The sequence below is a fragment of the Ochrovirga pacifica genome, from assembly GCF_000220525.1.
GTDB classification, from domain to species: domain Bacteria; phylum Bacteroidota; class Bacteroidia; order Flavobacteriales; family Flavobacteriaceae; genus Ochrovirga; species Ochrovirga pacifica.
In genome coordinates this window covers 57672-115342 of the sequence record NZ_AFPK01000036.1, presented here as the reverse complement: position 1 = coordinate 115342, position 57671 = coordinate 57672, and the positions used below count along the sequence as shown (strand labels likewise).

The 57671-nt window shown below is 31.2% G+C and carries 52 protein-coding genes (2 of these 52 cut by a window edge); 24 read left to right on the top strand and 28 right to left on the bottom strand.

Annotation, left to right across the window (positions count from 1 at the left end; all coding sequences use genetic code 11):
* Positions 1 to 1207 carry the 5' portion of a methionine--tRNA ligase gene (metG, locus tag FS85_RS0107525; RefSeq protein WP_010135532.1) on the bottom strand. It extends 854 nt beyond the left edge of the window, so only the first 1207 of its 2061 coding nucleotides appear in the window; the start codon lies at positions 1205 to 1207; the stop codon falls past the left edge of the window.
* 108 nt (positions 1208 to 1315) lie between these two features.
* Here metG and FS85_RS0107520 point away from each other — a divergent pair, with 108 nt between their 5' ends.
* Complete coding sequence (locus FS85_RS0107520; protein ID WP_010135531.1) at positions 1316 to 2290, top strand: S66 peptidase family protein; 975 nt, start codon at positions 1316 to 1318, stop codon at positions 2288 to 2290.
* An 8-nt stretch (positions 2291 to 2298) separates the two neighbouring features.
* On the opposite strand, the gene FS85_RS16930 is transcribed toward FS85_RS0107520, so the two are convergent.
* Together FS85_RS16930 and FS85_RS16730 are read right to left on the bottom strand one after the other, a co-directional pair.
* Positions 2299 to 2421, bottom strand: a complete 123-nt coding sequence (locus FS85_RS16930) for a hypothetical protein (RefSeq protein ID WP_262496226.1) — start codon at positions 2419 to 2421, stop codon at positions 2299 to 2301.
* 69 nt (positions 2422 to 2490) lie between these two features.
* Complete coding sequence (locus FS85_RS16730) at positions 2491 to 2634, bottom strand: hypothetical protein (protein WP_160162393.1); 144 nt, start codon at positions 2632 to 2634, stop codon at positions 2491 to 2493.
* A 491-nt stretch (positions 2635 to 3125) separates the two neighbouring features.
* Here FS85_RS16730 and FS85_RS0107505 point away from each other — a divergent pair, with 491 nt between their 5' ends.
* Positions 3126 to 3488 (top strand): YraN family protein, encoded by a 363-nt coding sequence (locus FS85_RS0107505; protein WP_010135530.1) that lies wholly within the window; start codon positions 3126 to 3128, stop codon positions 3486 to 3488.
* On the opposite strand, the gene FS85_RS0107500 is transcribed toward FS85_RS0107505, so the two are convergent.
* Together FS85_RS0107500 and FS85_RS0107495 are read right to left on the bottom strand one after the other, a co-directional pair.
* Entirely contained in the window at positions 3489 to 4811 is a 1323-nt protein-coding gene (locus FS85_RS0107500) for a TlpA family protein disulfide reductase (RefSeq protein ID WP_010135529.1), read from the bottom strand.
* A 33-nt stretch (positions 4812 to 4844) separates the two neighbouring features.
* Positions 4845 to 5186 (bottom strand): hypothetical protein, encoded by a 342-nt coding sequence (locus FS85_RS0107495; protein ID WP_010135528.1) that lies wholly within the window; start codon positions 5184 to 5186, stop codon positions 4845 to 4847.
* Between the two features lie 80 nt (positions 5187 to 5266).
* Between FS85_RS0107495 and FS85_RS0107490 the strand changes: the two genes are divergently transcribed.
* Both FS85_RS0107490 and FS85_RS0107485 read left to right on the top strand, forming a co-directional pair.
* Positions 5267 to 5842, top strand: a complete 576-nt coding sequence (locus FS85_RS0107490; protein ID WP_010135526.1) for a CvpA family protein — start codon at positions 5267 to 5269, stop codon at positions 5840 to 5842.
* Entirely contained in the window at positions 5826 to 6632 is an 807-nt protein-coding gene (locus FS85_RS0107485; RefSeq protein ID WP_010135525.1) for a Rossmann-fold NAD(P)-binding domain-containing protein, read from the top strand. Before FS85_RS0107490 ends, FS85_RS0107485 begins: the two co-directional genes overlap by 17 nt.
* Here FS85_RS0107485 and FS85_RS0107480 read toward each other — a convergent pair.
* Complete coding sequence (locus FS85_RS0107480) at positions 6629 to 7531, bottom strand: TIGR01777 family oxidoreductase (RefSeq protein WP_010135524.1); 903 nt, start codon at positions 7529 to 7531, stop codon at positions 6629 to 6631. The two genes, FS85_RS0107485 and FS85_RS0107480, sit on opposite strands and share 4 nt — an antisense overlap.
* Before the next feature lie 129 nt (positions 7532 to 7660).
* Here FS85_RS0107480 and FS85_RS0107475 point away from each other — a divergent pair, with 129 nt between their 5' ends.
* Positions 7661 to 8491, top strand: coding sequence for a mechanosensitive ion channel family protein (locus tag FS85_RS0107475; protein ID WP_010135523.1), 831 nt, complete (start codon positions 7661 to 7663; stop codon positions 8489 to 8491).
* A 54-nt stretch (positions 8492 to 8545) separates the two neighbouring features.
* Here FS85_RS0107475 and FS85_RS0107470 read toward each other — a convergent pair whose 3' ends face one another.
* The 10 genes from FS85_RS0107470 to FS85_RS0107425 form a co-directional block, all read right to left on the bottom strand.
* Complete coding sequence (locus tag FS85_RS0107470; protein ID WP_010135522.1) at positions 8546 to 9100, bottom strand: NUMOD4 domain-containing protein; 555 nt, start codon at positions 9098 to 9100, stop codon at positions 8546 to 8548.
* Positions 9101 to 9221: 121 nt separating this feature from the next.
* The gene (locus FS85_RS0107465) at positions 9222 to 9974 is read right to left on the bottom strand and encodes a tetratricopeptide repeat protein (protein WP_010135521.1); all 753 of its coding nucleotides are present in this window, start codon (positions 9972 to 9974) and stop codon (positions 9222 to 9224) included.
* 12 nt (positions 9975 to 9986) lie between these two features.
* Positions 9987 to 11843, bottom strand: a complete 1857-nt coding sequence (locus tag FS85_RS0107460; RefSeq protein ID WP_010135520.1) for a BatD family protein — start codon at positions 11841 to 11843, stop codon at positions 9987 to 9989.
* Positions 11827 to 12651, bottom strand: a complete 825-nt coding sequence (locus FS85_RS0107455) for a tetratricopeptide repeat protein (RefSeq protein WP_029489333.1) — start codon at positions 12649 to 12651, stop codon at positions 11827 to 11829. Before FS85_RS0107455 ends, FS85_RS0107460 begins: the two co-directional genes overlap by 17 nt.
* A gap of 1 nt (position 12652) precedes the next feature.
* Complete coding sequence (locus FS85_RS0107450) at positions 12653 to 13693, bottom strand: VWA domain-containing protein (RefSeq protein ID WP_010135518.1); 1041 nt, start codon at positions 13691 to 13693, stop codon at positions 12653 to 12655.
* 65 nt (positions 13694 to 13758) lie between these two features.
* Positions 13759 to 14760, bottom strand: a complete 1002-nt coding sequence (locus FS85_RS0107445) for a vWA domain-containing protein (protein WP_010135517.1) — start codon at positions 14758 to 14760, stop codon at positions 13759 to 13761.
* Positions 14750 to 15682 carry a hypothetical protein gene (locus FS85_RS15295; RefSeq protein WP_050809628.1) on the bottom strand — a complete coding sequence of 311 codons (933 nt, stop codon included), beginning with the start codon at positions 15680 to 15682 and terminating at the stop codon, positions 14750 to 14752. The genes FS85_RS0107445 and FS85_RS15295 overlap by 11 nt, the downstream gene beginning before the upstream one ends.
* A 36-nt stretch (positions 15683 to 15718) precedes the next feature.
* Positions 15719 to 16585: a DUF58 domain-containing protein gene (locus FS85_RS0107435; protein ID WP_010135515.1), complete on the bottom strand. Its 867-nt coding sequence runs from the start codon at positions 16583 to 16585 to the stop codon at positions 15719 to 15721.
* An 88-nt stretch (positions 16586 to 16673) separates the two neighbouring features.
* Positions 16674 to 17663, bottom strand: a complete 990-nt coding sequence (locus FS85_RS0107430; protein ID WP_010135514.1) for an AAA family ATPase — start codon at positions 17661 to 17663, stop codon at positions 16674 to 16676.
* A 157-nt stretch (positions 17664 to 17820) separates the two neighbouring features.
* Complete coding sequence (locus tag FS85_RS0107425) at positions 17821 to 18699, bottom strand: hypothetical protein (protein WP_010135513.1); 879 nt, start codon at positions 18697 to 18699, stop codon at positions 17821 to 17823.
* A gap of 130 nt (positions 18700 to 18829) precedes the next feature.
* Between FS85_RS0107425 and FS85_RS0107420 the strand changes: the two genes are divergently transcribed.
* A complete protein-coding gene (locus FS85_RS0107420; RefSeq protein ID WP_010135512.1) occupies positions 18830 to 20044 on the top strand; it encodes a class I SAM-dependent rRNA methyltransferase in 1215 nt (404 codons plus the stop codon).
* A 36-nt stretch (positions 20045 to 20080) separates the two neighbouring features.
* Here FS85_RS0107420 and FS85_RS0107415 read toward each other — a convergent pair whose 3' ends face one another.
* The 3 genes from FS85_RS0107415 to FS85_RS0107405 are packed head-to-tail and all read right to left on the bottom strand — an operon-like array spanning position 20081 to position 22807.
* A complete protein-coding gene (locus tag FS85_RS0107415; RefSeq protein ID WP_010135511.1) occupies positions 20081 to 20827 on the bottom strand; it encodes a UDP-2,3-diacylglucosamine diphosphatase in 747 nt (248 codons plus the stop codon).
* Positions 20827 to 22380, bottom strand: a complete 1554-nt coding sequence (locus FS85_RS0107410) for a S41 family peptidase (protein ID WP_010135510.1) — start codon at positions 22378 to 22380, stop codon at positions 20827 to 20829. The genes FS85_RS0107415 and FS85_RS0107410 overlap by 1 nt, the downstream gene beginning before the upstream one ends.
* Positions 22367 to 22807 carry a deoxycytidylate deaminase gene (locus tag FS85_RS0107405; RefSeq protein ID WP_010135509.1) on the bottom strand — a complete coding sequence of 147 codons (441 nt, stop codon included), beginning with the start codon at positions 22805 to 22807 and terminating at the stop codon, positions 22367 to 22369. Before FS85_RS0107405 ends, FS85_RS0107410 begins: the two co-directional genes overlap by 14 nt.
* A gap of 110 nt (positions 22808 to 22917) precedes the next feature.
* Between FS85_RS0107405 and FS85_RS15290 the strand changes: the two genes are divergently transcribed.
* Positions 22918 to 23838 (top strand): formylglycine-generating enzyme family protein, encoded by a 921-nt coding sequence (locus FS85_RS15290; protein WP_010135508.1) that lies wholly within the window; start codon positions 22918 to 22920, stop codon positions 23836 to 23838.
* A gap of 57 nt (positions 23839 to 23895) precedes the next feature.
* A complete protein-coding gene (locus FS85_RS0107395) occupies positions 23896 to 26124 on the top strand; it encodes a tetratricopeptide repeat protein (protein WP_010135507.1) in 2229 nt (742 codons plus the stop codon).
* A gap of 66 nt (positions 26125 to 26190) precedes the next feature.
* On the opposite strand, the gene rpiB is transcribed toward FS85_RS0107395, so the two are convergent.
* Positions 26191 to 26622, bottom strand: coding sequence for a ribose 5-phosphate isomerase B (gene rpiB, locus FS85_RS0107390; protein ID WP_010135506.1), 432 nt, complete (start codon positions 26620 to 26622; stop codon positions 26191 to 26193).
* Positions 26623 to 26662: 40 nt separating this feature from the next.
* Entirely contained in the window at positions 26663 to 27970 is a 1308-nt protein-coding gene (locus tag FS85_RS0107385) for an NAD(P)/FAD-dependent oxidoreductase (RefSeq protein ID WP_010135505.1), read from the bottom strand.
* A 697-nt stretch (positions 27971 to 28667) separates the two neighbouring features.
* Between FS85_RS0107385 and rnr the strand changes: the two genes are divergently transcribed.
* From rnr to FS85_RS0107365, 4 genes are all read left to right on the top strand, one after another.
* Entirely contained in the window at positions 28668 to 30881 is a 2214-nt protein-coding gene (gene rnr, locus FS85_RS0107380; RefSeq protein ID WP_010135504.1) for a ribonuclease R, read from the top strand.
* A gap of 29 nt (positions 30882 to 30910) precedes the next feature.
* Complete coding sequence (locus tag FS85_RS0107375; protein ID WP_010135503.1) at positions 30911 to 31570, top strand: GIN domain-containing protein; 660 nt, start codon at positions 30911 to 30913, stop codon at positions 31568 to 31570.
* Between the two features lie 64 nt (positions 31571 to 31634).
* On the top strand, positions 31635 to 31835 hold the full coding sequence (locus FS85_RS0107370) for a Sec-independent protein translocase subunit TatA/TatB (RefSeq protein WP_010135502.1): 201 nt from the start codon (positions 31635 to 31637) through the stop codon (positions 31833 to 31835).
* 130 nt (positions 31836 to 31965) lie between these two features.
* Positions 31966 to 33312, top strand: a complete 1347-nt coding sequence (locus FS85_RS0107365; RefSeq protein ID WP_010135501.1) for a hypothetical protein — start codon at positions 31966 to 31968, stop codon at positions 33310 to 33312.
* Here the strand turns inward: FS85_RS0107365 and FS85_RS15285 are convergent.
* Together FS85_RS15285 and gltX are read right to left on the bottom strand one after the other, a co-directional pair.
* Entirely contained in the window at positions 33309 to 34214 is a 906-nt protein-coding gene (locus FS85_RS15285; RefSeq protein ID WP_010135500.1) for an SPFH domain-containing protein, read from the bottom strand. The genes FS85_RS0107365 and FS85_RS15285 overlap by 4 nt on opposite strands.
* Before the next feature lie 78 nt (positions 34215 to 34292).
* Entirely contained in the window at positions 34293 to 35804 is a 1512-nt protein-coding gene (gltX, locus tag FS85_RS0107355) for a glutamate--tRNA ligase (protein WP_010135499.1), read from the bottom strand.
* 173 nt (positions 35805 to 35977) lie between these two features.
* Here gltX and ybeY point away from each other — a divergent pair, with 173 nt between their 5' ends.
* From ybeY to FS85_RS0107330, 5 genes are all read left to right on the top strand, one after another.
* Complete coding sequence (ybeY, locus tag FS85_RS0107350) at positions 35978 to 36388, top strand: rRNA maturation RNase YbeY (RefSeq protein ID WP_010135498.1); 411 nt, start codon at positions 35978 to 35980, stop codon at positions 36386 to 36388.
* A 141-nt stretch (positions 36389 to 36529) separates the two neighbouring features.
* On the top strand, positions 36530 to 38407 hold the full coding sequence (mnmG, locus tag FS85_RS0107345; RefSeq protein WP_010135497.1) for a tRNA uridine-5-carboxymethylaminomethyl(34) synthesis enzyme MnmG: 1878 nt from the start codon (positions 36530 to 36532) through the stop codon (positions 38405 to 38407).
* A 178-nt stretch (positions 38408 to 38585) separates the two neighbouring features.
* Positions 38586 to 39698 (top strand): tryptophan 7-halogenase, encoded by a 1113-nt coding sequence (locus FS85_RS0107340; RefSeq protein ID WP_010135496.1) that lies wholly within the window; start codon positions 38586 to 38588, stop codon positions 39696 to 39698.
* A gap of 46 nt (positions 39699 to 39744) precedes the next feature.
* Positions 39745 to 40371, top strand: a complete 627-nt coding sequence (locus tag FS85_RS0107335) for a SanA/YdcF family protein (RefSeq protein ID WP_010135494.1) — start codon at positions 39745 to 39747, stop codon at positions 40369 to 40371.
* Positions 40371 to 41378 (top strand): class I SAM-dependent methyltransferase, encoded by a 1008-nt coding sequence (locus FS85_RS0107330; protein ID WP_010135492.1) that lies wholly within the window; start codon positions 40371 to 40373, stop codon positions 41376 to 41378. Before FS85_RS0107335 ends, FS85_RS0107330 begins: the two co-directional genes overlap by 1 nt.
* Before the next feature lie 731 nt (positions 41379 to 42109).
* Here FS85_RS0107330 and FS85_RS0107320 read toward each other — a convergent pair.
* A complete protein-coding gene (locus FS85_RS0107320; RefSeq protein ID WP_010135490.1) occupies positions 42110 to 43240 on the bottom strand; it encodes a DNA polymerase III subunit in 1131 nt (376 codons plus the stop codon).
* A gap of 91 nt (positions 43241 to 43331) precedes the next feature.
* On the opposite strand from FS85_RS0107320, the gene FS85_RS0107315 reads away from it, so the two are divergent.
* The 3 genes from FS85_RS0107315 (at position 43332) to FS85_RS0107300 (ending at position 46297) form a co-directional block, all read left to right on the top strand.
* Complete coding sequence (locus tag FS85_RS0107315; RefSeq protein ID WP_010135489.1) at positions 43332 to 44015, top strand: TonB-dependent receptor; 684 nt, start codon at positions 43332 to 43334, stop codon at positions 44013 to 44015.
* 59 nt (positions 44016 to 44074) lie between these two features.
* Positions 44075 to 44923, top strand: coding sequence for a T9SS type A sorting domain-containing protein (locus FS85_RS0107310; RefSeq protein ID WP_010135488.1), 849 nt, complete (start codon positions 44075 to 44077; stop codon positions 44921 to 44923).
* A 189-nt stretch (positions 44924 to 45112) separates the two neighbouring features.
* Positions 45113 to 46297, top strand: coding sequence for a phosphoglycerate kinase (locus FS85_RS0107300; protein ID WP_010135487.1), 1185 nt, complete (start codon positions 45113 to 45115; stop codon positions 46295 to 46297).
* Between the two features lie 64 nt (positions 46298 to 46361).
* On the opposite strand, the gene FS85_RS16110 is transcribed toward FS85_RS0107300, so the two are convergent.
* From FS85_RS16110 to FS85_RS0107280, 4 genes are all read right to left on the bottom strand, one after another.
* A complete protein-coding gene (locus FS85_RS16110; RefSeq protein ID WP_010135486.1) occupies positions 46362 to 47141 on the bottom strand; it encodes an energy transducer TonB in 780 nt (259 codons plus the stop codon).
* A gap of 103 nt (positions 47142 to 47244) precedes the next feature.
* The gene (gene pgi / locus FS85_RS0107290) at positions 47245 to 48795 is read right to left on the bottom strand and encodes a glucose-6-phosphate isomerase (protein ID WP_010135485.1); all 1551 of its coding nucleotides are present in this window, start codon (positions 48793 to 48795) and stop codon (positions 47245 to 47247) included.
* A gap of 3 nt (positions 48796 to 48798) precedes the next feature.
* Positions 48799 to 49842 (bottom strand): peptidoglycan DD-metalloendopeptidase family protein, encoded by a 1044-nt coding sequence (locus FS85_RS0107285; protein WP_139062176.1) that lies wholly within the window; start codon positions 49840 to 49842, stop codon positions 48799 to 48801.
* 239 nt (positions 49843 to 50081) lie between these two features.
* Entirely contained in the window at positions 50082 to 50849 is a 768-nt protein-coding gene (locus tag FS85_RS0107280; RefSeq protein WP_010135483.1) for a DUF3108 domain-containing protein, read from the bottom strand.
* Positions 50850 to 50955: 106 nt separating this feature from the next.
* Here FS85_RS0107280 and FS85_RS0107275 point away from each other — a divergent pair, with 106 nt between their 5' ends.
* The 4 genes from FS85_RS0107275 to FS85_RS0107260 all read left to right on the top strand — a co-directional run.
* Entirely contained in the window at positions 50956 to 52197 is a 1242-nt protein-coding gene (locus tag FS85_RS0107275) for a 3-deoxy-D-manno-octulosonic acid transferase (RefSeq protein WP_010135482.1), read from the top strand.
* Positions 52198 to 52199: 2 nt separating this feature from the next.
* The gene (locus FS85_RS0107270; protein WP_010135479.1) at positions 52200 to 52601 is read left to right on the top strand and encodes a hypothetical protein; all 402 of its coding nucleotides are present in this window, start codon (positions 52200 to 52202) and stop codon (positions 52599 to 52601) included.
* Positions 52602 to 52685: 84 nt separating this feature from the next.
* Positions 52686 to 56408: a two-component regulator propeller domain-containing protein gene (locus FS85_RS0107265; protein ID WP_010135478.1), complete on the top strand. Its 3723-nt coding sequence runs from the start codon at positions 52686 to 52688 to the stop codon at positions 56406 to 56408.
* A gap of 170 nt (positions 56409 to 56578) precedes the next feature.
* Positions 56579 to 57671, top strand: the 5' end (the start) of a protein-coding gene (locus FS85_RS0107260; protein WP_010135477.1) for a SusC/RagA family TonB-linked outer membrane protein. 1973 nt of this gene lie beyond the right edge of the window; the window shows 1093 of its 3066 coding nt (coding positions 1–1093); the start codon lies at positions 56579 to 56581; its stop codon lies beyond the right edge, outside the window.

The window sequence follows — 57671 nt, the reverse complement described above, 5'->3', positions numbered from 1 at the left end:
ACACCACTACTCTATTGATAAAATTACCAAAAATTGCAACCAGCTCATTGTTGTTTCGAGCTTGGAAATCTTTCCATGTAAAATCGTTGTCTTTGGTTTCGGGAGCATTGGCAGTAAGTGCATAACGCAATACATCTTGTTTGCCTGGAAAATCTTCTAAATACTCGTGCAACCAAACCGCCCAATTTTTAGATGTAGATAATTTATTTCCTTCTAAATTTAAAAACTCATTAGCTGGCACATTGTCTGGCAAAATATAATCTCCATGAGCCTTTAACATGGCAGGAAAAATTACACAGTGAAAAACAATATTGTCTTTCCCTATAAAATGAACCAATTTGGTATCCTTATCTTTCCAATAAGGTTCCCAATCTTTTCCATTTTGCTCTGCCCATTCTTTAGTTGATGAAATATAACCAATAGGTGCATCAAACCAAACATACAATACCTTTCCTTCTGCTCCTTCTACAGGCACAGGTATTCCCCAGTCTAAATCACGTGTTACGGCTCTTGGTCTTAAACCATCATCAATCCAAGACTTTACTTGTCCATAAACATTAGGTTTCCAGTCATCTTTATGTCCTTCTAAAATCCACTCTTTTAGGTAAGCTTCGTGCTTATCTAAAGGTAAAAACCAGTGTTTGGTTTCCTTAACTGTAGGTACATTTCCTGTAATTGCTGATTTAGGATTGATTAAATCAGTAGCATTATGAGATGTTCCACACTTTTCACATTGATCACCGTAACTTTCTTCATTACCACATTTTGGGCAGGTTCCAATTACAAATCTATCAGCTAAAAATTGATTTGCTTCTTCGTCATACAACTGAGCTTCTACTTTTTCTACAAACTCACCTTCATTATACAATTTGGTAAAAAAATCTGAGGCTGTTTTGTGATGAATTGATGCAGAAGTTCTGGAATAATTATCATAAGAGATACCAAAATCTTCAAAGGACTGTTTTATGATTCCATGATATTTATCTACCACATCTTGAGGAGTAACTCCTTCCTTTTTTGCCTTAATGGTAATAGGCACCCCATGCTCATCAGATCCGCCAACAAAAGCAACATCTTTGCCTTTGTTACGTAAATAACGTACATAAATATCTGCGGGTACATACACACCTGCCAAATGTCCTATATGAATAGGTCCATTGGTGTAAGGCAAAGCTGTAGTGATTGTATATCTTTTAGGATTGTTCATCAGTTTGTTCATTTTATGTGCACAAAAATACAATTCTGTGCCGAAACTTTGTAAAATAGCTAGTTGAAAGATTGCAAAATGCTTATTTTCGAGTTTTAAAATCACTTCATGAAATTTAGTATCCGTTTCATTCTACTTTTTATCACTTTTTCTATGAATGCTCAAAATATCACCTTTTTACAACCCGATTATTTACAAACTGGTGATTTGATTCTTATTGTAGCCCCAGCAGGTGTAGTTAAGCAACCCGAAGCAATCTACAAAGCCAAAGAAACATTTGAAAATTGGGGATATAAGGTAGAAATTGGTAAAAATGTATTTCAGAACTTTCATCATTTCTCAGCAACAGATAAGCAACGCTTAGAAGACATGCAGTGGGCATTAGATCATCCAAAAGCAAAAGCTATTTGGTGTGCTCGTGGGGGCTATGGGTCTGTAAGAATTATCGATGATTTAAACTTTCAATCCTTTATGCAATATCCTAAATGGATGATTGGTTATTCAGATTTTACAGTATTTCACAACAAATTGCACAACCTGGGTTTTCAAAGTTTACACGCTCCTATGCCCATTAATTTTAAAGAACCTTGGTCAGAAATTGAAGAAAGTTTTATTCAATTACATGCACTTTTAAAAGGAACATTACCCACTTATACCCTAGAAAGTAATCCTTATAATCAAATAGGCAATTGTAAAGGTGTACTTGTAGGTGGTAATCTAACCATCTTAGAAAACATGATTGGAACCGCTACCTGCTTCTCTACCAAAAATAAAATTTTGTTTATTGAAGAAATTGGTGAACATAAATATCATATAGATAGACTGTTAAGGGCTTTGGATCGAAAAGGATATTTTAAAGATTGTGCAGGCCTTATTGTGGGTGATTTTACGAACATCAAAAAAAACAATCCTGACTTTGGACAAAACATAGAAGAAATTGTATTAAGTATTGTAAAAAAATACAAAATACCTGTTCTTTTTGATTTTCCTGCTGGCCACCAAAATAAAAACTTAGGCTTGTTTATAGGCAAACAAGCCCAGTTAACCATTACCCCTAGTCAGGCAACACTTTCTTACCACTAACATTATACTTAAATAAAAAGTAGGTGTTCTTCTCCATCTTCATCCAAAAAATAAGGATACGATTCTCGCTCTTTTGATGCGTTAATTGGGTCATAGTTGTGGTCAAAATACGATGTGATAAAATTTTCCATGATGTTTTGTTTTTTGTTTTTAATAATTACGATAAAATCTAGGTCTCGGTTTGATTTTATAACTCTTTTTTACTTGCTAAATTGTATGGTTGATTTGCTTTTGCATTCTTGCTCCAAATAAGGTTTGGGATACAATGTTTTTACTACTTTATCAAAGTAGCTTGATCCGTTTTTATTTAAAATACGATTTGCTTTTCTCATTATTTTTTTCATTTTTTTTGATTTTACCCAATAAAAAAAGACGCTTTAATTAGCGTCTTTATACTTCATTAAGTAGGTTTTTATTTTTAAAACTACATGTAAACTGATTTATAAAGACGTAATGGCACATGTTTGACAGGCATAGAATTATACCATGTACAAATTGAGTTTAAAATGGATTGCGATACAGGTGCTAAATGATTCATAATTTTCTATTTAATGATTTTACTATTTGTTACAAACAAAAAAATCGCCCCAATTTAATTGGGACGATTCTCTGTATTTATTTTATATATTATTTTTCCTTTCTTCTATAAAAATACACACATACTAACGTCCCGTAGTCATGGATTTGACCATAATTACTTGATATAAACCTTGGTTACAGGTTGGTTGGGCGTTATGTGTATTTGATGTGTACATTTACAGTACAAACTTGATATTTTTTTTATTGATAACCAAATAAATAATTGAAAAAAAATTATTCTTAACTTTAACTTAAAATGGCTACTCACAACGAATTAGGGAAAATAGGAGAAGAATTAGCAGTAAATCATATTAAAGAACTTGATTATCAAATTATTGAAACCAATTGGAGGTATTTAAAAGCTGAAATTGATATTATTGCCATTAAGGATAACTGGCTAGTTGTTATAGAAGTTAAGACTAGAACTACTGATTTTTTTGGTACACCCGAAGCATTTATTACCACAGCAAAAAAAAGACTGCTTATCAAAGCTGCTGATGCTTATGTTCAAAACAACAATATCGATTTAGAGGTCCGTTTTGATGTTGTTGGAATTATAAAAAACAACCATCAAACGGAACTAAAACATATTGTAAATGCGTTTATGGCCTATGAGTAATTAATGTTTTAGTACCAGTTCTAATTCCTTTAAATTATGTGGTTTAGCCATAATTCTTTTATCAGAATTTAGCAGAAAATAAGAGGGTGTAGAACTAATGTTATACGCATTGGCCGCTTTGCTATTCCATTTCTCTAAAGATATGCTATGCTTCCATTCCAAAAATTTGTTAGATTCTACTTTCCAGTTTTGTTCGTCTTCCTTTTTTTCTAAACCAATAGCTATTACTTGTATTTCTGTTTTGTTTGCTAAAAGTTGTTTTACTTTTGGCAATTCTTTTAAACAGTGAGAACAAGTACTACTCCAAAAAATTAGTAGGTATTTATTATTGTTAGGAGGTAAACTATGTAAAGTTTCACTTTTAGATAACTGAATGTTTGGAGCTACTACCCCCAACATTGTTTTTTTAAATTGTTCCGTTTCTTTTACAAAAGTGTAATTTTGTATATTTTTTGGCAAAGCTTTGTAACTATCCATCACTTTGTTTAGCACTTCTCTGTTTTCTTTAGCAACCAACTCCTGTATTAAATAACGTAATATGTTTTCTTTAACATCTGGTTTCGTTATTTTTGATAAAACGCTTTCTATAGCATTTACAAATGCTTTGTTTTGTACCCCTATGTCTTTGTATTGATGGTATTGAAAAACATATTCTGCTATTTTTTTATTTAGAAAATCTGTATTACTAAGCCTTTTATCATCAAAATTTACATAATCAAAATAATGCTTTGTTGCACTTTCTATATAATCGCCTGGTAAGGAAAAAGGTAAAGGAGCATTGTATTTTTTAGAAGCTTTAATCCATGCTAAACAATAATCGTCTTTAGCTAAATTTTCGTAATACTGCTGTGCTCCTGTAATTTTTGCTTGTACTTCTTGATAGGTGGTAACATCGGATGTAGGATTTTTAAAATATGCAAACTGAATAGAGTCTAGTTTATGCTGTAACACAGACATGTTATAATCGTAAGCATCTAACAATTGGTTTTCTCTAGATTCTATATAATTTACCGATGGCTGTCCAACTTTACTATGTACGCTAAACGTAACGTTTTCTTTGTCATAAATAAAATCTACATAACCAGAATTTACGTTTTTATACAAAGCTCTATAAGAACCTGTAGGCAACTGCTCCATAGAAAACTGGAATGTGTCTTTTTTTACTTGCACATACTTTTTGTACTGTTTTTCTCCATTTAGTAATTGATACAATGCAACATTCTGTATTTTGTGTATAGAATCTATAAAAATCCCCTTAACGGTATAATTTTGTGCTTGTACAAGTTGTAAAGAAAAAAAAAGTAGTAAAAATATTCGTTTCATGTGGGAAGGTTTTACAAATAGTATTCCAAAAATTTAAGCATCAAAATAACGAACAATGGCTTCTTTCATCAACAAACTTTGTTCTCCTGGCTTTAGGCTTGGTAAAGTTTCTAATGTTTTATAATGTGGCCAACCCTCTTCATCAAAAAAATCAAATTCATAATAACCGTAAGGCTCTAATAATTTGCAAATGGCAATATGCATTAGGTTGATTTTTTCGTCTTTTTTAAATTCTCTATATCCTTGACCCAGTTCTTGCACTCCTATTAAATATATGATAGCATCTACATCAAGCCGATCTCCGTCTGCAAATTGGTTTGATAATTTTGTTACAATTTTGTTCCATCGTAATTTTAATCGCTCGTCATTTATCATCTTGTCTATTTTTTTTACAAAGATAAGAAGTACGAAAGCCTAAACTTTATAAAAATGTATATTTGAAATAAAATTATTCTATGGAATACGTTGTAGATATTGTAATTGGAGCAATTCTAATTTTTGGGTTGATCAAAGGGTTTTCAAAAGGTTTTTTTGATGAGTTGGCTTCGTTATTGTCGCTTATTCTTGGTATTTATGGTGCCATTCATTTTTCTTATTTGTTAAAAGATGTATTGGCTCAACATTTTCAAATGGATCATAAATACAATTCTCTAATTGCTTTTTTTGGTACCTTGATTATTATTATTATCGGAATTTCTTTAATTGGTAAGTTGTTTACTAAATTGGCTCAGCTAGTATCTTTAGGTTTTTTAAATAGAATTTTAGGAGCCGTATTTGGAACCATTAAATTAGCTTTGCTGTTAGGATTGTTACTAGGATGGTTAGAGCGCGTAAATTTTATGCTTCCTCTAATTCCCGAAGAACATAAAAAAAATTCTATCCTATACGAACCCGTAAAAAATCTATCTAACGTAGTTTTTCCTAAAATATTAGATAAGCTAGAAGATCTTAAGTTTTTAGAGCAAAATCAACGAGAACAACAAGAAAAAGAAGCACAAGACAAAGAATACAACAATGAGCAAAGTGTGTAGTATATTAGGATGTGGATGGCTAGGTTTGCCTTTAGCACAGACTTTAGTTGATTATGGATATACCGTAAAAGGAAGTACCACAACGGTAGAAAAATGCGAATTTCTTTTGACAAATAACATTCAGCCGTATTTGTTAATGATTGACGAAGAAATTGAAGGGAATTTAAACCACTTTTTACAAGCCGATATTTTGTTTATTAATGTACCTTACCGAAAGCAAAAAGCTTTTTATAAAAGCTATCAAAAATTGGTTCAGGCCATAGAAATTTCTACCGTACAACATGTTATTTTTGTTAGTTCTACCTCTGTCTATGCCGATGTAAATGCTATAGTAACAGAAGACGACTTTAAAGAAAACCCAGAAAAAAAAGATTTGTTGGCTTTGGAACATCTTTTTAAAAACAATCCTAACTTTAACACCACTATTATTCGTTTTTCTGGTTTGATTGGTGGTACTAGAAATCCTGGTAATTTTTTTAAAGAAGACCGAGTGGTAGAAAATGCTTTGTCTCCTGTAAACTTAATTCATCAAGAAGATTGTATTGCTATTGTAAAAGCTATTGTAGAACAAAAAAAATGGAACACGACATATAATGCAACAGCTCCATCACATCCCACAAAAAAAGAATATTATACCAAAGCTACTGAGCAAATGGCTAAAAAGCCTGCTACTTTTTTAAATGAACTTAAGACCTATAAAATTGTAAGTCATCAAAAATTAGTTAAGGAATTGAACTATTCCTTTATTCATCCAGATTTACTTACAGCCCTAAGTACATTTACTAATTAAAGCACGTCTTTTAAAATTGATGTTAGCGTAGGGTATTTAAAACGAAACCCTTGACTGTTTAGTTTTTGTGGATTGATGGCACTTCCTTTTAATAAAAGATCTGCCATTTCTCCAAACATTAACTTTAACACAAATGCAGGTACGTTTGGCAACCACAAAGGTTTGCTTAGTTGTTTTGCTATTTCTTTTGTTACTTCCGTATTGGTTTTATTATCTGCAACCGCATTGTAAGCTCCAAAATAGTTTGAATCTAAAACGGCTTGTACATACAACGCACACAAATCGTGTAAATGAATTACGGGTAAAATTTGCGATCCAGAACCTAAAGGAGCTCCTACCCCATATTTTATTGGCAAACTCATTTTTTGCAAAGCAGAATGATTGCCAGCAAAAACAACTCCCGTTCTAATACAAACAGTACGCAAACCTATATTTTGAAATTGCAAAGCCGCTTGCTCCCACACCACACAAACTTGGGCTAAAAAATCATCACCAGCAGCATCAATTTCTTGATAATAATTATCGGTTGTTTTGGTTCCATAGTAATTAGATCCTGATGCAGATATAAAACTTTTAACTGTATTAGGGTTGTTTTCTAATGTTTTGTATATTAAATTGGCTCCTGCTACCCTACTCTCTACAATAATTTTTTTTTGGGTATCTGTCCATCTTTTATCAGCAATATTAGCTCCTGCTAAATGGATTATATGATCTACATTACAAACTGTTGCAACATCTATAATTTCATTATCTACATCCCAAACCGAAAAACGAAGTCCTTCTCTTGTAGATTTTTGTTTTGATCTAGACAGTACTACAACTTCTATTTGTTGGTCTAACAACATTTTCTGTAGCTGCTTACCTATCAAACCTGTTCCTCCAGTAATTAATACTTTCATTTTTATTTTGTTTTTTGTTGTTGCTTGTTTAAAACTACTATAAAGAGCTTACATTTCTAAAGAAATGTTAAAATTATTCCTATTCAAAATCATTATATTTGGTTTAGAACTTTAATTTTTAAAAACATTATGGAATTCAACAACATTTTAGAAACCGCAACTACCAAAGGTTCTGAGTACATTACTCAGTATGGTCTGAAACTGGTTTCAGCTATTTTAGTATGGATTATTGGAGGCTTTATTATTGGCATGTTAAACAAAGGGTTTGCAAGAATGCTAGAAAGAAGCAAAGCAGATGCTTCTTTGCAGCCTTTCTTAAAAAGCTTGGTAGGAGCTTTGTTAAAAGTAGTACTGGTAATTACCGTATTGTCTACTTTAGGAATTGAAATGACCTCTTTTATTGCCATTTTAGGAGCTGCTGGTTTGGCTATTGGTATGGCTTTGTCTGGAACTTTGCAAAATTTTGCTGGTGGAGTTATGATTTTAATTTTTAAGCCTTACAAAGTAGGTGATTACATAGAAGCACAAGGACATAGCGGATCTGTAAAAGAAATTCAAATCTTTAATACTATCTTAAAAACTCCTGATAATAAAACTATCATTATTCCAAACGGAGGTCTATCTACCTCTTCTATGATTAACTATTCTACAGAGCCAAAAAGACGTGTAGATTTTACCTTTGGAATTGGGTATGGAGATAGTATAGAACAAGCAAAAGAAGTGTTGTTAAATATCTTAAATAACGATGAAAGAATTATAAACGATCCTGCTGCTCCTTTTGTAGAAGTTTCTGCATTGGCAGACAGTTCTGTTAACTTTGCGGTTAGAGTATGGGTAAACTCTGCCGATTATTGGGGAGTGTATTTTGATACCAACGCAAAAGTATACAATGAATTTAACAAAGCTGGAATCAATATTCCTTTTCCACAAATGGATGTACACGTTCACCAAAACAGTTAATACATTCATTACCTTAAATATCATAAAAAACCATGTCTAGTAGACATGGTTTTTTTAATCGTCTATAGTAACAGAACCCCAATTTTCACCTGTTTTAATTCGGTGAATTTGCATATCAGAAACTCCAAATTGTTTGGCTATCATTTTTAAACGTGTTTTATTATTGGGATCTGCCAATTTTCTTTTGATGATTTTTACCCTACCCTCTGTTAGTTTCGTATACGTTCTTTTAGGTTTTGATTTGATAAATTCTTCGTTGGCAAATTGATGCAATTCTTTTTCTCTTTTAGTAGCCCATTTTAGATTGTCTACATGATTGTTCTTTTTGTCATAATCTAAGTGAATCACATACTGATCTCCTTCTTTTTTTTCTAAAAAATGTTGTGCAACAATTTTGTGTACGTATCTACTTGTTTTTTTCCTATTAATTTCTTGCATTAAAGGTATGGCTGTATATCCGTTAATTTGATGATATTTTAACAGTTCTTCCTTACCATCTTTGCACTTTAAAATTCTACCATAATTAGATACTTTGTACTTTTCAAATTTTGCAATCACATCATCAAACACAACATCTTTCCATTCTTCATTTCTATAACCATTCTTCATAATTTTTAAAATTTTAAAATCAACAAAAGACCTAAGAATACATTCTAGGTCATCTACTTATCGACTTTTTCTAATTTTAGCGTGCTTTTTTGTGTGGTAAACCACTGATGGGTAATCAAATTTACAATTTTTTGATGAGTTTTTTATCAACCCAACCAATTTGTCCATCCGAAATTTTAATTTTTTGCCAAGTCCCAACTTCATCTAAAACTTTTAATTTGGTTCCCTGATGCAAAATAAAGACTTCTGAGGCCGTTTCTCTTGGTGCATTCCTAATTATTACTTCTTCTGCAAAAACAATCGCATACACCGTGTTTTTGGTATAATGATATTGTTGCATGGTAATTGCTAAGCTTCCACAACATGCAATTGTAAAAATAATGGAAAGCGTAAAAAACATTTTTTTAGTTGCTGGTTTTATGCTAAAGAAAAACAAAATCCAAATACATCCTGCTGTTAGCGAGAGAATAACGCTTGCCAAAGCCCATTGGTTGTATGATAAAAGGGTTTGTAAATTATCATTCAGCTTTTCAAAAACAGATTTTGGAACAGACTTTATACTATCTATAATACCTCGGTTGGCATAAGCCAAGTTTAGCTGAGCATCTTTGTTTGTAGGATTTAATTGCAATGCTTTTTCGTAATAGTAAATAGCCTCTGCCATTTTATTGATTTTATAATAAGCATTTGCTAGATTAAAATACAGCTCCGAAGAAACCTCGTCTTTTTTTACTATATTTTTGTACGATTGTATGGCTTTTAAATAATTTTCTTCTTGATAATATTGGTTTCCTTCTTGAAATAATTCCTGCGAATTTTGAGCGCTCACAAAACCTACAACAAGCATTAAAACTCCAAATACAAAATTTTTCATTTCTTTTAAGTTTTATAAGTTTTTATCAATTTTAGCAATGGCTTTTTTGGCTAGGTCAAAATCTTCGTTCATTTTTTCATCCGAAGAAGGTGCATATCTTGCAAACTCACATGCGGTAAATACATTTATAAACTGTTTAATGATCTCTTTATCAACTCCTTTTTTAGAAAGTAAAGTTTCTATTTTTTCTTTGCTAATGTCCGTAGTTTCTACCCCCAATTTGGCCTTTAAATAATTGTGTAGTGCTTTTTCTAAAGAACTGTAAAAAGTAGTCTTATTTCCAAGTTCTTTTTTAGCACTTGCCAAATATTTTCTAGCTAATTTATCTGCATTTTTAAGTTTATTTCTTTGCTGATTTTTACTTAGTTCACGTTGTTTTTTAGAAGCAAAAATGCTTAACGGAATTAAAATTACTGGCAAAAGTAATAAGATATAAAACAGGGTAGATTTATAAAAATCTTTAACATTACTGCTTACAAAACTTGTGCTGGTTTGTATGTACCTAAAATTATCTCCGGTACTAGTTACAGATTGTTTTATAACTGTGTTACCTGATGTATAATCTTCTCCTTTGCTTGTAACTAATTCCTTTCCTTGGGTTACATTTAATACAATTTCGTCTGATGTTAACGTATGGTATTTTCCATCTTCAGGGTTAAAGTAAGAGAAACGTGTAGAAGGGATGATAAACTTTCCTTTAAACTGTGGAACCACAGTATAAGCTTCTTCTATACTTCCCTTTAATCCTGTGCTAGCGGTTTGTACGTTTTCTTTTCTTTCAGGATCATAAACCTCTAATTCTTTGGGAGTTTTAATTTCTGGTATTTCAAACAATTTTAGATTTCCTCTACCAGATACTTTTACTTTTATTTGTGCCGATTCGTTGGCTTTAAACTCATCTCTACTTGTAGTAACTTGATAATTGTAATCACCTACAGCTCCTGTAAAATCTAATGGCTTACCTTCTATTGGTAACGGTTTTACTTTTATTTTTTGAGTGGTAGAAGATAGTTTTTGATTTACATTTCTTGTAATCATGTTTCCAAAAAAATCTCCTCTACCTGTAGGCACTCCAATTACAACATCGGCAGACATTGCATTGATGCTAAGGGTTCCTTCTCTTTGGGGTATTAACAATACTTTGTGCAATACTGCATATTGCCAAATTTCCCCTTTGTACTTTCCTTCTTTAAATTGTGGTTTTTTATTTTCTATGTTTTGACTCCAAAACCCTTCATAATTGGGTGGTGTATCTACATCAAAACCGTTAATCCCCATTTGGTTTACATACAATCTATACTCTGCATAAATAGGCTGTCCAACATATGGATTTTCATCAGAAACGCTCAACACCATTTTTACATTCTGACTAGCAATATAATTGGGATCGTTTGGATCTGCAGGTAAATCTACAGGATCTACCACCGTAATAGTAATGGTGTTAGATTCTATCTTGTTCTCTTTATAAATAATACTTGCTGGTGGTATGGTAAAAACTCCCTTTGCTTTGGGTTCTAAAATGTACGTATACGTTTTGCTAAAATTGCTTTTTACCTTTCCGTTTATTACGGAGTAAGAGTTACTTACCGACTGACTTGGTCCTTGTACTACCTTAAAATTTTTAAAATTAGGCAATTTAAAATCATCTGCTTCTTGATTGTTTATTTCATATGAAATACGCAAACGTTGGTTTTCACCCAAAGTCTTTTTACTTACTTTTGCTGTTAATTTTACCTCTTGTGCATAAGTAGTAAGGGTAAATAAGGTTAGCACAGTAAAAGCAATAAAAAAAGGATTTATTGCCAAAAACTGTAGAGTACTGGATACCGTGTACTGCTTGCCGAATACTATATTACCAGTCTTTTTCATTGTTTTTTACTTTTGCTTTTGCTTTTTGAGCGTTTACTTTTTTCTGCGTTTTTTCTTCTTCATTACTCATAGACTCTAACAATTGCTGTATCTGTTCTGGAGACAACTTAGAGGGTTTGGGTTGTGCCTGTGGTTGCTTTTTATCTTCTCCGTTTTCTCCTTTATTTTGTTCTTGATCACTTGGTTTGCTATCTTCTTGATCTTGTTTATCTTCTCCATTTTTAGAGTCTTGGGAATTTTCTTTATCATCATCTTTATTTTGACCTTTTTGATCATTCCCTTTGTCTTTTTGATCTTTGTTTTGATCTTTGTTATCCTGATTATTTTTGTCTTTATCTTGGTCTTTTTGTTGCTGATCTTGTTGTTCTTTTTCTTGCTTAGCAGCAATGTATTTTTGTCTCAAAATATCATCAGTAGGATTTTTTAACAACGCTTGTTTGTAAGCTTCTAATCCTTTTTCTAGTTCCTTTTGTTTGATGAATGCATCTCCAATCAACTCACTAGTTTTGGCTTTATTTTCTTTACTTTTGGCCAATTTATTTGCCAATAAGAATTGATCTACGGCTTCTTTGTATTTTTTTTGCTTAAAAAAAGAATTTCCTAAGTTATAAGCCCCTTTGTAATACATTCCATCTTCTACCAAACTTTTTTGATAGGCAATAGCCGCATCGTCATAACTTCCTTTTTTATAGGCTTTGTTCCCTTCTCTTAATTGTTTCTTAGCTTCGTATACTTTTTCTTTTGGTAAATTTTGACCTAGTGCGATGCAACTTGTCAATACCAAAATTAATTGCAATGCTTGTTTCATCTTATACCTCATTTTCATTAAACAAATTTGTACTCTTTACCCATTTGGTTTTCTTTTCAAATACAAAGACATCAACTAAAATCCATAAAATTCCCAAACCAATAAACCATTGAAATTGGCTTTTGTAATCAGAAAATTGTTTCGATTCAAATTCTGTTTTTTTGGCTTTAGACAGCACTTCTACAATTTTATTTACCGATGTAGCTGTTTTATTTCCATCTACATAAAAACCGTTAGCACTGGCTGCTACTTCTTGTAACACTTGTACATGTCTTTGAGTAATGACGACTTCGCCATTTTTATCTTTTTTTAGTCCTTTTTGATAACCGTTTATCATATCCGGAATTACACCTCCTTTTTCAGTTCCAATTCCAACGGTAATCACTTTAATTCCTTGTTTATTTAATTCTTTGGCGGTATCAATTGTATTTTCTTCATGGTCTTCTCCATCAGATAAAATCACCAAATATTTGTTGGTTTGTTCATCGTTATTGTAATAATTTATGGCAGAATGCAGCGCTTCATTAATAGCCGTTCCTTGACTTGATACCATGTCTGGATCGGCATTTTTTAAAAACAATTTTGCAGCTGCATGATCTGTAGTAATAGGTAAAAGAGGGTAGGAGTTCCCTGCATAAATAATAATTCCGATACGGTCGCTACCTAGCTCGTCAATTGTTTTTAAGATAATTTGTTTGGCTTTTTCTAATCGATTTGGAGCAATATCTTCAGACAACATACTTTTTGACACATCTAAAGCAAATACTATATCTACTCCTTCGCGTTTTACTGTTTCTAACTTGGTTCCTATTTTTGGATTTACCAAAGCAATAGTAAAACTAGCAATAGCCAAGGCTAAAAACACGTATTTTAAACTGGTTTTATAAACCGAATAATCTGGTGCTAATTTTTGCAATAGCTTGATGTTAGCAAACTGTTTTTGTGTTCTTTTTTGCCACCAAAACTTATACAATAATATTAGTAACAACAAAGGCAACAAAGCCAAAACATAAAAATATATAGGTTCTTCTAGTCTGTTCATAATTTGGTTTATCTAGTTTTCAATTCTACGAAAACATCTGTCAATTATCTTTGTTAACTAATTTTCTAAATAAAACTTTTGAATAGTGTATTTTTTAAGAGGTACTCTAACACCAATAATCCGATGGCTAATAGGACTAAATTTCTGTACAATTCTTGATAATTATAATATTTAAATTCCTCTATTTCTGTTTTTTCTAATTTGTCTATTTCGTCGTAAATGGTTTTTAATTTGGTATTAGAATTTGCTCTAAAATACCTACCACCCGTCTGATCGGCTATATAACGTAACAAAGTTTCATCAATTTCAACTTGCATGGGTTTAAACAAAAGTTTACCTGTATAGTCTTTGGCATAAGGCATTTCGGCCATTCCGTTAGTACCAATTCCAATAGTATATACTTTTATTCCCACTCCTTTAGCCAATTCGGTAGCCAGTTTAGGATCTACAGAACCAGCTGTGTTTACTCCATCTGTTAAAAGGATTATGACTTTGCTTTTGGCTTTGCTATCTTTTAGTCTATTTACAGCTGCACCCAAGCCCATACCAATAGCAGTTCCGTCTTCTATATCTCCATATTCTATAGATTTTATAGTTCTTTTTACAATAGATTTATCGCTAGTAATTGGGGTTTTGGTATAACTTTCTCCTGCATACAATACCACTCCAATACGATCATTCGGACGTTTATCAACAAAATTTTCGGCTACTTTCTTTAAGGCTTCTAATCGGTTTGGTTTTAAATCTCTTGCCAGCATAGATCCCGACACATCGGTTGCCATTACAATGTCTATCCCTTTATTTTTTTTGTTTTTGGTTGTAACTGCAACATTTCTGGGTCTTGCCAAAGCTACAATTAGAGCAGCTAAAGACAATAATTTTAATACCCATAGAAATTGATATACTAGACCTAAAGCTGAACTCTTTTGAATTGCTGTTGTACTAGCCAAAGTTAACTTAGCTTGTTTTCTATTTTTGCTGATATACAACCAAACCGACAATATTGGCAATAGCAAAAGCAACCACAAAAAAGTAGGATTTGTAAATTCAAAATTACTATTCGTCATCATTTGCTACCTGTTTTTGAGATTCCACAATTTGATGAATGGTTTTAATAATCAATTCAGCATCTGATTCGTGCCCTCTAATATCGCTTTCCAAAGGTCTTTGCTTTGCAAATTTTACAAAATCAGCTTGAGACAACAGCATTTTTAACTTGGCTAACATTTCTTTGTCCAATCCTAATTTTTGCTGTTTATTTTCAACCGTCAGTAAGGCCATCAACTCGTCTGTTGTGTTTTCTAGTGCCTGAATAGCTAATTCATCACCGATGTATTTTCTTACTATTCCTGTCAATTCAGAATAATAAGCTTTGGTCTGATTGTTTTGCCACAATTGCTTATTTTGCAAAGCTTGTAACTCTTTAGATGCAGTAATAAAAGGAGGAATTTTAATAATTTTTTTAGGCTTTTCTTCTTTTTTATTGCGAAATAAAAAGTACAATCCTACTATAAAAACTAGCACTGCCAATGTTATGTACACGCTGGTCTTAGATCTATACCAAAACTCGGCAAAGCTATATTTTTCATTTTCAATATCTTTAGCTCTGTAATAAGGAGCTAATTTTGCAGTATCTACCTGTACTGTTGCAACATTTATCAACAAAGAATCTGTAAAATATGCTTTGGCATCTATAAATACTTGTTGTTTACCAATATAAAAAGCACCACTATCAAAACCTGTAATTAAATATTTTTTTTCAAACACATCTGTCAATGTATCTGCAGGCAATTCTTCTGCAACTTCTAAACCTTTTAAAGTCAGTTTAGGGAAAATCACATTTTTTTCTTTAGAAGTAACAATGGTATAAGTAATTTGTTCTCCAATTTTTATAGCAGTGGTATCGGCCTTGATGGCAATGTTGGGTTGTGATTGTCCCATGGCCAAACAAGTGCTTAAAAAAATAAAAATAGGGATGATTTTTTTCATCAATTTGAAATTCAAAACTTTGTAATTCATTATTGATTATCCTCTTTGTTTAAAATACGTCAACAATTTTTTTGCGTAATTTTCTTCGGTTCTACAACTTAAAATTCCAGCTCCACTTTTTTGAAAAGCAGTTTCAAAATTCTGTCGCCAGTAAGCAAATTGTTTTTGGTATTGATTTCTTACTTTTTTAGATGATGTGTTTACCCAAACTGTTTTATTTGTTTCGGCATCTACCATAGGAACTAAACCAATTTTTGGTAAGTTTTCATCATATTGATCGTATACTCTAACACCAGTAACATCGTGTTTATTGGCAAGTATTTTTAGCGTATGTTCGTAACCATCATTCATAAAATCGGACAAAACAAAAACAATGGCTTTTTTTCTTAACACATTTGATAGGTATTTTAAAGCCGTATTGATATTTGTTTTTTGACTTTTGGGCTCAAATTCTATCAACTCTCTTATAATACGCAATACATGACTTTTCCCTTTTTTGGGCGGAATGTAGAGTTCTATTTGATCTGAAAACAGTAACAAACCTACTTTGTCGTTGTTTTGAATAGCGGAAAAGGCTAGGGTAGCTGCTATTTCTGTTAATGTTTCTCTTTTAAACTGCTCTTTTGTTCCAAAGTTTCCAGATCCACTAATATCTACTACCATCATCATGGTAAGTTCACGTTCTTCTTCAAAAACTTTTACATAAGGCTCATTGTAGCGAGCAGTTACATTCCAATCTATGCTACGGATGTCATCACCAAATTGATATTGTTTTACCTCGCTAAAAGTCATTCCTCGTCCTTTAAAAGAACTATGGTATTCTCCAGAAAAAACATGATCTGACAATCGACGTGTCTTGATCTCTATTTTTCTAACTTTCTTTAAGATTTCTTTGGTATCCATTTTTAATAGTACTGAGTACTAAGTACTGAGTAGCTAATTACGATAAGTTTAAAACTTCGTACTTTCTACTTTGTACTTTGTACTTGGGTTAAGGTACTTCTACTACATTCACTATTTGGTTTACGATGTCTTCAGAAGTTACATTTTCTGCTTCTGCTTCGTAAGTAATTCCAATTCTATGACGCAATATATCTAAAACTACCGCTCTTACATCTTCAGGAATTACATAACCTCTTCTTTTGATAAAGGCATGACATTTGGCTGCTTTGGCTAAGGAAATACTACCTCTAGGAGAAGCTCCAAAAGAAATTAGTGGTTTTAAATTTTCTAGCCCATATTTTTCTGGATAACGTGTGGCAAAGATGATGTCTAAGATATACTTTTCAATTTTTTCATCCATGTAGACTTCATTAACCACTTTACGTGCATTGACAATTTGCTCTAAAGAAACCACAGGATTTACGTTTTCAAAAGATCCGTTTAAGTTGGCTCTCATAATCAATTGTTCTTCGTCTAACTTAGGATAATCAATCACTACTTTTAGCATAAAACGATCTACTTGTGCTTCTGGTAACGTATAAGTTCCTTCTTGATCTACAGGGTTTTGTGTAGCCATTACCAAAAAAGGCTCGTCCAATTTAAACGTTTCATCACCAATAGTAATTTGTCGTTCTTGCATAGCTTCTAATAAGGCAGATTGTACTTTTGCTGGAGCACGGTTGATTTCATCTGCCAAAACAAAATTTGCAAAAATGGGTCCTTTTTTAATAGAAAAGTCGTTTTCTTTCATATTGTAAATCATCGTTCCTACCACATCCGCTGGTAGCAAATCGGGGGTAAACTGAATACGGCTAAAAACTCCATCTACTGCTTTAGACAAGGTGTTAATGGCTAAAGTTTTTGCCAAACCTGGAACCCCTTCTAAAAGGATGTGACCATTTCCTAAAAGACCAATCAATAAACGATCGACCATATGTTTTTGACCTACAATAACTTTGTTCATTTCCATGGATAATAAATCCACAAAAGCACTTTCTCTTTCGATTTTTTCGCTGATAGCTCTTACGTCTACTTCCATTGTGTTCTACGATTTTTTTTACTTTACGTTTGTGATTTTATCAATTTGTGTACCAATTTACAATATTGATAGGAATTAAGAAATGTTGACAGTTTTAAAATAACAAAGAGCTGAAAAAAATTTCAGCTCTTTTTAAAAATTTTAATGTTATTTATATTTAAGGTACTATTATTTTTTGAATCATGATATTTCCTAATTCATCTTGTAATTCTAAAATATACAAACCTTGTAAGTTTTTGTTAGGTACTTTTTTACCTACGAAATTGTATACATTAACAATTCCATCATAATAGATTTTACTATGATTAATTGTAAAAGTTAAATTCTTTTTTTGAATGTGCTGATTACTTAGTTTGTAATTACAATCTTCATTAAAACTTGTTTCTGAATCTATATTTGCCCAATGGGTTGTGCTAAAAGAAGCATCGTCTACTTGAGTACAAACAAGATTAGGGTTATTTCTAGCATCAAATTGTCCTGAAAAAGGGATGTTAAACGAATTGGTTCCGTTTTTTATACTTAAAGAAGTCAATGTATTATTTTCACAATATACATATTCTAATTTTGATGCTTTGTCTAAAATTAGAGATGTTATGTTATTACTGCTACAGTTTAAGTACATCAAGTTATTTAAGTTATTGGTATCTAATGTGACTAAACTATTGTTTGAACATTCTAAGTTTTCTATACTACTATTGTTAGGAAAAGTTATAGAAGTTAAACCATTACCCAAACATTGAAGTTCTTCTAACGTATTATTTTTAGAAACATCAAGGTTTGTTAAACTATTCGAATTACATTTTAGAGTTTTTAATTCTTCAAAACCTTCAATTCCTTTTAAACTAGATATATTTTTAGAAGAAACATCAAGATTGATAACTGAAGAAATATTGGCCGTTATTACGTAGTTGTCTAAAGTAGTATCGTAGCCTAAATCTATCAATGCTTGCTCAAAATTTGAGTCCGGAATATAGGTTTGCTGAGAATATGTAAATAGGCTAAATAAAAGCACTAAGTAACAGAAGATCTTTTTCATAGTTAAATTTGGTTTTCTTGACAAAAGTACGAGCATCAATAATTTTATATAGTATTCTAATGTTAAATAGTCATTGTATTCATCAGTCATCCAAAAACAACTAACTTGCACATTCAAAAAAAGTTTTCCATTGATTGATTTTCCAGAAATTCCAGTAAATAAAATCGCATTTAAACTAAAACCTAATGCAGAGGTTTTGGTAAAAAAAGGACATCCTTGGGTGTTTGACAATAGTATTGCTAAGCAAAATAAAGAAGGGAATTCTGGAGATTTAGCTGTAATTTTTGATCATAAAAAAAATAAGTTTCTAGCGGTTGGGTTTTACGACCCTTTTTCGCCCATTCGAATAAAAATATTACAAGCCAACACAATGGCTAATATTAATAAAGAATGGTTTACTAATAAAATTAAAGAAGCTTATAAAAAAAGACTTCCGTTACTAGAAACAGACACCAATAGTTATCGTTTTATTTATGGAGAAAACGATGGTTTGCCTTCTTTAGTTGCAGATGTATACAATCATGTATTGGTGATTAAATTATATGCTTCTTTTTGGTTTCCTTATTTAAAGGATGTACTTCCTACACTAATAAAAATTAGTAGAGCAAAAACTACAGTTTTACGTTTGGGTAGAAATGTTCAAAAAGAAAAAAATAATTACAATTTATCCGATGGACAAGTGCTAGATGGTATTTTAGAAAACGAAGTTGTTGTTTTTAAAGAACACGGAGTAAACTTTTCTGCCAATGTGATTAAAGGTCATAAAACAGGTTACTTCTTAGACCACCGTGCCAACAGAAAAAAAGTAGGAGAGATGGCCAAAAGAAAAACGGTATTGGATATTTTTTCTTACGCGGGTGGTTTTTCTGTTCATGCCTTGGTGGGTGGAGCTACAGAAGTTACTAGTTTAGATATTAGCGGACCAGCCTTAGAAATTGCTAAAAGTAATGCTCATTTAAACGAGTATTTAGGTACTCATAAAACTTTAGTGGGTGATGCTTTTGAAGAGATGGAAAAACTCGCTAAAAACCAAACCAAGTTTGATATTGTGGTGATTGACCCTCCATCTTTTGCCAAAAGTGCTGCCGAAGTAAACAGAGCTCTAAGCAGTTATAAAAAATTAGTGCGTTTGGGCTTGCAACTGGTAGCTAAAAAGGGAATATTGGTTATGGCTTCTTGTAGTTCTAGAATTACCTTTGATGTATTTTTTGAATTGGTAGAAGACGTTTTAATCAACAACCGAGTTACCTACAAAGTATTAGAAACCACTCGTCATGATGTCGATCATCCTATTGGTTTTAAAGAGGGTTCTTATTTAAAAAGTATGTATATACAATTGCATTAAATCTGTTTAGATAACAAATTCAAAACCCTATAACTTTTATTGATATTCCTTTAACTTAAACACACCATTTTCTAGCACACCATAGGTAAAATAAGTAATCCAATCACCAGTATTTACGTATTTAGAGTTTTGAGGTAAATCATAAATCATGGGAAGATGACGGTGTCCAAAAACAAAATAATCATAGTGTTTTTTTTGGAGTATTTCTTTGCAATATAAAAGCAAAAACTCTTTATTTTCTCCCTGAAAAACAACATCTTCTTCACCAGAAATCAATTTGTTTTCTACAGATAAATATTTAGCCAATCCAACTCCTAAATCAGGATGAAGCCAACGGAATAACCATTTACAAACTGGGTTGGTAAACACTTTTTTCATCAACTTATAACCTGTATCTCCCGGACCTAAACCATCTCCATGGCCTATAAGAAAGGTTTTGTTTTGCAAAACAAATTCTTTGGGTTGATGATAAACAGGAATGTCTAGTTCTTTTTCAAAATAATCATTCATCCACAAATCATGGTTTCCTACAAAAAAATGAATTTGAATTCCTGCATCTTTCAACTCAGCCAACTTACCCAAAACACGTACAAATCCTTTTGGCACCACATGTTTGTATTCAAACCAAAAATCGAATAAATCACCTAGTAAAAATAAAATTTCTGCATCTTTTTTAATTTCATCTAACCATTGTACAAAGCGTTTTTCTCTGGGTAGACTAAGGGCTACAGTAGGGGCTCCAAAATGCTGATCGGATGCAAAATAGATTTTTTTAGCAGGCATTATTCCTCTTTTTTAGATAAGCTTAGCACCTTTTTTATATAAGGGTCTCTTTCTTGTATGAGTTGGTAATACACTTTATCGTTAATTAAAGAAACAGCAAAATTTTCTTTTAATAATCGATTTACTTCTAAATGATTTAATTTGTTAGGTGCAATAAAATCTACAAAAGCTTTGTGAATTTTTGGAGTGATTTTAAACTCTTTGATAAAGTTTTGTTCGTTGAATTTAGACAATTCATCACGATGCGTATCGATGTATTGATACACAAAATTATTAATCATGTTTAGTTCGTAGTAATTGGTGCTATTTAAGGTGTCTAATGGAATAAATACATCGGGAGTAATTCCACCTCCGCCATATACCACTTTTCCTTTTGGTGTAGTATATTTTAAAGAATCTATCACTTTAATACTGTCTTTGTAAAACAACTCACCACTTTTGTAACGATTTAGCACTTCATCGTTGTAATTGTTGTCTCCATAGGGTTTTTGAATAGATCTACCCGTAGGTGTGTAATATCTGGCAATGGTCAATCTCATTGCAGAACCATCGTTAAAGTCAATTTCTTGTTGTACCAAACCTTTTCCAAAAGTTCTGCGACCTATAATGGTTGCTCTGTCATGATCTTGCAAAGCTCCCGAAACAATTTCGCTAGCAGAAGCAGAATTTTGATCTATAAACACATATACATGTCCTTTTTCAAAAGATCCTTTTGTAGTGGCTACCGAGTTTTTCTGACGACCATTTTTATTTTTGGTATATACAATCAATTTTCCATCGGCCAAAAATTCGTCTGCAATTTGATCTGCAATATGCATATAACCTCCTGGGTTTCCTCTTAAATCTAAAACCAAATCTTTAATTCCCTCTTGCTGAAGTTCATCTAAAGCAGCTTTAAACTCGTCATAAGAAGTCATTGCAAAACGATCTAATTTTATATAGCCTAAACTATCGGCTATTTTGTATGAAACAGGCACACTTTTAATGGCCACTTTTCCTCTAGTAATGTTAAAATCTATGGTATTATTGTCTCCAGGTCTGTATACTTTTACTTTTACTTGAGTATCTTCTATTCCTTTTAATTTACTTATAATATCATCAGAATTAAGATTTTTACCATACAACGTATCTTTATTTGCCATTAGCAAACGGTCACCATCTCTTAAACCTGCTTTTTTACTAGGGCCATCGGGCAATACTTTTACGACTACAACTGTGTCTTTTTTTACAACAAATTGTACTCCAATTCCCACAAAATTACCATTCATCGTTTCTTTGGTAATTTGCTGTAAATCTTTAGATAAGTAGCTAGAATGCGGATCTAATTTGTTTAACAAATCGGTAATAATTTCTTCGGTAATTTGTTCTGCATCTACATCATCAACATATTCACTTTCTATATATTTTAGTACAGCACTTAATTTATTGTTTCCTTTGGTTTGTGAAGGATTGTAAATTGTTCCTGCATTTTTGATGTTAAAAAAGCTTCCGACCATAATTCCGAAAGCTATTGAGATTCCTATAAATAATGGAATGTTGTTATTCTGTTTCATCAATATCTAATTTCAATAATTCAACTCCAGCTTTGGCTAAAAATTCTAGTCCAGTTGTGTCTTTATATTCTTTGGCGTAAACCACTCTTGTTATTCCTGATTGATGGATTAATTTGCTACAATCTTTGCAAGGAGATAAAGTTATGTATAAGGTAGCTCCTTTGGTTGATTGGGTGGAAGCTGCAACTTTTAAAATTGCATTGGCTTCCGCATGCAACACCATCCATTTGGTTTCGTTGTTTTCATCTTCGCAACAATTGTCAAAACCTGTAGGAGTTCCATTGTAACCATCAGAAATAATCATCCTGTCTTTTACAATAATCGCTCCAACTTTTTTACGTTCGCAGTGCGATAATTTAGCCCATTCGAAAGCAATTCTTAAATAAGCCGTATCGTATTTTAGTTGCTTGTCTGTTAAGATAGACATTGTTTGATGTTTTAATTAAACTATTCAACAAAAATAACATCTTATTATTACTTCTACCTATATTCTAGATATAATTAGATAATATTGCAACAAGATACAAATCAAACACCATGAAATATTTATTTAGCATTTTGCTATTGGCAAGTACCATTGCTTGTAAAAATAACAAAAACCAGGACAACAAAGAAAAGCAACCTGAAACACAGCAATCCGAACAAAAAAGTCCAATTTCCCAAGAAAATACGTCTAACAATACCCAAGATATGGTCTTTTTTAAAGGTGGAGAAATTACCATTGGTTCTGACGATAGAACTGAAATAGAAGCCCCTAGTTTTACCACCATAGTAGCCCCTTTTTACTTAGATATAAATTTGGTAACCGTGGCTGATTTTAGAAAATTTGTTGAAGCAACCAACTATATTACTGAAGCTGAAAATTTTGGAGATTCTGGAATTTTTGATTTAAGAGGAATCCGTTGGAACTTGGTAAAAGGAACCACTTGGGAATATCCTTTTGGTCCCGAAGGTGATAAAGCTCAAAACAATCATCCCGTAACCCATGTAAGTTGGAACGATGCCAATGCCTATGCTACATGGGCAGGAAAAAGATTGCCTACAGAAATTGAATGGGAATATGCTGCAAAAAATGGAAAAGAATTAAAATATCCTTGGGGAAACAGCGTTAAGATGAATGGAAATTATATGGCCAATACTTGGGACGGACAAACCATTCAAGATCAAAATGTTAAAGACGGTTACTTGTTTACATCTCCTGTAGGTGCTTTTCCTAAAAGTAAAAGCGGAATTAATGATATGGTAGGAAATGTATGGCAATGGACTGCTACTGTTTTTGAACCTTATGATAAAACTATTCCTTTTCAAAAAAATGCACAAGTTGTTGTTACCAGAGGAGGTTCTTTTATGTTTGATCAGGCTTTAGAACTTAGTTATACTACAACTTTTAGAGCTCAAAATACAGTAGAATCTTCTTTGTTTAATACTGGATTTAGATGTGCCAAATCTGCTGAATAAATAAAACACTAAATAGTATTTATTTGTAAATTTAGGAACTCTAAAAACACTAACCTTTTGAAAAAAATAATTCTCCTTACAATTATAAGTATTCTTGTTTCTTGTGGAGATAAGAAAGAGGAAGCCTATCAAAAAATGGATCCTATGTCTATTTTTACCAATACTGATAGTATTCCTAACAAACATTATGTAGGTAATCAAAAATGTAAAGAATGTCATGCCGATCAATTTCAGCAATGGGAAGGATCTCATCACGACAAGTCTATGCAAAAAGCAACACGACAAACCATCTTAGCTCCTTTTAATGGAGAGGTTTTTGTAAGTCAAGGAGTCACATCTACTTTTTTTCAAAAAAATGGAAAATTTTACGCTAATACTGAAGGTAGAGATGGTAAAAATCATGACTATGAAATTATTTATACTTTCGGATTAACTCCTTTGCAACAATATATTGTATTATTTCCTAACGGGCATTATCAGTGTCTTAGAACTGCTTATGATACAGAAAAAAACAAATGGTTTGACTTGTATCCAGATTTTAAAGTAGTACACAGCGAATGGTTGCATTGGAGTAGAGGAGGACTAAATTGGAACACTATGTGTTCTGATTGCCATAGTACTAATGTAAAGAAAAACTACCATGAAAAAGATCATAGCTATACCACCAATTATGCCATTGTAAATGTTAGTTGTGAGGCTTGTCATGGTCCTGGTAAAGAACATGTTTCTAAAGCTGTAATTCAAGGAGATCGATATAAAAATGATGGCAGTATGCAAATGACCAATTTAAACTCTAAAGAATTGGTTGATGCCTGTGCAAGATGTCATGCTAGAAGAGAGAATATAAGCTTATTTCATACACCTCAAGGAACTTTTTTAGACCATTACTACCCTCAGTTAATACGTGAAAACTTATATTATGCTGATGGTCAAATTTTGGATGAAGATTATGTTTATGGATCATTTGTTCAAAGTAAAATGTACCATAACGGAGTAAGTTGTAAAGATTGTCATGATGTACATTCTACAAAACGAAAATTTGACGACAATCGTTTGTGTTTACAATGTCATGAAGGACCTAAATACGATTCTGAAACACATCACAAACATCCTATAGGTACTCAAAGTGCTTTGTGTATTAATTGCCATATGCCAGGTAGGTTTTATATGGGAAATGATTTTAGAAGAGACCACAGTTTTAGAATTCCACGACCAGATTTAAGCTTAAAATACAACACTCCAAACGTATGTTCTGGTTGTCATAAAGACAAAGATGATCAATGGGCTTATGATAACTTTGTAAAACTGTACGGAGAGCCTAAAAAAAATCATTTTTCAGACAAATTAGCCCCAGGAATTGCAAGAGCAGAAGGTGGTAAGGATAGTTTAATTGCTTTGGCAAAAGATACTATTTATCCAAATATTGCAAGAGCTTCTGCAGTGTCTAATCTAAACAATTACACACATTTAATTAATGTAAAAGAAGTCTTACAATTTCTAAAAGACAAATCGCCTTTGGTAAAAGGTGCTACAGCAGATTTGTTGTTTGAATTGAAATTAGGAACCGACAACTATAAAGCTTTGTTGCCTTTGTTAAAAGATAAAAAACGTGCTGTGCGTGTAAAAGCTTTTTTTGCTTTAAGTGCCGTACCTAAATCTAAAATTCCACAAGAATACCTTCCTTTTTACAACAAAGTACGTGTAGAGTTTGCCAATAACTTAAAAGTAGGAGGTGAGTTTTCTGGTGGTAGAATGAAACGTGCACAATACTATATGGGTGTAGGAAAAATTACCAGTGCTATTAAAACTTTAGAAGAAGCTTTGAAACTAGATCCCATAAACAATATTGTTAGAACAAGTTTGGCCAATTTGTATTATCAAAATAAACAGTATACCCAAGCAGAACAAGCTTACAAAACTATTTTGGAACAAGAACCTGGTTTTGGATTGACCAATTTTGATTATGGACTTCTTTTAAACGAATTAGGAAAACCAAAAGAAGCTATTTTGCAATTAAAAGAAGCTTTAAGATTGCTTCCTGACAATGATAGAATAGCTTATAATTTAAGTTTATTGCTATTTCAGAACAATGATAGTAAACAAGCAATTTTAGTGCTTAAAAAGCAATTAAAAACTAATCCTAACAACACCGATTTGATTTATTTGTTGGCATACATGTATCATCAAAACAAACAAATTGATTTGGCTAAAGAACAAGCAAAAAAACTACTGGAGTTGCAACCCAACAATCCGCAATATTTACAGTTTTACCAAGCATTAAATTAACACTAAAAAATCCGCAGTAGAATTAAATTTTACTGCGGATATATAAGTTTTTAAAAAATATATTTCTTAACTACAAGCTATTTTAGCCACTCTATTTTGATGTCTTCCTCCTTCAAAATCGGTATTTAAAAAAGTTTCTACCATGGTTAACACCTGAGGTATGGCTGTAAAACGAGCAGGAATACACAAAACATTTGCGTTGTTGTGCTGTCTTACTAAAGAAACAATTTCGTTAGTCCAACACAAACCAGCCCTTACATTTTGATATTTATTAGCAGTCATGGCTACTCCATTTGCAGATCCACATATTAGTATTCCAAAATCTACTTGTTGAGTAGCTACTGCATTGGCAACTTGATGCGCATGGTCTGGATAATCCACACTATCAAAAGTGTCTGTACCGTAATTAACAACCTCAATTCCTTTTTTTTCTAATAAAGTTACAATTGCTTGTTTATAATCTGGTCCTGCATGATCGTTTCCGATGGCTATTTTCATTTGTTCTAGTTTTATATGCTGCAAAATTACACAAAAAAGACTACAATTCTGCGTTGGTTCTTACTCTGCGTTTTCTAACACTAAATCGTCTAATAATTAAACGAGATCCTTTGTTGTAATTGGCATAGTTGTAAATCCAAGTAATTAAAATTACCAATCTATTTTTAAAACCAACCAAAGATATTAAGTGTACTGCCATCCATATTAACCAAGCAAAAAATCCTCCAAATTTTAGTTTTTTAATATCTGCTACCGCTTTGTTTCTACCAATGGTTGCCATAGAACCTTTGTCGTTGTATACAAAAGGCTTTAAGTTTTTATTTCCTTTTAAAATCTTTGGAAAATTTTTAGCCAAATTTACTGCTTGTTGAATAGCTGGTTGGGCTACCTGAGGATGACCTCTTGGATAATCTTTAGAAGCCATTAAAGCTACATCTCCAAGAGCAAAGACATTGGAGTATCCTTTTACTTGGTTAAACTCATTTACGTAATATCTTTTGCTTCTAGGTTCAGAGGCTTCTTCCGAAAATCCATCAATTCTATTGGCTATTACACCAGCAGACCATATTAAAGTTCTAGAAGCAAATTCTTTTCCATCTTTTGTTTTTGCTAATTTTCCGTCGTATTCTGTAACAATGGTATTGGTATGTATTTCAACCCCTAATTCTTTTAGAAACTGAGTAGATTTTTTAGAAGCATGCTCACTCATAGGAGGTAGTACTCTATCGGCTCCTTCTAGCAAGTTTATTTGCATTAATTCTGAATTTAAATCTGGATAATCTAAAGGCAATACACTCTGTTTAAATTCTGCAATAGCACCAGCCAATTCAACTCCTGTAGGTCCAGCACCTACAATAACAAAATTTAATAAAAAACGTTGTACTTCTTCATCAGCTTCGACTGTGGCACGCTCAAAATTTTGTAAAATCAAACTACGTAAATTCAATGCCTGAGGAATAGTTTTCATAGGCATTGCGTGTTTTTTTATTTCTTTATTTCCAAAAAAATTGGTTTTAGTACCAGTATTGATAATTAAATAATCGTATGAAAGCTCTCCTATGTCCGATTTTACAATTTTGTGGGTAGGATCAATTTCTTTAACATCGGCCATCCTAAAATAAAAGTTCTGTTGTTTTTTGATGAACATTCTTAGAGGATAAGCAATAGAATCAGATTCTATACCACTAGTAGAAATTTGATACAATAATGGTTGAAACGCATGGTAATTGTGTTTGTTTACCATTACTAATTGAATGGGTAATTTACGTAGTCTTTTTACCAAATTTAGACCCGCAAATCCACCACCTATTACAACTACTCTAGGCAAATTGGATTTTGGTACATTCATAAGATTAGTTCTTTTTTTAAAGAAAGCAAATTTACAAAATGGAAGGTTAGTAGCTATATGCTTTGTTGTTTATTTAACTCCTTAAAAATCAGCAACTATACATTAAAAAAAATGTAGTAAAAATAATTATTTATTATGTTATTTACATTAAAATAGAGTTATTAACATATAAATTGATAAGTTTCTTGAATTCTATTAAAAATCAGCAAGTTATAAGATATATAAAAATGTTGATAACCTGTGATAAAATTCTATTAAGTTAATTTTGATTTTAAGTTCAAAAAAACAATACGTGACTTAAACCACATCATGCAAATTTATTTACAAATAAGTTATCACAGCTTATTAACAATTTATTCACACTTTATCAAAAATCTTGTAGTTGATTTTTATACTCAGAAAACAGCTAAAACAGTTATCAACAAGTGTGAATAACTATAATTATACTACTAAAAAACAATACTTTAAAGTCTTAATAAAATGTTAATAAAGTAAATTCTATGTTAAGTAAAAGTTTTTGATTGTTAATTTATTGTGAAAATCAACAACTAATAATAGTTCATAATGTGTTTTAAAATTTTTTAAGAAAAGAAAAATAATTAAATATTAAATTGTTAAAAATCAATTTTAAATGTGATTATTAGCTAAATCAACTTTATGTATTTATGTACCTTTACTAGATGAAAAACTTAGAACTATGGCAAGAGGTAAAAGAAATAAGGGAATTTTCAAATCAAAAGGTAAAATCGTAAAAGATTTAACGAAAAATATTTTTAAAACTTTAAACTCTAACCAAAACAAACCTTTAAACTACAAACAAATTGCCGCTAATCTTGGACTAAAAGACCACAACAGCAAACAACAATTATTAGCCAAGCTTGAAGAATTAAAATTTCAAAAAAAAATTATTGAAATAGAAAGAGGTAAATATCTTTTAGATGCTACCAAAAATTATCATATAGGGCAACTAGATGTTACCAAATCTGGAAATGCATATTTTGTGTGTGATGATTTAGAAGAAGATGTTTTTATACACAAAAACGATTTAAACAGCGGACTTAATGGCGATACTGTAAAGGTATATGTTTACAAAAGAGCTACTAAGAAAAAAGTAGAAGGTGAAGTTGTAGAAATTATAGAAAGATACAAGCATCATTTTGTAGGAACACTACAATTAAGTACTAGCTACGGCTTTGTGGTACCTGATGACTTTAGTATGAGCAACGACATTTTTATTCCTAAAGAAAAAATTGGAAATGCTGAAAACGGTGATAAAGTGGTAGCAGAAATAACGGACTGGCCTAGTGACTCTAAAAATCCATTTGGAATTATTACACGTGTTTTGGGTAAATCTGGAGAACATAATACAGAGATTCATGCTATTCTAGCTGAATACGATTTGCCATACGAATTCCCATCTCAAGTAGAAGAAGCTGCCAAAGCTTTAGAAATAGAAATTACAGAAGATGAAATTGCTAAAAGAAGAGATTTAAGAGATGTCTTAACTTTTACTATTGATCCAAAAGATGCAAAAGATTTTGATGATGCACTATCTTTTCAGGTTTTAGAAAATGGAAATTATCAAATAGGAATTCACATAGCCGATGTGTCTCATTACGTACAAGAAGGCTCTGTATTAGATAATGAAGCTTTTGAACGAGCTACTTCAGTTTATTTGGTAGACAGGGTAGTACCTATGTTGCCAGAAATGCTTTCTAACGGAGTTTGTTCTCTTAGACCCAATGAAGAAAAACTTACTTTTTCAGCTATTTTTGAAATGAATGAAAAAGCAGAATTGTTACACCAATGGTTTGGAAGAACAGTAACTTATTCCGACAAACGTTTTGCTTATGAAGAAGCTCAGGTAATTATAGAAAATCCTGAAGCAAATCCGCCAACAATTCCTTCAGAAATTTCGTTAACAGGAGAAAGCTATGAAGTAGATACAAATATTGCTAAAGCAATTCTAACCTTAGATAGTTTGGCAAAAAAAATGAGAGCTAAACGATTAAAATCTGGTGCGCTAGCTTTCGATAAAATAGAAACAAAATTTAATTTAAACGAAAAAAGTGAGCCTGTAGGAGTCTTTTTTAAAGAATCTAAAGATGCTAATAAACTGATTGAAGAATTTATGCTATTGGCCAATAAAAAAGTGGCAGAATTTATAGGAAGAACAAAATCAGGACAACCTAAAAAAACATTTATTTACCGTGTGCACGATGAACCTAATGTAGATAAATTAGAAGCTTTAGGAAATTTGGTTTCTAAATTTGGATATGCTATTAATACCAAATCTAGAATATCTACATCTTCTTCTTTAAACAAGCTACTTAAAGATGCCCATGGAAAAGCAGAATCTAATATGATTGAAACATTAACAATTCGTTCTATGAGCAAGGCAGAATACACTACAGAAAATATTGGTCATTACGGATTGGCTTTTGATTATTACAGCCATTTTACTTCGCCTATAAGACGTTACCCAGATGTAATGGCTCATCGTTTGTTACAGCATTATTTAGACAGAGGTAAATCTGTTTCTGCAGAAGAGTACGAAGAAAAATGCAAACACTCATCAGAAATGGAAATGTTGGCCTCTAAAGCAGAACGAGATTCCATAAAATACATGCAAATAAAATACATGCAAAATTTTACTGGTAAGGCTTTTAAAGGAGTGATTTCTGGAGTTACAGAATGGGGAATTTATGTTGAAATTATTGAAAATAAATGTGAAGGTATGGTAAGATTAAGAGATATTACCAGCGATCATTTTATTTTTGATCCAGAAGAATATGCTTTAATAGGTAAACGTTACGGAGAAACTTATAGGCTAGGGGATGAAGTTTGGATAAAAGTTAAAAATGCAGACCTAGAAAGAAAACATTTGGACTTCTTTTTGATAGAAGATTAATCCATTAAAATAATATTGACACAGAATAAATGAAACATTTTTTATTATTACTATTTGCTACAAGCACACTTTTTTCACAAAAATTAGAAAGAAATTTAAAAGAATTTAAATCTATAGAAATAACCAGTGCTATGGACGTTGAATTGATTATTGCTGATGATTACAAAGTGGTGGCTACAGGAAATGATACCGATAATTTGATTATTGAGAATAAAAATCACGAATTGGATATTTCATCATCACTTACCAAAAAATTTAACAGCGACATTAAATTAAAGATTTATTACAAGCCTGGATTACGTCATATAAAATTGTCTAACAACGTAGTGATACACTCCAAAGATATATTGAAAGAAAATTTTTTAGAGTTTATAGCAATTAATAACATAAACGCTAATTTAAGCCTTGAAACTGTAGATTTGATAGGAGAGTTTGAGTTGGGTTCTAATATTGTCTTAAAAGGGACTACAGAAAGCCAAAAAATTAAAGTACTTTCAAAAAGCAAATACAAAGGTTTTGCTTTTAAAAGCAAAAAGGCTTATGTAAAAACTGTGGCATCTGAAGCAGAATTATATGTTACCGAGTTTTTAGAAGCTAATGCAAGGCTTAAAGGAACTATTATTTATGATGGTGATCCATTTTCGGTGGTAGAAAAATCTTTTTTAGGAGGAATTATTCGTAAGAATTAGTTTACGTACTCTATTATATTTCCATAATAAAAATAGTATATTTGTTACCTAAAATTTAATAATAATGAATATTTTAAATATATCACTTGGTTTTGTTGGACCACAGTCCATGATTTTAATAGCGGTTGTTGTTCTATTATTGTTTGGAGGAAGAAAAATTCCGGAATTAATGAAAGGTCTTGGTGGTGGAATTAAAGAATTTAAAAAAGCAACACAAGACGATGATGATGACAAAAAAAAGGTAGAAGAAGACTCAAAAAAATAATTATATTTTTTTTTATAAATTGCAAACCATTAAGTTCCCCACTTAATGGTTTTTTTGTACCCCTTAACTTTTTACCCTATACAGTCAGTTGAAAACTAAACTTATTTTTATCTTGTGTACCTGTACATTTATGTTTGGGCAACATAAGGTTTCTTACGACAGATTTTCTGGTAGTTATGGTTTGTTAACCAATCCTGCCTTAATAGCTAATTCTCCAAAAAAATTAGACATACATATTTTATCTAATTTTACTACGGTTGCAAATACGGTATCTGACATTGATTATTCAAAAATTATTGATGATTTAAATATCAACAGCCAAGATGTAAATTATCTAATAGATAATAACTTTACAATTTCTAGTTTGGATACTTTGTACCAGCAAAGAGAGTTAAAAAATTATTTAAATTACTTTCCAAATTATCTGGCCACTACTTCAGATAAAGCCATTGTACACTCTACTATAATGGGACCTTCTTTTGTGTATGCAATCAATTCTAGACATAGTATTGGAGCTTTTTCTGCTTTAAAATTGGTGAGTTATTTTAATAATTTTAACATTGATCTTATTACAAGAGAACAAAAAATAGAAACCCTAGCCGATTTAACTGATTTTATGAATAACAACATAAAAGGTTATGGTAATTCTTTTAGTTGGTACGAATATGGACTTAGTTACGCTTTTGTAGCTTACCATGAATATGATAAAATGTTAAAATTTGGAGTTTCATTAAAGCAGCTTAGAGGTATAAAGTATGCATCATTTAATTTTATAGAATTCAATAATTCTCTTTCTATTAATCAAGAATTTCCAAAAAAAAGTACGGTAGATGTTACAGGTAAACTTATTTTAGAAAATAATAATTTTGGTTCTAATATCGGTTATGGTGTAGATTTAGGTTTTGTTTTTGAAAAGAATAGAGAAAGAAATCATTCTTTTTACATTGCAAAAAGAAATAGAGTTTTTTTTAATTATATACCATATTCTTATAGATTGGCAGTTTCTTTAACAAATATTGGATACCTTACTTTTAATAAGGTTAAAAAAGAAGAAAATCAGGTTCATTATGTTTTTCCTAACCAAGAACCTGATTTTTCAGAATATTTTAAATTTAATTCTACAACTAAACCTACCAAAGAAACTTATATATTACCTACTACTTTGCACTTAAATTATGATCATTACTTGGGCAAAAGCGTTTTTTTAAATACAAATTTAGACGTTCGATTTGCCAACGCATCTAATGTTGATCAGATTTATTATCCTTCAAATTTATCAGTAGGTTTACGATTTGAAAAGCGTTTTTTTACTTTAGCCACTGATATAAATTATGATAGTTTACAAAATTTAAGAATGGAATCTTATCTAAGATTAGGGTCTTTTTTTGTCCGTACTTCACAATTGCTTTCTAACTTCAAGGAAACTTTTTATTACGATTCTATATCTTTGGGAATTAGAGTCCCTTTTTTAAATTAAGAGTTATCGTCCGCTTTTTCTATTTTATTTGCAGCAATTAAACTTGTAACCATATCATTTAACATATTGCTAGCAGCATTAGGATTGTTTGGTAGCAATATTAAGTTACTCTTTGTGTCTGAACCTATGGATTGTAAAGTATCGTAGTGTTGTGTAATAACTATTAATGCAGATGCTTCTTGACTGTTGATTCCTGCTCTGTTTAATACATCAACCGATTCTTCCAAACCTTTTGCAATTTCTCTTCTTTGATCTGCAATTCCTTTACCTTGTAATCGTTTGCTTTCCGCTTCTCCACGTGCTTTTTCTACAATGGTAATTCTTTCAGCATCACCTTCAAATTGTGCAGCTATTTTTTCTCTTTCCGCAGCATTAATTCTGTTCATTGCTGCTTTTACTTGTGCATCAGGATCTATATCAGTAACCAATGCTTTTACAATGTCATATCCATAATCAGACATAGATTCTTTTAATTCTCCTTTTATAGCTAAAGCGATATCATCTTTCTTTTCAAATACATCGTCTAATTTCATTTTTGGCACTTCAGCTCTTACTACATCAAAAATATATGCTGTTATTTGATCGTTTGGATTTTGTAATTTGTAAAACGCATCTTCTACTTTGTTAAACAAAACTTGAAATTGAACCGAAATTTTTAGTTGTACAAATACATCGTCTTTAGTTTTGGTTTCTACCAATACATCTAGTTGTTGTATTCTTAAACTAAGTCTTCCTGCAATTTTATCAATAATGGGTATTTTAATATTTAGTCCTGCTTGCCTTGTTCCTACAAATTTACCAAATCGTTCTACTATTGCAACCGTTTGTTGTTGTACCGTAAATAAACCAAATAGAATTAGTATTACTATAATTCCTATAATTGCTATGGTGCTAATGCTCATTTTGTTTCTATTTTAAATTAAAAAGTCCTTATAAAAATAGTTTTTCATAAGGACTTTTTACAATTTTTTTGCTGTGTTTTAACTCAGCGTTTGTATTGCATTTTCAATTCTTTTCAAAGTATTTTCTTTACCAATCATTTCAATAATATCAAATAGGTGAGGACCTTTCATTTCTCCTACAATTGCCAATCTTAATGGAGGCATTACTTTACCAAATCCTAATTCATTCTCTTTTAAAAAGCTTTTAATGTTAGTTTCTATTTCCAAGCTTTTAAAAGTTTCTGTTTCTTTAATTATTTCTAATACTTGAAGCATTATTTCATTAGTATCTTCTTTCCATTGTTTTTTTGATGCTTTAGGATCGTAATTCGATGGGGCTTCAAAAAAGTAGTTTGATAAATCCCATAAATCTTTTGTAAAAACAGCTCTTTCTTTTACTAATGAAACTACCTTGATAATATATTCTTTATCAAATTTGTTTAGTTTCTCTTTATTTTCATTGATATAGTATTCGGCTATTTCTTCATCACTTTTTAACTGCATATATTGTTGATTGAACCAATTTGTTTTTTCAGGACTAAATTTAGCTCCTGACTTTGATACCTTTTCAATACTAAATTCATGAATCAATTCTTCTAAAGAAAATAGTTCTTTTTCCGTACCTGGATTCCATCCTAAAAAAGCCAACATGTTTACAAATGCTTCATTAAAATAACCTTCTTCTTTATATCCTTTTGTAATTTCTTTAGTTTTATCATTAGTGTAGTTTAATGGAAAAACAGGAAACCCAAGCTTGTCTCCATCACGTTTACTTAACTTACCTTTACCTACTGGTTTTAATATCAATGGTAGGTGTGCAAATTTTGGTTGAATCCATCCAAAAGCTTCATATAGTAGGGAGTGTAGTGGAAGTGATGGCAACCATTCTTCTCCACGTATTACATGTGTAATTTTCATTAAATGATCATCCACTATGTTAGCCAAATGATAAGTAGGCATCCCATCAGATTTAAATAAAATTTTATCATCTAAGGTATTCGTATCAATTACAATTTCACCACGAATCATATCATCCAAAATCAGTTTTTGATCAACAGGAGTTTTAAATCTAATTACATATTTATCTCCAGATTTCAATTTAGCCTTCACTTCATCATCACTCAGTTTGATGGAATTATTCAACGTTCCACGTGAAACACTATTATAGATAAAAACTGTTTTATTTTCTTCGGCTTCTTTTCTTAAAGCATCCAATTCTTCTGATGTATCAAAAGCATAATACGCTTGACCACTTGCTACTAAAGCATCTGCATATTTTTTATAAATATCTTTTCTTTCAGATTGTCTATAAGGACCAAATTTTTCATTTTTTCCTGGTCCTTCATCAAAAGAAATTCCACACCAATCTAAAGAGTCTACAATGTATTTTTCTGCATTAGATACATATCTTGTTTGGTCTGTATCTTCAATTCTTAATACAAATGTTCCTTTATTTTTTTTGGCAAATAAATAATTAAACAATGCTGTTCTAACTCCTCCCATATGTAAAGGTCCAGTGGGACTTGGTGCAAATCTTACACGTACGCTCATAATTAGTTAAATGATTTAATAATTAAAATTGAATCTTTTAATATCTGAATTATTGAATTTCCAATTCTGTTGCAAATATAATTTATCCTTTATTTTTTTAGTTAAAATAGCTCATTTTATTGTGTTTCAAGGTATGATCCTTTTTAGTACCTTTGCCAAACTAAATTTTTGAGATGATTGTTTTTAATTACGAAACTGATTTTGAATTAGTTAATGAAGAAAAATACACACAATGGATATCTAAAACTATAACAGCTGAGAACTGTGAAGAAGGGGATATTAATTATATTTTTTGTGACGACAAATACTTACATAAATTAAATGTAGAATTTTTAAATCACGATACTTTAACTGATATTATTAGCTTTGATTATACTATGGGAAAGTTAATTTCTGGTGATGTATTTATTTCTGTAGAACGTGTAAAAGAAAACGCTAAAGATCTTAAACAAGCTTTCGATGATGAATTATCAAGAGTAATTATTCATGGCATTTTACATTATTGCGGTTATAAAGATAAAAGCAATAATGAGGCTAAAATAATGAGAGCTAAAGAAGATTTTTATTTAAAAATATTAGAATAATTAAGAATGTTCCACGTGGAACTATAAACGAAGTTTTAAGGTCAAGAATGTTGTTCTGTTTGTTTTAATGATTTGTAATTATTTACAAGCTAAAACACTTTTTACATTATTGCGCTTATAACTTGATAAACTTATACAAAAATGAGCTTATTTACAGAAACATATGATGTAATTGTTGTTGGTGGTGGTCATGCAGGTTCAGAGGCAGCAGCTGCAGCAGCAAATATGGGAGCTAAAACTTTATTGGTAACCATGAGTTTGCAAAATATTGCACAAATGAGTTGTAACCCTGCTATGGGAGGTATTGCAAAAGGACAAATAGTTAGAGAAATTGATGCCTTAGGTGGTTATAGTGGTATAGTAACTGATAAGACAGCTATTCAGTTTAAGATGTTAAACAAATCAAAAGGACCAGCAATGTGGAGTCCACGTGCACAATCTGATCGTATGCGTTTTGCAGAAGAATGGAGAATCATGTTGGAACAAACCCAAAACTTAGATTTTTACCAAGATATGATCAAAGGATTGATAATAGAAGACGGTAAAATTAAAGGAGTTAAAACAGGTTTAGGTTTTGAAATTAAAGCAAATTCAGTAATTATTACTGCTGGTACTTTTTTAAACGGTTTAATTCATATAGGAGAAAAATCTTTTGGTGGAGGACGTTCTGGTGAAAGTGCTTCTACAGGAATTACTGAAGATTTGGTTAAAGTTGGTTTTGAAGCAGGAAGAATGAAAACAGGAACACCTCCAAGAGTAGATGCTCGTTCTTTAGATTTTTCTAAAATGATAGAACAACCCGGAGATGAAAATCCTGAAAAGTTCTCTTATTTAAAAACAACCAAACCACTAACAGAACAACGCTCTTGTTACATGAGTTACACCTCTCAAGAAGTGCATGATTTGTTGCGTTCAGGTTTTGATCGTTCTCCAATGTTTAATGGTAGAATTCAATCTACAGGTCCAAGATATTGTCCTTCTATTGAAGATAAAATTGATCGTTTTGCTACTAAAGATAGACATCAAATTTTTGTAGAACCTGAAGGATGGAATACGGTTGAGATTTATGTAAATGGCTTTTCTACATCATTGCCCGAAGATATTCAGGACAAAGCTTTACGAAAAGTTGCAGGTTTCGAGAATGTAAAATTTTTAAGATATGGTTATGCTATAGAATATGATTATTTTCCACCAACACAATTAACACATACTTTAGAAACTAAATTAGTAGAAAATTTATTTTTTGCTGGTCAAATAAACGGTACTACTGGATATGAAGAAGCAGCTTCTCAAGGATTAATGGCTGGTATCAATGCTGCTTTAAAAGTACAATCTAAACCCCCTTTTATTCTAAAAAGAGATGAAGCTTATATTGGTGTTTTAATAGACGATTTAATTACAAAAGGAACAGAAGAGCCTTACAGAATGTTTACTTCTAGAGCAGAATATAGGACTTTATTACGTCAAGACAATGCAGATATACGTTTAACACCTATTGCCAATGCTATTGGTTTGGCATCTGATGAACGATTAGAACGTGTAAAAGAAAAGGTGAAAAAATCAGATTTGTTAGTTCAATTTTTAGAAGAAACCAGTATTAAACCAAATGATGTAAATCCTATTTTAGAAGCTAAAGGTTCTGCTTTGATAACACAATCTATGAAAATGTATAAAATAGCTTCTCGTCCTCAGATAGATTTTAATGATGTTTTAATGTTTCCTGGTGTAGCAGATTTTATAAAAGAACATGAAATTGATAATGAAATTTTAGAACAAGCAGAGGTAAAAGTTAAATATGCAGGGTATATAGAAAAAGAAAAAAATAATGCTGATAAGTTACAACGCTTAGAAAATATATCTATTCCAAAAAACTTCGATTATTACAAAGTAAAATCACTTTCTATAGAAGCACAGCAAAAATTAACCAAGATTCAGCCAGTAACCATATCACAAGCTAGCAGAATTAGTGGAGTATCTCCGTCGGATGTTTCAGTGCTATTGGTCTATATGGGAAGATAATTAACTTTTATATAGCTAGTAATACTATTAAATAATTGTAGAAAACACAACTTGTTCCACGTGGAACAAGTTGTGTTTAAGAAAAAAAAAGAGATTGTAAATACAGTCTCTTTTTTTTGGTTTAAGATGAAAACTATTCTTAATTTTTACTCTATATTGCCTGTAAATTTTAATAAAAATGGAGGAAAAATACAACGTTATTATTGTAGGTGCAGGAACTGCAGGGTTGATGTTGGCAAGAGAATTAGGAAAATTCAGAGTAAAGACTTTGGTGCTCGATAGAAAGAAAGATTTGCTTAATTTTTCTTTCAATACCTTAGGAAGTTTTATCAATTTAGATCAGTTTGGATTGACTAGAAATGTAGTAGCACAAGATATTGATACGATATGTTTTCACTCAAAACGGGTTAAGAGTAAATTAAAAACCAATTTATTTGTGTTAGATAAAAAAAAAGTTCATGAAGAATTAATTGAAAGTATCGATACTAATTATGTAACTTTTTTAACCCATACAAATATTACTAACCTTAAGAAAAATGAAACAGGAAAAGTAATTGCCATTACTGATAAAAAAGGAAAAGAATTTTATGCAGATATTTTTGTTGATGCTTCTGGAACTGCAGGTGTTTTGAGCAAAAAAGTTGGTTTAATAAATAAGAAAACAGAACTAGCTACAGGAGTAGAGTATAATGTAAAATACAAAGGAAAAGTAACAGAATTACATCTTTTAATGGGTAAAGATTATCAAGGTGGTTACGGTTGGATTTTTCCTTTAAAAGACAAAAGAGCAATTATAGGTTTCGGAACTTTTGATGAAAAAATTGTGAAAGATTTAAAAAGTAGATTACATCAAATATTAGAACTTTCCTCAATAAAAAAAATAGTAACTAAAGATAATGATATAATAGAAGGAGGCAGTATTCCTATTACTCCTGTACTAGATAAATTTATTCATTACAATTTAGTATGTGTTGGCGATAGTGTTTCGCAAGTAAATCCGATTGTAGGAGAGGGGTATAAATTTATTTTTGAAGCAGCAATTATGGCAAGTAAAGCAATTCATAAAACGATAGCAAATAAAAATTTAAAACATTTGCATGATTACGAAACAGAATGGAAAAAAAGATTCCTATTAAACTATCAACGATCTAAAAGAACACAAACCAAATTTTTTAAATATTCTCAAAACAATATATTGATGGATTATATCTTATTTATTTCTAAATTCTTTATACCAAAAAAAAGAGCTGTAAATTCTTTGTCTGGAGAATATGGTCTAGAAAGTAAATAAAATTGCTCTAATTGCGTTTTATAAGCACACCGTTATTTATATGTAAATGAAAAAGAAATTAGCAATAATAGCTTTGTTGTTTTTTGTGTTAGTAATTATAATTCCTTTTTATATTATTGAATTTAAAACAGAAAATAAGGTTTATAATGATGTAATATCTATTCCTAAAAATAAAGTAGGAATGGTTTTAGGAACTTCTAAAAAACAAAAAAATGGTACTATTAATTTGTATTTTAAATACAGAATACAAGCAGTTTTAGAGCTTTATAAACACGGTAAAATAGATTTTATTTTGGTAAGTGGAGACAATGCTACAAAATATTACAACGAACCTATAGACTTTAAAAATGAGCTTATCAAAAAAGGAATTCCATCAAAAAAAATAATTTTAGATTATGCCGGATTTAGAACTTTAGATTCAGTTATTAGAGCACAAAAAGTTTTTGGACAAAATTCATTTACCATTATTTCCCAAGAATTTCATAATAAGAGAGCTGTATATATTGCTTCTTTAAACGGAATACAAACTGTAGGATTTAATGCAAAAGATGTCAGCAAAAAATACGGCTTTAAAGTATATTTGCGAGAGTATTTGGCAAGAACCAAAGTTTTTGTAGATCTATTATTTAATATACAACCTAAATTTTTAGGACCTAAAATTCAGATAAAATAATGGCTTTAGAATCGTATTTAAAAACAAAAGACTTTGCTGTTTCGAAAGAAACATTTGAATTGATTTTGGATGATAGGATTGATTTATTAATTACCAATCCTAGGCCTAAAAAAGGAGATTTAGAAAAATATTATCAAAGCGAAGCATATATTTCTCATACAGATCGAAAAAAAAATGTTACTGAATATATTTACAGTTGGGTAAAAAAATATACGTTAAATAAAAAGTTACAATTGCTCAATTCATTTCCAGTAGAAAACAAAACATTGCTAGATATAGGTTGTGGAACGGGTGATTTTTTAGCTATTTGCCAACAAAATGGATGGAAGGTTACAGGGATAGAACCAAGTTTAAAAGCCAGAAAAAAAGCAGAAGATAAATTAAATAAAAACACATATTTATATTCTGATATCCATGCTTTTTTTGAAGATGAATACGCAAGTAAAGAAAATAATTTAGACTATAAAAAAAGTTACAAACACACCAAACTCTATCATCATACCGAACATGAAACTAAAAATGTAGAAAAAGAAGTTTTAAAGTTTGATGCAACTTATAAAGAAGAAAATGTAAATCCTTATCAGTTTGATGTTATTACTCTTTGGCACGTTTTAGAGCATGTGCACGATTTGGATAAATATATTTACAGACTAAAACAACTGTTAAAACCTGATGGAGTTTTGATAATTGCCGTTCCAAACTATAAAAGTTACGATGCGGAACATTATAAAGAATTTTGGGCTGCTTTTGATGTACCTAGACATTTATGGCATTTTTCACAAACAGCTATACATAGATTATTTTCTACAGAATTGTTAAAAGTAGTAAAAACATTGCCAATGAAATTTGATGCGTTTTACGTATCGTTATTAAGTGAAGAATATAAAACAGGCAAAAAGAATTTTTTTAAAGCTTTTATCAATGGAATCAAATCAAACAAGGCTGCCAAAAGAACAGGAGAGTATTCCTCTCTAATCTATTTGCTTAAAAACATGAAAAACGAATAATTAACCCTTTATTGCTTTTAAAATAATAATAATATACAATTGGGTTGTTAAAATCTAAAAGTCTCTTAAATCGAATTTAAAAGGCTATTTTTTTAAAGACGTTTTCAATAGAATAATAATTTACTATAAATTATTATTATGATTGTTTTTATGACAAGGAATTTATATACTCTCCAAAAATTACTATCAAAAAGTAAATTCCCAAATTTGCTGCTCCTTGATAATCTCCTGCCATTCTCTGACCAAAAAGTAAAACTATTATAGCCACAGCATTGTATTCGTAAATACACTTTAAGGGTAAAAAATTTTGTTGTAAAAAAACTTGAAAAATACCAATACTCAAAAAAATAAAAACAGAAGAGTTGATTAAAACTAATAACCACCAAAATAAGCTTGACCACTTTTTTTGTTTGAGATGATTTTCTAAAAATATGGTGTATCCTTTTTTATCTTTTAATTTTTCATATAAAGAGTAACCAAAAGAAATTAATAAAAATAAAAGGATGTATGTATTCATGTCAATTCAAAAAAAATCCCCGTAATAATTTGGGTGGGTTATTACAGGGAAAACTTGTTTTTACTATGAAAAAAAACAAAAGTTGTATAAATGCTTTTAAAAGCTAATAATAAGTAGATTTGCTAAAATTAAATTAATAGGTACAAAATTAGTTATTTTTTACTCTAGAGCCTAAAAAAAACTGATTTTACACAAAAAACAGTAAAAAAGTATTTTATTGCTCTTTTTTGTGTAGCAATCTTGTCAGTTTTATAGAAGTGTCTAGTAAAATTAATTTGGCATTACCATTACGTTCTATATGATAATTTGCATCGTTAAGTTCTTGTGTTATTTCGGTAATATTAGCACCATGTATAAAAGGGGCAAATTTATCTAACGCAAATCCTTTAGTTCTAGGTTCAAAAAACACCAAGTCTTTTGCACCATAATTTAAAAGCATGGCTTGTCTAAAAAATTGCAAACAAAAATCTAAAAATTGTTTTTGTTTTTCTCTTCCAAAACTAGCAATGGTATCGGACCATGATATTAAATCTTGAATAACGCTTGCATTTCCTTTGGCTTTAAAAGCAGCACGAACCCAGATAATAAAAAGTTGTTCAAACTCTAAATCATTCCCTTCTTGCTTTATTAATTGCAAGGCTTTTCTATAATTACCCTCAGATTGATGAGCAATTTTTAATGCTTCGGCAGGATAAGAATTCTCTTTTTCTATTAATGTATCAGCTATGTTTTGTTCACTTAACAAAGGAAAATCTAGTAGTTGACATCTAGACAAAATAGTATTAATCAACAGTTCTTTTTGTTCTACTACTAGTAGGAAAATTGTTTTTTTTGGAGGTTCTTCTATTAGTTTTAACAATTTGTTGCTGGCAGCTACATTCATTTTTTCTGCCATCCAAATAATCATAATTTTATAGCCCCCTTCAAAAGATTTTAGCTTTAATTTTTTTACAATTTCTTCGGCTTCATCAACTCCAATTTGTCCTTGTTTGTTTTCTATACCAATATATTGATACCAATCAAATAAGCTTCCGTAAGGTTTTTTGGTAATAAAATTTCTCCATTCTTCGTAAAAAAGAGTACTGACAGGATGTTTTTTAATTTTATCATTAACTGCTGTAGGAAAAGCAAAATGGAGATCAGGGTGTTGAAAGTTTTTAACTCTTAAACTACACTTCTCGTCTACATTACATAAAATGTACGATGCATAAGCTATAGCAGTAGCCAAAGTACCTACACCTTCTTTTCCAACAAACAGTTGAGCGTGAGCAATTCTACCCGAATCAACAGTTTTTTTAAGATGATTGATAAGATGTTCCTGACCAATAATATTGTTAAAAAGCATGCTCAAAGATAAGTTTTTTTACATTGCTAAGAGACAAATCTAACCGCTTTCAGAATGCAATATTTTTTGTATTTTTAATAAAATTAAAGTCATGAAATTCAAATACTTAATTATTTTACAGCTTTTTTTTAGTGCCGTATTATTTGGTCAAACTAAAACAATAAAAGGAACGGTAGTTACTTTTAAAGAATATCCACTAAACCAAGTAAAAATAAAATCTGGAAAAACTAAAAATGTAGTATTTACGGATAGTCTAGGTCGGTTTCAAATTCGTATAAAAGATAAAGATGAGTTACATTTTTATGCGGATGGTTTTTTTAAAGAAAAAAGAACTGTAGAACTTCCTTTAGAAAAGGATTTAACTGTAAACATGTATTATGATGAGAATAGCAAAAGATCTTTTACCAAAGCTACCAAATCTTTGCATGTTGCAAAAAAAATATTAAAACATGCACTAGAATACAAAAGAGCACAAAATAATTTTTTAGAAACGTTGCCTTCTATTTACGATATTATACAATACAAATATCCAGGAGCAAAATTGATGGATTTGGATGGAACGACTCAAGTTTTATTAAACGCAAGAGGTGAGAACTCTATTTTTGCAGATATCCATGCTTTGTTGGTTATAGATGGTATTGTAGTAAACGATATTTCTGGAGTAATGCCAATGGAAGTTAAAAATGTTAGAGTGCTATTGGGAAATCAAGCAGGACATTGGGGGATGAGAGGAGGAAACGGAGTAATAGAAATTGATTTAAAATACGGTCCATAGTATATTCCAAATAAATCATATATTGCGGGATTATTATAAATCGTTAACAAATATTAAAAATGAAAAAAATTATCTTATGCTTACTTTCAGTTTTCTCATTAACTGCAAATGCTCAATTAGCATTTCAAGGTTTTGAATCTTCGGCTTCGGATACTTGGAATTATTCATCAAATATTCCTGCTTATAATCTTAATTCCGATACTGATTTATGGACTACATTTTCTACTCCTATTGGTTCACTAGGAGGACCTTTTGAAGGAAGTAATTACTGGGTAGGTAGAGACTTAGATAATCCATATTCAGAAAGCCAAACAGGCGATACAACCCCAGATCATTACTTAACTTTTGATACCGTTAATATTCAAGGAAATGCAGTAACACTTTCATTTATGTGTGAATTTGAAGGATATGATTCAAGTGATTTTTTCTTTTATGAATTATCATATAACAATGGTTCTGACTGGACATCTCCAGATGTACACGTAGATATTGTACCTAACCCAAGTGGTTCTAACCTTTCTTCAGTAGGAAATACATGGCAAGAATTCACTTACAATATACCATCTGGTCATAATTATGTAAGACTAAGGTTTGGAGCTTATCAAAATGGAGCATCTGATTATTTAGCTCTTGATAACGTTAGCCTTAATGGAGCTTCGTTAAGTTCTAATAAAAATGAATTAAAATTTACATACAGTCCTAATCCAGTCAAAACACATTTAAATATAAATAGTCAAGAATTCATTAAAAAAATAATTGTTTATAATAGTATAGGAAAAGAATTAATAAGAAGACAAGAAAATTCATTAAATAGTATAGTTAATTTAGAAAATCTACCTGCAGGAATTTATTACATGAAAGTGATTTCGATTAACAACTTTAAAACAGTAAAATTTATAAAAGAGTAAATTAATTTAATAAAAAAACTGCTTCTAAAAAGGCAGTTTTTTTATTAAAAAAGTAACAAAGCTATTTTTTAGACTTTTAAAACTACTTTTATTGATGTACAAAAAACGTTTTAGTAGCTTTTTTTTTTCAGTGATAAGTTTATGGGTAATTAAATTATATTTGTTAATAAATTTTAACATTAATAAGAAATGAAAACCATTAAAGATTTTAATTTCAAGGATAAAAAAGCCTTAGTAAGGGTTGATTTTAACGTACCATTGGATGCAGATTTTAACGTAACCGATACAACAAGATTAAAGGCAGCCAAGCCTACTATTATTAAAATACTAGAAGATGGTGGTTCTGCTGTTTTAATGTCTCATTTAGGACGTCCTAAAGGAGTAGAAGATAAATTTTCTTTAAGACACATTGTTAAAACAACTTCAGAAATTTTAGGAGTAGAAGTTAAATTTGCAGGAGCAACTGTTGGTGCAGATGCAGAAGCTGCTGTTGCTGCTTTAGAACCAGGACAAGTTTTATTATTAGAAAACGTACGTTTCTTTGCAGAAGAAACCAAAGGAGACGAAGAATTTGCAGCTCAGTTAGCTAAATTAGGAGATGTATATGTAAACGATGCCTTTGGTACAGCTCACCGTGCACACGCTTCTACTACAATTGTAGCAAAGCATTTTGAAGACAAATTTGCTGGATTTGTAATTGAGGCTGAATTAGTGAATGCCGACAGAGTATTAAAAGGAGGAGACAAGCCTGTAACTGCTATCATGGGAGGTGCTAAAGTTTCTGATAAAATTTTAATCATAGAAAAATTATTAGATGTTGCTGATACCATTATCATTGGTGGTGGAATGTCTTATACCTTTGCCAAAGCAGAAGGAGGAACTATAGGTAACTCTTTATGTCAGGATGATTTACTAGATTATGTTTTAGAATTAGAACAAAAAGCAAAAGATAAAGGTGTAGAATTAGTATTCCCAATTGATAACTTATTAGGAGATGATTTCTCTAACGATGCAAATACGCAAGTAGTATTAAGAGGACAAATTCCTGATGGATGGGAAGGATTTGATATTGGACCTCAAACTATTGAGAAGTTCTCTAAGATTATTACAGAATCTAAGACCGTGATATGGAATGGACCAATGGGGGTTTCTGAAATTCCATTATACGCAACAGGAACTATTGAAGTAGCTAAGGCTGTAAAAGCTGCTACAGAAAATGGAGCTTTCTCTTTAATTGGAGGTGGAGATTCTGCAGCAGCAATCAACAACTTAGGTTTTGGAGATGATGTTTCTTATGTATCTACAGGAGGTGGTGCCTTGTTAGAATATATGGAAGGGAAAACATTACCAGGTATTGCAGCTTTAGAAGCATAACAAGTATCTTGTTAAAATATTAAAAATCCATCTTGGTTAAACTAAGATGGATTTTTTTTGAAAATTATTCTAATCTAAATCGAATAGGTAAAGAATACATCATATTTACTGCTTTTCCATTTTGTTTAGCAGGTTGCATTTTGGGTAATTTCTTTAAAATACTTTTAATTTCTTTAGCCAATTCAGGATGTGTTTTAGATGTTTTTACGTCAGGTTTTATTTGTCCATTTGTGTCTATAACAAACACACAACCAATATTTTGAACACCTTGTAAGTTTAAATCGTTTGCAATTTCAGTATCAAAGTTTTTGTTAAAAAATTTAGAAACTCCTTTGCTAAAACATTGCATGGACTTTTTTTTATCATCTTTGTACTTTTCACATCCAGGAAAAACAGGAACATTTTGAACTGCTACATAGTGAATGGTTTCTTCAACCAATGCTTCTTCTTCTTTATCATAAATAATAGAACTTTGATCAATTTTACTCGTGTTTTCATTACTAGGGGTAAGGGGAGTTTCTTGAATTAAGTTTTCATTTTCTGTTTTGTTAAAGTTGTTTGCATCTGGCTTTGCAACAGGTTCTTTTATCAAGTCTATTTTGGGTTCGGATAAAGTTTCTTGTACTTTAGGTGCTTGTATTTTTGGTTTTGGCAAATGAACATAAGTTATAGTTTCTTGTTCGTCATACATTGTGGGTTTGTAAACATCTGGGTGTTTAATGGCTGCATAACTTTTGTGTTCTAGAACAACATAGCTAATAAATAAGGTTAGAACAAGCCCTAATAAGGTAAAAACACCGCTATAATGTTCTAAATTTGCTTTTGGATTTTTCTTGATTTTCATGATGTAAAATGTATTTGGTTAACATTTGTTTACTATCAAGATAAGTGCCAAAAAAAGCCTAATATTTGATTATTAGGCCTTTATAAAATAGGGAAATCTTTTTTTATTTTAAAAGCTTTTTAGCCATTTCTTTTCCTAGCTCTACACCAAATTGATCAAAACTAAAAATGTTCCAGATAATTCCTTGTACAAAAATCTTATGTTCATACATGGCTATGATTTTTCCTAGGCTATTAGGACTTAATTTTGTAGCTGTAATACAGTTACTAGGTCTGTTACCTGTAAAGACTTTAAAAGGCAATTCTATAGCATCTGCAGCTACACCGCTTTCTAATACTTCTTCTTTAGTTTTACCAAAACACAAAGCATCTTGTTGTCCGTAAAAATTTGCCATCAGCTTTTTGTGATGATCTTCTTTTCCATATAATGATTCTTCAAAACCAATAAAGTCACACGGAATTAATTTAGTTCCTTGATGTACCAATTGCATAAATGCATGTTGCATGTTGGTTCCTGCAGCTCCCCAAATAATGGTTCCTGTTTGGTAATCTACTTCGTTTCCATCTCTATCTATAGACTTACCATTACTTTCCATAAATGCTTGTTGTAGGTATGCAGGTAAGGTGTTTAGGTATTGAGTGTATGGTAAAATTGCTTCACTTTCTGCTCCGTAGAAGTTGTTATACCAAATGCTCAACAAAGCTAAAACGACAGGTATGTTCTTATCAAAATCAGCCGTTTTAAAATGCTCGTCCATTTGATAAGCTCCGTTTAGCAAATCAGCATAGTTTTCATATCCAACAGACAAAGCAATAGACAACCCAACAGCAGACCATAAAGAGAAACGTCCACCTACCCAACTCCACATTGGAAATACGTTTTCAGAGTCGATACCAAAGTTAGCCACCGCTTCTAGATTGGTAGAAACAGCCACAAAATGCTTGGCAACATCTGCTTCAGAAGCAGTTTCTAAGAACCATTCTTTAATAGTGGTTGCATTTCCAATAGTTTCTTGTGTAGTAAATGTTTTTGATACAATTACAAACAACGTAGTTTCTGGATCTAATTTTTTAATTACTTCAGAAACATGATCTCCATCAATATTAGAAACAAAATGTGTGGTTAAATTATTCTTGTAATATTCCAAGCCTTTAACAACCATATCAGGTCCTAAGTCAGAACCTCCAATACCAATATTTACAATTGTGGTAATTTCTTTACCCGTGTAACCTTTCCAGTTTCCAGAAATTACTTTTTCGGTAAAATTTTTAATTTTTTTATTGGTTTCTTTTATTTCTAGCATTACATCTTCACCATCTACTACTACAGCATTTCCACTATTGTTTCTTAGGGCAGTATGCAATACAGCTCTTCCTTCGGTAGCATTAATTGTGGCTCCTCCAAAATACTTATCAATGGCATCTGCTAGCTCAGTTTCTTTAGCTAGATCTACTAACAAACCTAGGGTTTCATTGTTGATTCTGTTTTTTGCAAAATTCAATTTAAAATCGTCCAGAGCAATGCTAAATTTGTGGTTTCGCTCTGCATCCGTAGCAAACAATTCTTTTAACTCTAAATTTTTTGTTGCTTCAAAATGCTCAGCTAATTTTTTCCAAGCATTTGTTTTTGTAGGGTTGATGTTTTTTAAAGACATATGTTAATTTTTGGTTTGATATGGAATAGCATCCAATTCTTGTTTTAATGGTTGGATATCGACTAAATATTGTTCTTGAATTTTTTTTGGCAAAGGTTCGGCTTCGGGTAATTTTTCTTTTAAAGGATCTACTTGCCTTCCATTTTTCCAAAAGCGATAACAAACATGAGGTCCTGATGTATTTCCTGTCATACCTACCCAACCTATTATATCTCCTTGTTTTACATAGTCTCCTACTTTTACTTTTCTTTTTTTCATATGTAGGTATTGTGTGGTATAGGTAGCGTTGTGTCTAATTTTTACGTAATTCCCGTTACCGCCTCTGTATTTAGATTCTATTACCTGTCCGTTGGCAGTACTCATAATTGGACTTCCTATGGGAGCTGCAAAATCGGTTCCTAAATGAGGTTTAACTCTACCATAAAAGGCAATTTTTCTTCGTAAATTATAGCGAGAAGAAATACGACTAAATTTTAAAGGAGCTTTTAAAAATGCTCTTCTTAAATTGTTGGCTTTATCATCAAAATATTCCTCTATACCAGTAATGCTATCGGGTACGTATTTAAAAGCATAAAAGGGAGTTCCAGAATGTTCAAACAAAGCCGATCGAATTCTACCAATTCCTGCGGGAATACTGTCTTCTATAAATTTTTGTTCGTAGACAATTTTAAAACGATCGTTTTTTTGCAATCTAAAGAAGTCTATAGTCCATGCATAAATTTCTGATAAATCATTAGCTACAATAGGACTAACATGCATATCGTCTAAGGTTTGAGAGAGTGAACTTTCTATAATTCCGGAAGCCTTTTGCAATTTTACAGTTACTTCTTTTTCTACTTTTTTGGTAAAAATAGAGTCTTTAAAATCTACAATTGCATAGTGAATTAAGTCTTGCTGATAAATAAATACTTTGGCTTGTTCTGTAGAATCTTTACTTTTTAGAATGGTATAGTTTTTACCTGCTCTTAATCTTCTTAAGTCAAATTCAGGTTTTATTTTGTTAACTATTTCGTAAACTTTTCCTGGTCCTACATGATATTTATCCATAATAGTTCCAAAGGTTTCCCCTCGTTTAATTTTACTTTTTACAACCTTATAATCATCCAAAATGTACCCAAATAACTTTTTTGGTGGGGCTGGTTTTTCAATTTTTTTTGGAATACTAACTTTTTTTTCTTGAGGGGCATTACAAGATAAAATAACAGAAAAGAGTAGTATGTAAATAAAAATGTGTCTCAAAATTGCTAACCTTTAATTTTAATTAGCGTACAAAAGTACAATTTATTTTATGGATTTTTATGAAATGTAGTAGGATGTGCCAAGTTCTTATAATCATGAATGTCAGCTTTTAAAGAACCCACAGCCAATTCAGCTTTTACTCTTACCGGAATACGATTGGCATCGTTGGTAACCCAAAGCGTTAAGCTTTCTTTGGCTTTAAAAACTCTTCCAGATTTTACCATAGGTCTAAACACAAGACAGTTAACATTTCCAAATTTGGTTTCCAATTTTTCTTCTCCTAGTTTGATGAGCTTAAAAGGGAATTTTTTATGATCAAAAAACATATCAATTTCTACATAATCGTTTACTGCCAATTTTTCAGGAACGTTGTTTCTTAAGTAATAAAATGCAGAAATCATGTCTTGTACATTTTTGGCAGCTACAGATTTTTGTTTTTTGTGTTTGTGGTCTAAGGTTAGAACACTATCATGATTAAAAATAAGTTCTACATTTTTTGTGTATCCTCCTTCTTTAAGCTTTCTTATAGCTCTTACAGGTAATCCTGTTTTGGTATTGATAAAAGATTGATAGTTGTCTTTTACAGGAAAAACCCAACGTAACATGCCTACTGTCCAACCTTTTCCGTTTACGTGTTCTATTGTTTTGTTGTTAATTAGGGTATCGTTTACTTCTATGGTTGCGTATCCTGCATTTACCAATCCGTAGTGAATTCTGTACGTAATTTTTTCTCCATCTTTGTAGGCTTTTTTTATTTGAGCATTGGTAAAAAAGAAGACAAAAAATAATAGAAAAAAAGCAGTGGTGTTTTTCATAGTGTTGTTATTTTGTTTCACTTTTGGTAAAAATCAAAACTTGTTCCAAAGTAAAAAATAAAAGAGGATATAAAGTTAATAAACGACTATTTTTTAGTTTTGTTGCATGCAAATAATCTATACACTTTTTACTCATTTAGCGACTTTTTTGTTGCGTTTGGTGGCTCTGTTTCAACCAAAAATAAAATTGTTTGTTCAAGGAAGAAGACAGAGTTTTTCTAAAATAGCTAAAGAAATAGATGCAAATAAATCAGTCGTTTGGATTCATGCAGCATCTTTAGGAGAATTTGAACAAGGTAGACCCATTATTGAAGCTTTAAAAAAAACACATCCTGAACATCAAATTTTAGTTACATTTTTTTCGCCTTCTGGTTACCAGGTTAGAAAAGATTATCCCTTGGCTAGCTGTGTTTGTTATTTGCCTATGGATACGATGGGCAATGCAAAAAAGTGGGTAACAACACTAAAACCAAAGGTTGCTATTTTTATTAAGTACGAATTTTGGCCCAATTACCTGTTAGAACTTAAAGAACAGCAAATTCCTACATTGCTAATTTCAGGAATCTTTAGAGAAAATCAACAATTTTTTAAACCGTATGGATTTTGGATGAATAAAGCTTTAAAGGCTTTTACTCATTTTTTTGTACAAGATGCCTTGTCAAAAAAACTATTAACTTATATTGGTTTTAACAATGTTACTATTGCAGGAGATACTCGTTTTGACAGAGTTCAGAAACTAATAGAAAGCAACGAAAAATTAGATTTTATACAAGCATTTGTTCAGGATGCATACGTGTTGGTAGCAGGTAGCACTTGGCCAGAAGACGAGGAACAATTGCTTGCATACATCAATCATCAGGCTAAGGAAAACGAAAAATTTATCATTGCACCGCATAATATCAAAAAAGAAGACATTCAGAATCTACAAAAAAACTGTCAAAAAAAAGTTGTCTTATTTTCTGAAAAAGAGGGGAAAAATCTTTCTGAATACGATGTTTTTGTTGTTGATACTTTTGGAATTTTATCCAAAATATATGCTTATGCTCATGTGGCTTATGTAGGAGGAGGTTATACCAAAAGCGGAGTGCACAATACTTTAGAGGCAGCAACTTATGGATTGCCTATTGTTATTGGTCCTAACTTTAAAAAGTTTAAAGAAGTACAAGATTTAGTAGCTTTAAAGGGATGTATTAGTGTTACCAACGTTAAAGATTTAATTTCTGAGTTAAACGAGTTAAGGGATAATGATTTTATAAGAGAAAACAAATCTACCATTACCAAAAACTATGTAACTCAGAATTTAGGAGCTACATCTACCATTTTAAAAGAAATTTATAAACTATTATAGCTATGTTAAAACAACAAATTATTGCCTTTATTTTTGCTATTTGTTCTGTCTTATTTTTAACAGATTTTAATGTGTTTGGTACACTGTACATGGTTCCTAATTGTATTTGGCTGGTACATTTGTATTTTTTCTTTATTGGTAGCATTATTTATTTTCAAAAAGTATTTAGACCTATTTCGGTGGTTTTATTGCGTATTTTTATGATGTTAAGCCATTTTATTGCCATTGGTTTGATATTGTACTTGGGTTTTTATATCTGGAAAATCAACAACGGAAATATTTTTACAGAAACTCCTCAAGAGTTTCAAATCAACCTAAAAAATATTTGGTTTTGGGTGGTATATCAATCCTACCTTTTGTTATTCTTCTTTTCAGCGTTTAAACAGTTGGTAACTATAAAGTAAAGTTACAGTACCATAAACTTAATAGCATTCTTTAGAAAAAATGAGTCCGTATAAATAAACTTGCAGGTTACTAAAAAGTGTAACATGCGGTTTGAAATTCGGATTCTTTTTTTTTTAATTTTTCACACGGTTTTTGGTCAAAAAATAAAATTCAAAAGCTATACTACTCACAACGGACTTTCTAACAACTCTGTTGTAGATATAGAGAATGGCAAGGATGGTGGTTTGTGGATTGCTACTTGGGATGGACTAAATTATTTTGATGGTCAAAAAATTACTACTTACAAACATCAACTTAACGACACAACTTCTATAGCAGGAAATCAAATTTTTTATTTAAAAAAAGATGCCTGTCAGCATATATGGATTTTAACCAACGAAGGAAAAGTATCTAGATATGTAGGAAATCACAAGTTTGAGAACTATGATTTTAAAAAACCGATAAGCAGTCTAAAAATATCTGTGGATGGCAATGCAATGGTCTACACAGAAGGAGGATGGCATGAGTTTATAAACAATGGATTTCTACGTAAAAACAACTCACAACTTTCACAAGAAACCTATCCAATGTTTAGAGATAGAATTCTAAAAAAATATCCAGATTTAATTATTAACGATGTGCTAAAAGATCCGCAAGGTAATGTTTGGATTGCGACACGTAAAAATGGAATTTATAGAATACCCAATAGTTTAGAAAACTTAAATAATGGAGCTATAGAACATTATGTGTCAGATTTATACGCCCCTTATAGTTTTAATAGCAATGAGGTTGTTAAATTACATTTAGATGTTTTTGGAAACATTTGGTTGGCACAAAAAGATGGTGGATTAAGTATGGCTTATCAAGGTTCAGAGTCCATTTCATCGGTTATTCATCATCCAGTAAAATACCCACATTTGCCTAACGAAACAATTAGGGCAGTTACCAAAGATTTTAATGGAGAAATTTGGTTGGGTTATTATACGCAAGGTTTGTATTATTTTGATTATAACACTAATTGCTATTTACAATACAAATTTTACGAAAGAACTTTAAATCCAGATTGGGATCGGGTAAGAAGCTTGTTTACCTCCTCTGACGGTAGTGTTTGGGTAGGAACTTATGCTGGGTTGCTAAGAATTTACAAGGATTCTTATCAAATTTATCAAGCAAAAGACGATGCAAATTTACCCAACAATCGTAATTATTATGTTTATGAAGATAAGCAGCAATTTTTGTGGATTGCTTGTTGGGGTGGTGTGGCAAAATTCAATTTAAAAACCAATAAATTTGAAGCATTTAAAGGACAAAAATCACTAGAAAAATACCATATAAGAAATGTAAGAAAACACGAACAACAACTGTTGGTAGCTACGGAGTTAGATGGAGTGATTTTGCTAGATTTACAAACAGGAAAATCTAGAAATATTACCCTTAACGATGGTATTTTAGGAAACAGTATTTATTCGGTTTACAAAGACAAAATCACCCAAAATATTTGGATTGCTAGTTTAGGTGGATTGAGTATTTATCATCCCCAAAAAGGATTGATAAAAAACATTACAGAGCAAGATGGATTGCCAAGCCATATGGTGTACGGTTTGTTAGAAAACAACCAACAAATGTGGCTAAGTACTACTAAGGGAATTGCTACGGTTGATAAAAATACATTTAAAATTCATGTTTTAGACCCTAACGAAGGTTGGCAAGCACCAGAGTTTTCCGAAGGTTCTTATTATCAAGACGAAAAGGGAGTAATGTTTTTTGGTGGTGTAAACGGATTGAATTATTTCAGCCCAAATAACATTCAATTTAGAGAGGTGCATCCCAATCTTAGGGTGTTGGTTAATAATAAAGAACATTATCCTAGTACAATTCATAAAAAGCATTCCGAAAATGAACTAAATGTTTCAGTAACTCCCATTGTTTTCCCTACCAACAGATTGGCCAATAAAAACTTTTTATATCAGTTAAAAGGATACGATAACAAATGGAAAACCATAGACATAAATAAGCCCGAAATTCAATATAAAAACATTCCCACAGGGGTATACACTTTTTATGTAAAAGATGCCGATTCTATACAAGAAGGTCAAAAGTTTTTTAATATTGAAATTGAACAGGCTTTTTACGAATCTCCTCTTTTTTATGGATTGATGTGCTTATTGATGCTGATTATTTTTAGTATTCTAATTTACGTAAAAAATAAAAATGCATTATTACAGCAACAAAAGTTAGAAGAAAAAATAGCACAAAGAACCAAAGTTATACAGCAACAAAAACAAGATTTAATTCTGATAAACAAAACTTTAGACGATAAAAACAAAGAAATCTTTTTTCAAAAAGAAAAGCTGTTAGAATTGCACAACAATCTTAAGAATGAAGACTTTGAAATAGACAAATTTAAAACTTTTGTCTTGTCAGAGTTTCAAAATCCAATCAATAAAATTGTAAAAGTAGCACATCAAATTAAAGAGTCGGAGGCTCAAAAAAAATTACAAAAACAATCGTTAAAGTTGATCAATTTAATTTCGGAATGGAATTACCTAGATCATGTAAAAGACTTGCAGAAATACAAAACCAGTTCCATAGATTTGTCTCCTATTTTGATGAAAATAATCGAAAAATTAAAAGGAAAATTGCATCAAAACAACGTGCAGTTTTCGGTAACAGTAGATAAAGATTTTGGTTGGGTAGAAACCGATTTGATTCGTTTTAAGCTAATAATGCAATATTTGTTTAACGATATTTGTAAGTATGCAGACGAGCAAAGTAAACTATCTTTGCAAATTACACATCAAGAAAATCAGTTTCAACTTTCCTTAACCTCTTCTAGTTTGGTGTTGGTAAATAGCTGGGAAAGTATTTTTAAATTTAGTCCTTATCACAAGGCATTAAAAGTTTTGCTACAAGATGTTAATGGAACTTTTACGGTGCAAGAACCAACTAAAAACAGCATACAGTTGTCTGTTTGTATTCCAATGGAGTTGATGGTTCAAGAAAAAGTAACAGAAGTAATTGCTTGGAAACATCTAAATTTAAACGAAAAATTAGATTCTAATAAGCAAACTGTATTGATTTTTTGTGAAGCAGAAAGTTTAGAAATAGCACATCAATTATTAGAAAACAACCAATACAATTTACTTTTTGAAACCGCAGTACAAGATGTAAAATCGGCTTTACAGCAAATAGAGGTTCATATGTTGGTGTTTTATCAAGCCTATTTTACCAAAGAGTTCACTAGTTTTTTACAAGAACACAAAAAAGATAAAACTTTGCATCTGCCTAAGTTGTTTATTTCCGAAGAAATTAACTATACACTGCAAGAGCAATCGGTAGAGTACGGAATTGATGCTGTTATTCAGCTACCTGCAAGTGAATCTTTTATTTTTAAGAAAATTTCGTCTTTATTACAACCCAAGAAAAAAGAAGCTAAGAACAAATTACAAAAAGAAATTTTTCAGATTTTAACCAACGGTACAGAACTAGAGAACCCGAATGATAAAATGGTTAAAAACAGTTTAGAGATTATAAAAAAAGAACTCTCTAACCCTTTGTTTAATGTAGAGATGCTGATAGAGTTGTTGGGAATTTCTAGAGTAAAATGCTACCGATTGTTTAAAGAAGTTTTAAATCAATCACCGTCGGATGTTATTACTTCACTTAGATTTCAAAAAGCAGCATTTTTATTAGAAAATAAAAAGTTAAATGTTTCTGAGGTTAGTTTTGAATGTGGTTTTAACGATCCTAAATACTTTGCTAGGTCGTTTAAAAAGTATTTTGGAATGAGTCCCAAAGAATACAAAAAATCAATAACAACTTGTTAGTATAGGATTATGGCAATGTTATCCTAATGTTAGTGTAACCAAATTACCCCTTTTTTGTTCTTTTTTACCTCCCATTTTGAAACCAAAATACACTTTTACAAAACAATATTCCACCCCTTAAGCATTACCAGACAGGTACATTTGGGCAGAATTAAAACGAATCTATTTAAATGAAAAAAACGTATGTATTTTTATTAGTGCTTTTGGGATGTATTTCGCATTCCTTTGCACAAGTTACTGTAAAAGGGAAAGTAGTTTCTAAAGCAGATAACATGCCAGTACCAGGTGCTTATATAGTGCTTAAAGGGAAAACAAATTCTACCATTACCGATTTTGATGGTAATTTTGTACTAGAATCTAAAGCAAGTAAAGGAATTATAGAAGTTTCTTCTTTAGGTTATAAAAATCAAGAAACTAGCTTTGTTGGCGAGCAATTTTTAGAAATTTCTTTAGCAGAAGATGCTAGCAACTTGGATGAAGTAGTCTTAATTGGTTATGGATCGGCAAAAAAAGGAGATTTAACATCTTCTATCGGAATTGCATCCAATGTAGAAAGCATCCAAAGTAGACCGGTTGCTGGATACAAAGAGTTTTTACAAGGAAACATTGCTGGGGTTACTGTGTCTAACCAAGGAGGTGATCCAACCAGTGGTGCTGATATTAAAATTAGAGGTGTGGGTTCTTTTAACTCAGAATCTCCTTTAATTGTTGTAGACGGTTTTCCATATAATGGACCCGATATCAATCCTAACGACATTGCTTCTGTTTCTGTACTAAAAGATGCAGCAGCAGCAGCAATTTATGGAGCTCAGGCATCGGCAGGGGTAATTGTAATAGAAACTAAAAAAGGAAAAGAAGGAAAACCTAAATTAAGTGTAAATTATTACACAGCAATCAACAGTGCAACCAATTTGCCAACACCTTTAACTGCACAACAGCAAGCAGATGTATACAATATTGCAGCAGACAATGCAGGGGTACCAAGACAATCTGCACACGATGCTACTTTAAATCCTTATGGACAAGTAAACAGAACCAATTGGATAGATGCTATTTTTAGAGATGCTAAAGTAAATAACATCAACGTAGATTTAAGTGGAGCTGGAAAAAGCTTTAACTATTTTACTTCTTTTGCTTACAGAGACAGAGAAGGTGTTTTAGAAGGAACCAAGTCTAAAAGTTACAACCTAAGGTTAAAATCTACGTACAATATTACCGAAAAATTAACTGTTGGAGAAAATTTGTATTTGTCTAGAGACGAAG

Excerpts from the sequence above, each read along its gene's own strand:
- FS85_RS0107520 (WP_010135531.1), top strand. The coding sequence starts at position 1,316 with ATGAAATTTAGTATCCGTTTCATTCTACTTTTTATCACTTTTTCTATG.
- FS85_RS16930 (WP_262496226.1), bottom strand. The coding sequence starts at position 2,421 with ATGGAAAATTTTATCACATCGTATTTTGACCACAACTATGACCCAATT.
- FS85_RS16730 (WP_160162393.1), bottom strand. The coding sequence starts at position 2,634 with ATGAAAAAAATAATGAGAAAAGCAAATCGTATTTTAAATAAAAACGGA.
- FS85_RS0107505 (WP_010135530.1), top strand. The coding sequence starts at position 3,126 with ATGGCTACTCACAACGAATTAGGGAAAATAGGAGAAGAATTAGCAGTA.
- FS85_RS0107500 (WP_010135529.1), bottom strand. The coding sequence starts at position 4,811 with ATGAAACGAATATTTTTACTACTTTTTTTTTCTTTACAACTTGTACAA.
- FS85_RS0107495 (WP_010135528.1), bottom strand. The coding sequence starts at position 5,186 with ATGATAAATGACGAGCGATTAAAATTACGATGGAACAAAATTGTAACA.
- FS85_RS0107490 (WP_010135526.1), top strand. The coding sequence starts at position 5,267 with ATGGAATACGTTGTAGATATTGTAATTGGAGCAATTCTAATTTTTGGG.
- FS85_RS0107485 (WP_010135525.1), top strand. The coding sequence starts at position 5,826 with ATGAGCAAAGTGTGTAGTATATTAGGATGTGGATGGCTAGGTTTGCCT.
- FS85_RS0107480 (WP_010135524.1), bottom strand. The coding sequence starts at position 7,531 with ATGAAAGTATTAATTACTGGAGGAACAGGTTTGATAGGTAAGCAGCTA.
- FS85_RS0107475 (WP_010135523.1), top strand. The coding sequence starts at position 7,661 with ATGGAATTCAACAACATTTTAGAAACCGCAACTACCAAAGGTTCTGAG.
- FS85_RS0107470 (WP_010135522.1), bottom strand. The coding sequence starts at position 9,100 with ATGAAGAATGGTTATAGAAATGAAGAATGGAAAGATGTTGTGTTTGAT.
- FS85_RS0107465 (WP_010135521.1), bottom strand. The coding sequence starts at position 9,974 with ATGAAAAATTTTGTATTTGGAGTTTTAATGCTTGTTGTAGGTTTTGTG.
- FS85_RS0107460 (WP_010135520.1), bottom strand. The coding sequence starts at position 11,843 with ATGAAAAAGACTGGTAATATAGTATTCGGCAAGCAGTACACGGTATCC.
- FS85_RS0107455 (WP_029489333.1), bottom strand. The coding sequence starts at position 12,651 with ATGAAACAAGCATTGCAATTAATTTTGGTATTGACAAGTTGCATCGCA.
- FS85_RS0107450 (WP_010135518.1), bottom strand. The coding sequence starts at position 13,693 with ATGAACAGACTAGAAGAACCTATATATTTTTATGTTTTGGCTTTGTTG.
- FS85_RS0107445 (WP_010135517.1), bottom strand. The coding sequence starts at position 14,760 with ATGACGAATAGTAATTTTGAATTTACAAATCCTACTTTTTTGTGGTTG.
- FS85_RS15295 (WP_050809628.1), bottom strand. The coding sequence starts at position 15,682 with ATGAAAAAAATCATCCCTATTTTTATTTTTTTAAGCACTTGTTTGGCC.
- FS85_RS0107435 (WP_010135515.1), bottom strand. The coding sequence starts at position 16,585 with ATGGATACCAAAGAAATCTTAAAGAAAGTTAGAAAAATAGAGATCAAG.
- FS85_RS0107430 (WP_010135514.1), bottom strand. The coding sequence starts at position 17,663 with ATGGAAGTAGACGTAAGAGCTATCAGCGAAAAAATCGAAAGAGAAAGT.
- FS85_RS0107425 (WP_010135513.1), bottom strand. The coding sequence starts at position 18,699 with ATGAAAAAGATCTTCTGTTACTTAGTGCTTTTATTTAGCCTATTTACA.
- FS85_RS0107415 (WP_010135511.1), bottom strand. The coding sequence starts at position 20,827 with ATGCCTGCTAAAAAAATCTATTTTGCATCCGATCAGCATTTTGGAGCC.
- FS85_RS0107410 (WP_010135510.1), bottom strand. The coding sequence starts at position 22,380 with ATGAAACAGAATAACAACATTCCATTATTTATAGGAATCTCAATAGCT.
- FS85_RS0107405 (WP_010135509.1), bottom strand. The coding sequence starts at position 22,807 with ATGTCTATCTTAACAGACAAGCAACTAAAATACGATACGGCTTATTTA.
- FS85_RS15290 (WP_010135508.1), top strand. The coding sequence starts at position 22,918 with ATGAAATATTTATTTAGCATTTTGCTATTGGCAAGTACCATTGCTTGT.
- rpiB (WP_010135506.1), bottom strand. The coding sequence starts at position 26,622 with ATGAAAATAGCCATCGGAAACGATCATGCAGGACCAGATTATAAACAA.
- FS85_RS0107385 (WP_010135505.1), bottom strand. The coding sequence starts at position 27,970 with ATGAATGTACCAAAATCCAATTTGCCTAGAGTAGTTGTAATAGGTGGT.
- rnr (WP_010135504.1), top strand. The coding sequence starts at position 28,668 with ATGGCAAGAGGTAAAAGAAATAAGGGAATTTTCAAATCAAAAGGTAAA.
- FS85_RS0107375 (WP_010135503.1), top strand. The coding sequence starts at position 30,911 with ATGAAACATTTTTTATTATTACTATTTGCTACAAGCACACTTTTTTCA.
- FS85_RS0107370 (WP_010135502.1), top strand. The coding sequence starts at position 31,635 with ATGAATATTTTAAATATATCACTTGGTTTTGTTGGACCACAGTCCATG.
- FS85_RS0107365 (WP_010135501.1), top strand. The coding sequence starts at position 31,966 with ATGTTTGGGCAACATAAGGTTTCTTACGACAGATTTTCTGGTAGTTAT.
- FS85_RS15285 (WP_010135500.1), bottom strand. The coding sequence starts at position 34,214 with ATGAGCATTAGCACCATAGCAATTATAGGAATTATAGTAATACTAATT.
- gltX (WP_010135499.1), bottom strand. The coding sequence starts at position 35,804 with ATGAGCGTACGTGTAAGATTTGCACCAAGTCCCACTGGACCTTTACAT.
- ybeY (WP_010135498.1), top strand. The coding sequence starts at position 35,978 with ATGATTGTTTTTAATTACGAAACTGATTTTGAATTAGTTAATGAAGAA.
- mnmG (WP_010135497.1), top strand. The coding sequence starts at position 36,530 with ATGAGCTTATTTACAGAAACATATGATGTAATTGTTGTTGGTGGTGGT.
- FS85_RS0107340 (WP_010135496.1), top strand. The coding sequence starts at position 38,586 with ATGGAGGAAAAATACAACGTTATTATTGTAGGTGCAGGAACTGCAGGG.
- FS85_RS0107335 (WP_010135494.1), top strand. The coding sequence starts at position 39,745 with ATGAAAAAGAAATTAGCAATAATAGCTTTGTTGTTTTTTGTGTTAGTA.
- FS85_RS0107330 (WP_010135492.1), top strand. The coding sequence starts at position 40,371 with ATGGCTTTAGAATCGTATTTAAAAACAAAAGACTTTGCTGTTTCGAAA.
- FS85_RS0107320 (WP_010135490.1), bottom strand. The coding sequence starts at position 43,240 with ATGCTTTTTAACAATATTATTGGTCAGGAACATCTTATCAATCATCTT.
- FS85_RS0107315 (WP_010135489.1), top strand. The coding sequence starts at position 43,332 with ATGAAATTCAAATACTTAATTATTTTACAGCTTTTTTTTAGTGCCGTA.
- FS85_RS0107310 (WP_010135488.1), top strand. The coding sequence starts at position 44,075 with ATGAAAAAAATTATCTTATGCTTACTTTCAGTTTTCTCATTAACTGCA.
- FS85_RS0107300 (WP_010135487.1), top strand. The coding sequence starts at position 45,113 with ATGAAAACCATTAAAGATTTTAATTTCAAGGATAAAAAAGCCTTAGTA.
- FS85_RS16110 (WP_010135486.1), bottom strand. The coding sequence starts at position 47,141 with ATGAAAATCAAGAAAAATCCAAAAGCAAATTTAGAACATTATAGCGGT.
- pgi (WP_010135485.1), bottom strand. The coding sequence starts at position 48,795 with ATGTCTTTAAAAAACATCAACCCTACAAAAACAAATGCTTGGAAAAAA.
- FS85_RS0107285 (WP_139062176.1), bottom strand. The coding sequence starts at position 49,842 with ATGGATAAATATCATGTAGGACCAGGAAAAGTTTACGAAATAGTTAAC.
- FS85_RS0107280 (WP_010135483.1), bottom strand. The coding sequence starts at position 50,849 with ATGAAAAACACCACTGCTTTTTTTCTATTATTTTTTGTCTTCTTTTTT.
- FS85_RS0107275 (WP_010135482.1), top strand. The coding sequence starts at position 50,956 with ATGCAAATAATCTATACACTTTTTACTCATTTAGCGACTTTTTTGTTG.
- FS85_RS0107270 (WP_010135479.1), top strand. The coding sequence starts at position 52,200 with ATGTTAAAACAACAAATTATTGCCTTTATTTTTGCTATTTGTTCTGTC.
- FS85_RS0107265 (WP_010135478.1), top strand. The coding sequence starts at position 52,686 with ATGCGGTTTGAAATTCGGATTCTTTTTTTTTTAATTTTTCACACGGTT.